The 54,883-nt window shown below is 72.6% G+C and carries 55 protein-coding genes and 1 riboswitch (1 of these 56 cut by a window edge); of the genes, 33 read left to right on the top strand and 22 right to left on the bottom strand.

The window, feature by feature from the left end; translation table 11 throughout:
- The 6 genes from ACGFW5_RS30005 to ACGFW5_RS29980 all read left to right on the top strand — a co-directional run.
- Positions 1–58 carry the 3' portion of a TetR/AcrR family transcriptional regulator gene (locus ACGFW5_RS30005; RefSeq protein ID WP_393837450.1) on the top strand. Its footprint begins 617 nt before the window's first position, so only the last 58 of its 675 coding nucleotides appear in the window; its start codon lies off the left edge, out of view; its stop codon occupies positions 56–58.
- A gap of 424 nt (positions 59–482) precedes the next feature.
- On the top strand, positions 483–1,463 hold the full coding sequence (locus ACGFW5_RS30000) for a DEDDh family exonuclease (protein WP_393837449.1): 981 nt from the start codon (positions 483–485) through the stop codon (positions 1,461–1,463).
- Between the two features lie 98 nt (positions 1,464–1,561).
- A complete protein-coding gene (locus ACGFW5_RS29995; protein ID WP_114036065.1) occupies positions 1,562–1,795 on the top strand; it encodes a hypothetical protein in 234 nt (77 codons plus the stop codon).
- A 70-nt stretch (positions 1,796–1,865) separates the two neighbouring features.
- Complete coding sequence (locus ACGFW5_RS29990; RefSeq protein WP_393837448.1) at positions 1,866–2,654, top strand: SURF1 family protein; 789 nt, start codon at positions 1,866–1,868, stop codon at positions 2,652–2,654.
- 30 nt (positions 2,655–2,684) lie between these two features.
- Complete coding sequence (locus tag ACGFW5_RS29985) at positions 2,685–4,499, top strand: glycoside hydrolase family 15 protein (RefSeq protein ID WP_393837447.1); 1,815 nt, start codon at positions 2,685–2,687, stop codon at positions 4,497–4,499.
- A 4-nt stretch (positions 4,500–4,503) separates the two neighbouring features.
- Positions 4,504–5,259: an SDR family oxidoreductase gene (locus ACGFW5_RS29980; RefSeq protein ID WP_393837446.1), complete on the top strand. Its 756-nt coding sequence runs from the start codon at positions 4,504–4,506 to the stop codon at positions 5,257–5,259.
- A 185-nt stretch (positions 5,260–5,444) separates the two neighbouring features.
- On the opposite strand, the gene amaP is transcribed toward ACGFW5_RS29980, so the two are convergent.
- The 5 genes from amaP to ACGFW5_RS29955 all read right to left on the bottom strand — a co-directional run bounded on the left by amaP (position 5,445) and on the right by ACGFW5_RS29955 (position 7,870).
- A complete protein-coding gene (gene amaP / locus ACGFW5_RS29975; protein WP_393837445.1) occupies positions 5,445–6,023 on the bottom strand; it encodes an alkaline shock response membrane anchor protein AmaP in 579 nt (192 codons plus the stop codon).
- Between the two features lie 3 nt (positions 6,024–6,026).
- Positions 6,027–6,719 (bottom strand): DUF6286 domain-containing protein, encoded by a 693-nt coding sequence (locus ACGFW5_RS29970; protein WP_393837444.1) that lies wholly within the window; start codon positions 6,717–6,719, stop codon positions 6,027–6,029.
- The gene (locus ACGFW5_RS29965; protein WP_393837443.1) at positions 6,716–7,066 is read right to left on the bottom strand and encodes an iron-sulfur cluster assembly protein; all 351 of its coding nucleotides are present in this window, start codon (positions 7,064–7,066) and stop codon (positions 6,716–6,718) included. Before ACGFW5_RS29965 ends, ACGFW5_RS29970 begins: the two co-directional genes overlap by 4 nt.
- Before the next feature lie 3 nt (positions 7,067–7,069).
- Entirely contained in the window at positions 7,070–7,261 is a 192-nt protein-coding gene (locus ACGFW5_RS29960) for a hypothetical protein (RefSeq protein ID WP_393837442.1), read from the bottom strand.
- 111 nt (positions 7,262–7,372) lie between these two features.
- Positions 7,373–7,870 carry an Asp23/Gls24 family envelope stress response protein gene (locus tag ACGFW5_RS29955; RefSeq protein ID WP_393837441.1) on the bottom strand — a complete coding sequence of 166 codons (498 nt, stop codon included), beginning with the start codon at positions 7,868–7,870 and terminating at the stop codon, positions 7,373–7,375.
- Between the two features lie 88 nt (positions 7,871–7,958).
- Between ACGFW5_RS29955 and ACGFW5_RS29950 the strand changes: the two genes are divergently transcribed.
- Complete coding sequence (locus tag ACGFW5_RS29950) at positions 7,959–8,627, top strand: hypothetical protein (RefSeq protein WP_393837440.1); 669 nt, start codon at positions 7,959–7,961, stop codon at positions 8,625–8,627.
- Positions 8,628–8,786: 159 nt separating this feature from the next.
- Here ACGFW5_RS29950 and ACGFW5_RS29945 read toward each other — a convergent pair whose 3' ends face one another.
- The 3 genes from ACGFW5_RS29945 to ACGFW5_RS29935 all read right to left on the bottom strand — a co-directional run bounded on the left by ACGFW5_RS29945 (position 8,787) and on the right by ACGFW5_RS29935 (position 11,965).
- Positions 8,787–9,587 (bottom strand): enoyl-CoA hydratase/isomerase family protein, encoded by an 801-nt coding sequence (locus ACGFW5_RS29945; RefSeq protein ID WP_393837439.1) that lies wholly within the window; start codon positions 9,585–9,587, stop codon positions 8,787–8,789.
- A gap of 148 nt (positions 9,588–9,735) precedes the next feature.
- On the bottom strand, positions 9,736–9,957 hold the full coding sequence (locus ACGFW5_RS29940) for a helix-turn-helix domain-containing protein (RefSeq protein WP_018518904.1): 222 nt from the start codon (positions 9,955–9,957) through the stop codon (positions 9,736–9,738).
- 409 nt (positions 9,958–10,366) lie between these two features.
- Complete coding sequence (locus tag ACGFW5_RS29935) at positions 10,367–11,965, bottom strand: ABC-F family ATP-binding cassette domain-containing protein (RefSeq protein ID WP_393837438.1); 1,599 nt, start codon at positions 11,963–11,965, stop codon at positions 10,367–10,369.
- 452 nt (positions 11,966–12,417) lie between these two features.
- On the opposite strand from ACGFW5_RS29935, the gene ACGFW5_RS29930 reads away from it, so the two are divergent.
- The 3 genes from ACGFW5_RS29930 (at position 12,418) to ACGFW5_RS29920 (ending at position 14,480) form a co-directional block, all read left to right on the top strand.
- On the top strand, positions 12,418–13,311 hold the full coding sequence (locus ACGFW5_RS29930; RefSeq protein ID WP_393837437.1) for a neutral zinc metallopeptidase: 894 nt from the start codon (positions 12,418–12,420) through the stop codon (positions 13,309–13,311).
- Positions 13,312–13,401: 90 nt separating this feature from the next.
- A complete protein-coding gene (locus tag ACGFW5_RS29925) occupies positions 13,402–13,791 on the top strand; it encodes a VOC family protein (RefSeq protein ID WP_393837436.1) in 390 nt (129 codons plus the stop codon).
- A 122-nt stretch (positions 13,792–13,913) separates the two neighbouring features.
- A complete protein-coding gene (locus ACGFW5_RS29920) occupies positions 13,914–14,480 on the top strand; it encodes a Uma2 family endonuclease (RefSeq protein ID WP_393837435.1) in 567 nt (188 codons plus the stop codon).
- 100 nt (positions 14,481–14,580) lie between these two features.
- Here the strand turns inward: ACGFW5_RS29920 and ACGFW5_RS29915 are convergent, their stop codons facing one another.
- The 3 genes from ACGFW5_RS29915 to ACGFW5_RS29905 form a co-directional block, all read right to left on the bottom strand.
- Complete coding sequence (locus ACGFW5_RS29915; RefSeq protein WP_393837478.1) at positions 14,581–16,011, bottom strand: hypothetical protein; 1,431 nt, start codon at positions 16,009–16,011, stop codon at positions 14,581–14,583.
- Positions 16,012–16,364: 353 nt separating this feature from the next.
- Positions 16,365–17,492: a hypothetical protein gene (locus ACGFW5_RS29910; protein WP_393837434.1), complete on the bottom strand. Its 1,128-nt coding sequence runs from the start codon at positions 17,490–17,492 to the stop codon at positions 16,365–16,367.
- 304 nt (positions 17,493–17,796) lie between these two features.
- Positions 17,797–18,450, bottom strand: coding sequence for a class II aldolase/adducin family protein (locus ACGFW5_RS29905; RefSeq protein WP_393837433.1), 654 nt, complete (start codon positions 18,448–18,450; stop codon positions 17,797–17,799).
- A gap of 124 nt (positions 18,451–18,574) precedes the next feature.
- On the opposite strand from ACGFW5_RS29905, the gene ACGFW5_RS29900 reads away from it, so the two are divergent.
- The 8 genes from ACGFW5_RS29900 to ACGFW5_RS29865 all read left to right on the top strand — a co-directional run bounded on the left by ACGFW5_RS29900 (position 18,575) and on the right by ACGFW5_RS29865 (position 28,010).
- Complete coding sequence (locus ACGFW5_RS29900; protein ID WP_393837432.1) at positions 18,575–19,363, top strand: lysozyme; 789 nt, start codon at positions 18,575–18,577, stop codon at positions 19,361–19,363.
- A gap of 111 nt (positions 19,364–19,474) precedes the next feature.
- Positions 19,475–20,743 carry an anion permease gene (locus ACGFW5_RS29895; RefSeq protein WP_393837431.1) on the top strand — a complete coding sequence of 423 codons (1,269 nt, stop codon included), beginning with the start codon at positions 19,475–19,477 and terminating at the stop codon, positions 20,741–20,743.
- A gap of 34 nt (positions 20,744–20,777) precedes the next feature.
- Entirely contained in the window at positions 20,778–20,999 is a 222-nt protein-coding gene (locus ACGFW5_RS29890; protein WP_393837430.1) for a hypothetical protein, read from the top strand.
- A gap of 100 nt (positions 21,000–21,099) precedes the next feature.
- Positions 21,100–21,241: riboswitch (cobalamin riboswitch) on the top strand.
- A 96-nt stretch (positions 21,242–21,337) separates the two neighbouring features.
- Positions 21,338–22,294, top strand: a complete 957-nt coding sequence (locus ACGFW5_RS29885; protein WP_393837477.1) for a cobalamin biosynthesis protein — start codon at positions 21,338–21,340, stop codon at positions 22,292–22,294.
- Positions 22,276–23,817, top strand: a complete 1,542-nt coding sequence (locus ACGFW5_RS29880) for a cobyric acid synthase (protein ID WP_393837429.1) — start codon at positions 22,276–22,278, stop codon at positions 23,815–23,817. The genes ACGFW5_RS29885 and ACGFW5_RS29880 overlap by 19 nt, the downstream gene beginning before the upstream one ends.
- 52 nt (positions 23,818–23,869) lie before the next feature.
- Complete coding sequence (locus ACGFW5_RS29875) at positions 23,870–25,936, top strand: putative cobaltochelatase (RefSeq protein ID WP_393837428.1); 2,067 nt, start codon at positions 23,870–23,872, stop codon at positions 25,934–25,936.
- The gene (gene cobO / locus ACGFW5_RS29870; protein WP_362723456.1) at positions 25,936–26,544 is read left to right on the top strand and encodes a cob(I)yrinic acid a,c-diamide adenosyltransferase; all 609 of its coding nucleotides are present in this window, start codon (positions 25,936–25,938) and stop codon (positions 26,542–26,544) included. The genes ACGFW5_RS29875 and cobO overlap by 1 nt, the downstream gene beginning before the upstream one ends.
- Entirely contained in the window at positions 26,538–28,010 is a 1,473-nt protein-coding gene (locus tag ACGFW5_RS29865; RefSeq protein ID WP_393837427.1) for a cobyrinate a,c-diamide synthase, read from the top strand. The genes cobO and ACGFW5_RS29865 overlap by 7 nt, the downstream gene beginning before the upstream one ends.
- Before the next feature lie 5 nt (positions 28,011–28,015).
- Here ACGFW5_RS29865 and ACGFW5_RS29860 read toward each other — a convergent pair whose 3' ends face one another.
- Positions 28,016–28,738, bottom strand: a complete 723-nt coding sequence (locus ACGFW5_RS29860) for a ZIP family metal transporter (RefSeq protein WP_393837426.1) — start codon at positions 28,736–28,738, stop codon at positions 28,016–28,018.
- Between the two features lie 78 nt (positions 28,739–28,816).
- On the opposite strand from ACGFW5_RS29860, the gene cobC reads away from it, so the two are divergent.
- Positions 28,817–30,439, top strand: coding sequence for an Rv2231c family pyridoxal phosphate-dependent protein CobC (cobC, locus tag ACGFW5_RS29855; RefSeq protein ID WP_393837425.1), 1,623 nt, complete (start codon positions 28,817–28,819; stop codon positions 30,437–30,439).
- A 527-nt stretch (positions 30,440–30,966) separates the two neighbouring features.
- Here cobC and ACGFW5_RS29850 read toward each other — a convergent pair.
- Entirely contained in the window at positions 30,967–31,956 is a 990-nt protein-coding gene (locus tag ACGFW5_RS29850; protein ID WP_393837424.1) for an SCO1860 family LAETG-anchored protein, read from the bottom strand.
- 393 nt (positions 31,957–32,349) lie between these two features.
- Positions 32,350–33,435 (bottom strand): amidohydrolase family protein, encoded by a 1,086-nt coding sequence (locus tag ACGFW5_RS29845; RefSeq protein WP_393837423.1) that lies wholly within the window; start codon positions 33,433–33,435, stop codon positions 32,350–32,352.
- A 77-nt stretch (positions 33,436–33,512) separates the two neighbouring features.
- Here ACGFW5_RS29845 and ACGFW5_RS29840 point away from each other — a divergent pair, with 77 nt between their 5' ends.
- The 6 genes from ACGFW5_RS29840 to ACGFW5_RS29815 all read left to right on the top strand — a co-directional run bounded on the left by ACGFW5_RS29840 (position 33,513) and on the right by ACGFW5_RS29815 (position 38,904).
- The gene (locus ACGFW5_RS29840; RefSeq protein ID WP_393837422.1) at positions 33,513–34,610 is read left to right on the top strand and encodes a pyridoxal-phosphate-dependent aminotransferase family protein; all 1,098 of its coding nucleotides are present in this window, start codon (positions 33,513–33,515) and stop codon (positions 34,608–34,610) included.
- A gap of 312 nt (positions 34,611–34,922) precedes the next feature.
- Positions 34,923–35,444 (top strand): diaminobutyrate acetyltransferase, encoded by a 522-nt coding sequence (ectA, locus tag ACGFW5_RS29835; protein ID WP_393837421.1) that lies wholly within the window; start codon positions 34,923–34,925, stop codon positions 35,442–35,444.
- On the top strand, positions 35,441–36,709 hold the full coding sequence (gene ectB / locus ACGFW5_RS29830) for a diaminobutyrate--2-oxoglutarate transaminase (RefSeq protein ID WP_393837420.1): 1,269 nt from the start codon (positions 35,441–35,443) through the stop codon (positions 36,707–36,709). The genes ectA and ectB overlap by 4 nt, the downstream gene beginning before the upstream one ends.
- A gap of 49 nt (positions 36,710–36,758) precedes the next feature.
- Entirely contained in the window at positions 36,759–37,163 is a 405-nt protein-coding gene (locus ACGFW5_RS29825; RefSeq protein ID WP_100574374.1) for an ectoine synthase, read from the top strand.
- Positions 37,164–37,165: 2 nt separating this feature from the next.
- The gene (gene thpD / locus ACGFW5_RS29820; RefSeq protein WP_393837419.1) at positions 37,166–38,026 is read left to right on the top strand and encodes an ectoine hydroxylase; all 861 of its coding nucleotides are present in this window, start codon (positions 37,166–37,168) and stop codon (positions 38,024–38,026) included.
- Positions 38,027–38,241: 215 nt separating this feature from the next.
- On the top strand, positions 38,242–38,904 hold the full coding sequence (locus tag ACGFW5_RS29815; protein WP_393837418.1) for a hypothetical protein: 663 nt from the start codon (positions 38,242–38,244) through the stop codon (positions 38,902–38,904).
- On the opposite strand, the gene ACGFW5_RS29810 is transcribed toward ACGFW5_RS29815, so the two are convergent.
- From ACGFW5_RS29810 to ACGFW5_RS29785, 6 genes are all read right to left on the bottom strand, one after another.
- Entirely contained in the window at positions 38,879–39,586 is a 708-nt protein-coding gene (locus tag ACGFW5_RS29810; RefSeq protein ID WP_393837417.1) for a hypothetical protein, read from the bottom strand. The two genes, ACGFW5_RS29815 and ACGFW5_RS29810, sit on opposite strands and share 26 nt — an antisense overlap.
- Positions 39,587–39,669: 83 nt before the next feature.
- Complete coding sequence (locus ACGFW5_RS29805; RefSeq protein ID WP_393837416.1) at positions 39,670–40,719, bottom strand: aminotransferase class V-fold PLP-dependent enzyme; 1,050 nt, start codon at positions 40,717–40,719, stop codon at positions 39,670–39,672.
- 265 nt (positions 40,720–40,984) lie between these two features.
- Positions 40,985–41,692 (bottom strand): DsbA family oxidoreductase, encoded by a 708-nt coding sequence (locus ACGFW5_RS29800; RefSeq protein WP_393837415.1) that lies wholly within the window; start codon positions 41,690–41,692, stop codon positions 40,985–40,987.
- 213 nt (positions 41,693–41,905) lie between these two features.
- Complete coding sequence (locus ACGFW5_RS29795; protein ID WP_393837414.1) at positions 41,906–42,166, bottom strand: hypothetical protein; 261 nt, start codon at positions 42,164–42,166, stop codon at positions 41,906–41,908.
- Between the two features lie 159 nt (positions 42,167–42,325).
- Complete coding sequence (locus ACGFW5_RS29790; protein WP_393837413.1) at positions 42,326–42,580, bottom strand: GNAT family N-acetyltransferase; 255 nt, start codon at positions 42,578–42,580, stop codon at positions 42,326–42,328.
- A gap of 466 nt (positions 42,581–43,046) precedes the next feature.
- The gene (locus tag ACGFW5_RS29785; RefSeq protein ID WP_393837412.1) at positions 43,047–44,024 is read right to left on the bottom strand and encodes a GlxA family transcriptional regulator; all 978 of its coding nucleotides are present in this window, start codon (positions 44,022–44,024) and stop codon (positions 43,047–43,049) included.
- 70 nt (positions 44,025–44,094) lie between these two features.
- On the opposite strand from ACGFW5_RS29785, the gene ACGFW5_RS29780 reads away from it, so the two are divergent.
- Positions 44,095–45,480: an MFS transporter gene (locus ACGFW5_RS29780; protein WP_393837411.1), complete on the top strand. Its 1,386-nt coding sequence runs from the start codon at positions 44,095–44,097 to the stop codon at positions 45,478–45,480.
- Between the two features lie 193 nt (positions 45,481–45,673).
- Here ACGFW5_RS29780 and ACGFW5_RS29775 read toward each other — a convergent pair whose 3' ends face one another.
- Entirely contained in the window at positions 45,674–47,203 is a 1,530-nt protein-coding gene (locus ACGFW5_RS29775) for an aldehyde dehydrogenase (NADP(+)) (RefSeq protein ID WP_393837410.1), read from the bottom strand.
- A 169-nt stretch (positions 47,204–47,372) separates the two neighbouring features.
- Here ACGFW5_RS29775 and ACGFW5_RS29770 point away from each other — a divergent pair, with 169 nt between their 5' ends.
- The 5 genes from ACGFW5_RS29770 to ACGFW5_RS29750 all read left to right on the top strand — a co-directional run bounded on the left by ACGFW5_RS29770 (position 47,373) and on the right by ACGFW5_RS29750 (position 52,408).
- On the top strand, positions 47,373–48,143 hold the full coding sequence (locus ACGFW5_RS29770; RefSeq protein WP_393837409.1) for an IclR family transcriptional regulator: 771 nt from the start codon (positions 47,373–47,375) through the stop codon (positions 48,141–48,143).
- Between the two features lie 252 nt (positions 48,144–48,395).
- Positions 48,396–49,007, top strand: a complete 612-nt coding sequence (locus tag ACGFW5_RS29765; protein WP_393837408.1) for a hypothetical protein — start codon at positions 48,396–48,398, stop codon at positions 49,005–49,007.
- Positions 49,007–50,230: a sensor histidine kinase gene (locus tag ACGFW5_RS29760; RefSeq protein ID WP_393837407.1), complete on the top strand. Its 1,224-nt coding sequence runs from the start codon at positions 49,007–49,009 to the stop codon at positions 50,228–50,230. Before ACGFW5_RS29765 ends, ACGFW5_RS29760 begins: the two co-directional genes overlap by 1 nt.
- On the top strand, positions 50,227–50,883 hold the full coding sequence (locus tag ACGFW5_RS29755) for a response regulator (RefSeq protein ID WP_393837406.1): 657 nt from the start codon (positions 50,227–50,229) through the stop codon (positions 50,881–50,883). Before ACGFW5_RS29760 ends, ACGFW5_RS29755 begins: the two co-directional genes overlap by 4 nt.
- A gap of 64 nt (positions 50,884–50,947) precedes the next feature.
- Positions 50,948–52,408 carry a peptidoglycan D,D-transpeptidase FtsI family protein gene (locus tag ACGFW5_RS29750; RefSeq protein ID WP_393837405.1) on the top strand — a complete coding sequence of 487 codons (1,461 nt, stop codon included), beginning with the start codon at positions 50,948–50,950 and terminating at the stop codon, positions 52,406–52,408.
- A gap of 86 nt (positions 52,409–52,494) precedes the next feature.
- On the opposite strand, the gene ACGFW5_RS29745 is transcribed toward ACGFW5_RS29750, so the two are convergent.
- Positions 52,495–53,283 carry an HAD family acid phosphatase gene (locus tag ACGFW5_RS29745; RefSeq protein WP_393837404.1) on the bottom strand — a complete coding sequence of 263 codons (789 nt, stop codon included), beginning with the start codon at positions 53,281–53,283 and terminating at the stop codon, positions 52,495–52,497.
- Between the two features lie 343 nt (positions 53,284–53,626).
- On the opposite strand from ACGFW5_RS29745, the gene ACGFW5_RS29740 reads away from it, so the two are divergent.
- Together ACGFW5_RS29740 and ACGFW5_RS29735 are read left to right on the top strand one after the other, a co-directional pair.
- Positions 53,627–54,184, top strand: a complete 558-nt coding sequence (locus ACGFW5_RS29740; protein ID WP_393837403.1) for a hypothetical protein — start codon at positions 53,627–53,629, stop codon at positions 54,182–54,184.
- Positions 54,185–54,312: 128 nt separating this feature from the next.
- Positions 54,313–54,438 (top strand): hypothetical protein, encoded by a 126-nt coding sequence (locus tag ACGFW5_RS29735; protein ID WP_393837402.1) that lies wholly within the window; start codon positions 54,313–54,315, stop codon positions 54,436–54,438.
- Positions 54,439–54,883: the final 445 nt, after the last annotated feature.

Genomic DNA, 54,883 nt, shown 5'->3' with positions numbered 1-54,883 from the left:
GGAAGCGGGACGCGGGACGCGGGGCGCGGGGCACGGGACGCGGGGCACGGAAGCGTGACGTGGGAGGCGGAACGCGGAACGTGGGAGGCGGAACGTGGGAGGCGGAACGTGGAACGTGGGAGGCGGAACGTGGGAGGCGGAACGTGGGAGGCGGCACGCGGAACGCGGGACGCGGAACGCGGGACGCGGCACATGGAAGGCGGCACGTGGAAGGCGGCACGTGGAAGGCGGCACGCGGAACGTGGGAGGGGCGAAGCGGGAGGCTCGGCGTCGGGGGCTTCGCCCGCCGCACCGGTGCGCGCGAGGTGTGTGCCGGCGCTCACCCGGCCACCCGCGGGGGTGGCTTCCGCGTGGCCGGGCGGGGGCACATATCGGCTGATCCGGGCGCCAGTTGAGGGGCGCGGGCCGCTGGGGCCGGGCCTGGGGCGGCCCGTCGTGGTCCCGGCCGCGGCCCGCGCTGTCAGTGCGGACCCGTATTCTCTGTGACCATGCTCGACGACCTGACGACAGCAGCGACGTGGCCGGCCGCCTACCCACCGGGGTACGCGGTCGTCGACGTGGAGACCACCGGCCTCGCCCGAGACGACCGGATAATCTCGGCTGCCGTCTACCGGCTCGACGCGCAGGGCAACGTCGAGGACCACTGGTACACGCTGGTCAACCCCGAGCGCGACCCCGGCCCGGTGTGGATCCACGGGCTGACAAGTGACGTGCTCGAAGGGGCCCCGCTCTTCCCGGACGTCGCCGAGGAGTTCGCTGCCCGGCTCGACGGGCGGGTCCTGGTCGCGCACAACGCCATCTTCGACTGGCAGATGATCGCGCGCGAGTACGCGCGGGCCGAGCGCACCGCGCCGGTCAAGCAGCGGCTGTGCACCATCGCCCTGTCCAAGGAGCTCGCCCTCCCGCTGCCCAATCACAAACTGGAGTCGCTGGCCGCGCACTACGGCGTCGTGCAGCAGCGCGCGCACCACGCGCTCGACGACGCGCGGGTGCTGGCCGAGGCGTTCCGGCCGAGCCTGCACGCGGCGGCGTCCGGCGGAGTGCGCCTCCCGCTCCTGGAATGCCGGCCGCTCACCGAGTGGACGGACTCACCCGCGGCCCCCCGCATCGGATACCAGGCCTCCTACCGTGGCGGCTCGGGCACCTGGCGGGCCTCGCGCAAGCGCCCCGCCTGCCCCCATCCCAACCCCGGCCGCTATGAGCCGGACCGGCCGCTGAAGCAGGGGATGCGGGTGGCGTTCTCCGGCGACACCTCCGTCGACCGCGAGTTGTTGGAGGACCGGGCCGTCGAGGCGGGGCTGCACGTGGCGACCAGCGTCTCGCGCCTGACCAGCCTGCTCGTCACCAACGATCCGGACTCGGCGACCTCCAAGACCGTCAAGGCGAAGTCGTTCGGCACACCGGTCGTGGACGAGGCCGCCTTCACCCAGTTGCTCCGGGACGTGACACCCGCCGACGGCTGAGCCCGGCGCCCCGGCCCGCGCCGCACCCAACCGGCAGACGGGTGAGTGCCGGGCGCGGCGCGCACCGCGCGCGCCGCGCAGCCCTCACCCTGTGGCGCATGGCACGTTGCGAGGTCTGCGGAAACGACTACGGGATGTCCTTCGAGGTGCACGCGCAGGGCGCGGTGCACGTCTTCGACTGCTTCTCCTGCGCCATCCACCGCATGGCGCCCATCTGTGAACACTGCCGGGTCCAGATCATCGGCCAGGGGGTCGAGGTCGAGGGCGCGTGGTACTGCGGGGCGCACTGTGCCCGCGCGGAGGGAAAGGCGGGCATCGTCGACAAGGTCTGACCCTCTTCCCGCCCCCTCCTCCTCCCACCCCACTCAGCGCACCCCGTGGCCCGAGTTGTACGGTCATGGGGTGTACCGCTTCTTGTTGTCCCGGCAGTGGGTGCTCGTCACCCTTCTGGCCCTGGCCCTCATCCCCACGATGATCGAGCTGGGCTTCTGGCAGCTGCACCGCCACGAGCACAAGGTCGCCCAGAACACGCTGATCGCCGACAACCTGAAGGCGCAGCCGCTCCCGGTGACCGAGCTCACCTCGCCCGGCCACACGGTCCCGCGGTCGGACTACTGGCGCAAGGTCAGCGCGACCGGCACCTGGGACACGGCGCACGAGGTCGTCGTGCGGCGCAGGACCGCGGCCGACGGCCGGGTCGGCTACCACGTGCTCACCCCGTTCGTCCTGGACGACGGCCCGACCGTGCTGGTCAACCGGGGCTGGATCGCCGACGACGGCAACCAGACGGACTTCCCGAAGATCCCCGCGCCGCCCCGCGGCAAGGTCACCATCTCCGGCCGCCTGATGGCCGACCAGACGACCGCGGCCAGCGGCATCAAGGACGTCAAGGGCCTGCCGCCCCGCCAGGTCATGCTGATCAGCAGCGCCCAGCAGGCCAAGACGCTGGGCCGGCCGGTGCTCGGCGGATACATCGAGCAGACCGCGCCCGAACCGCCCGGCGACTCCCCCGAACTGATTCCCGCCCCCGACGACAGCTCCATCGGCCCGCACATGGCGTACGCCGTCCAGTGGTGGCTGTTCTCGGCCGCGGTGCCGGTCGGCTGGTTCATCCTCGTACGCCGTGAGAAGCAGGACCGCGAGGCCGCCGAGGCCGAGCCCGCCATGACGCCGGAGCACGCGGCTGCTTAGCAATTTGCCCGGCCGGGAACACGCCTTGGCGTGACCCAACGTACACAGCGCATCGAGGACTACGCCCTCATCGGCGACCTGCAGACCGCGGCACTCGTCGGCCGGAACGGCTCCGTCGACTGGCTCTGCCTGCCCCGCTTCGATTCGGCCGCCTGCTTCGCGGCACTGCTCGGTGACGAGAACAACGGCCACTGGCGGATCGCCCCCGCCGAGGCAGGACACACGGGGCAGTGCTCACGGCGCGCCTATCTGGACGACTCGCTCGTCCTGGAGACCTTCTGGGAGACCCGCACCGGCACGGTCAAGGTCATCGACTTCATGCCGCAGCGCGATGTGGCGCCCGATGTGGTGCGCATCGTGGAGGGTGTCAGCGGCACCGTCGAGATCAGCTCCGTCCTTCGGCTGCGCTTCGACCACGGCCATGTGGTGCCCTGGATGCGCCGTTCGGACGGACACCGCGTGGCGGTCGCGGGCCCCGACTCGGCGTGGCTGCGCAGCGAGCCCGAGGTCAAGACGTGGGGCCAGGACCTGAGTACGCGCTCGTCCTTCACCGTCGACAAGGGGGAGAAGGTCGCGTTCGTCCTCACCTGGCACGCCTCGCACGAGCCGCGCCCAAACCTCATCGACCCCTACGAATCCCTCGAACAGTCCCTCGCCGACTGGCGGGAGTGGTCGGCGCGCTGCCGCTACCGCGGCCCCTACCGGGACGCCGTGATGCGCTCCCTGATCACCCTCAAGGCCCTCACCTACGCCCCCACCGGCGGCATCGTGGCCGCGCCCACCACCTCGCTGCCCGAGGAGATCGGCGGCATCCGCAACTGGGACTACCGCTACTGCTGGCTGCGCGACTCCACCCTCACCCTCGAAGCGCTCCTGTCGGCCGGCTACCTGGAGGAGGCCGGCCACTGGCGTGACTGGCTGCTGCGGGCCGTGGCGGGCGACCCCGCGGACCTCCAGATCATGTACGGGATCGCCGGCGAGCGCAGGCTCCCCGAGAGTGAACTCCCCTGGCTGAAGGGCCACTTCGGGTCGGCGCCGGTACGGATCGGCAACGCGGCCGTCGAGCAGCTGCAACTCGATGTGTACGGGGAGGTCGTCGACTCGCTGTACCTGGCGCGCCGTGCGGGCCTCAAGAGCGAGTCGCACGCCTGGAACATCCAGCTCAGCCTGCTCGGCTTCCTCGAACAGCGCTGGCGCGAACCGGACGAGGGCCTGTGGGAGGTGCGCGGGCCGCGCCGGCACTTCGTCCACTCCAAGGTGATGGCCTGGGTGGCGGCGGACCGCGCGGTGCGCACCCTGGAGGCGGAGCCGACACTGCGCGGCGACGCGGAGCGCTGGCGGCGGATGCGCGACGAGGTGCACGCGGAGGTGTGCGAGAAGGGCTACGACCCGGTCCGCAACACCTTCACCCAGGCCTACGGCTCCTCCGAACTGGACGCGGCGACCCTGCTCATCCCCCGGGTCGGCTTCCTGCCGGCGGACGATCCCCGGGTGGTCGGCACGGTCGACGCGGTCCGCGCCGAGCTCGGCCAGGGCGGGTTCGTACGTCGCTACAGCACCGACGGCGCGACCGAGGACGTCGACGGCCTGCCGGGCGACGAGGGCACCTTCCTGGTGTGCTCGTTCTGGATGGCAGACGCGCTGCGCCTGACGGGCCGGGTCAAGGAGGCACGGGAGATGTTCGAGCGGCTTCTGACCCTGCGCAACGACGTGGGGCTGCTCGCCGAGGAGTACGACCCGGTGTCCGGGCGTCAGCTCGGCAACTTCCCGCAGGCGTTCAGCCACATCGGCCTGGTCGCCACCGCCTGCGCGATGGAACCGGACTGCGGCGACGAGGCAGGATAGGCGCATGGATCTTGGACTGAAGGACCGCGTGTACGTAGTCACCGGCGCCTCGCGGGGTCTCGGCCTCGCCGTCGCCCGCGCGCTGGTCGCGGACGGCGCGAAGGTGGTCGTCACCGGCCGCGACGAGACGACCCTGAAGGGGGCGGCCGCCGGACTCGGCACCGGCGTGCTGCCGGTGGCCTGCGACAACGCCGACCCGGAGTCGGCGGCACGGCTCATCGCCGCCGCGCGCGACCACTTCGGGCGCTTCGACGGGGTGCTCATCAGCGTGGGCGGCCCGGCGCCGGGCTTCGTCGCGGACAACACCGACGAGCAGTGGCGGTCCGCCTTCGAATCGGTCTTCCTCGGCGCCGTCCGGATCGCCCGCGCCGCCGCTGCCGAGCTCGACGAGGGCGGGGTGATCGGCTTCGTGCTGTCCGGCTCCGTGCACGAACCGATCCCCGGCCTGACCCTCTCCAACGGGCTGCGCCCCGGGCTGGCGGGGTTCGCCAAGTCGCTCGCCGACGAGCTGGGCCCGCGCGGCATCCGCGTCGTGGGGCTGCTTCCGGCCCGCATCGACACGGACCGGGTCCGTCAGCTCGACGAGCTGTCCGGCGACGCGGATGCGGCGCGCGCGGCCAACGAGGCGAGGATTCCGCTGCGCCGCTACGGCACGCCCGAGGAGTTCGGCCGCACGGCCGCCTTCCTGCTCTCCCCCGCGGCCTCGTATCTGACCGGCGTCATGCTTCCGGTGGACGGCGGGGCACGGCACGGCTTCTGACCGGCGTCATGCTCCCGGTGGACGGCGGGGCACGGCACGGCTCCTGACCGGCGTCATGCTCCCGGCGGACGGCGGGGCATGGCACGGCTTCCGACCGGCGCGGCCGGGGGCCCGGGGTCCACCGGCGCGACCGGGGGGGGCGGGGCCGACTGCGCCCGGGCTCCCGCCCCACGCCCTTCAGGGCCTCAACTCACGCGCCGCGCCCGGTGTTTGACCGCCCGCAGCCGGACCTCGGCAGGCAGCTCCGTGAGGCCCGCCGAGGTCCTGGCGTGGGCCAGCGACTCCTCGTCGAGGCGTACGAGCGCCACCGCCGGCCGGGCGTGCGGCTCAAGGAGCAGGGCCACCCGTGCGGCCGGCGCGGTCCGCCTGCCCGCCAGGACGACCTTCGCCCGCGCCACCCCGTCCAGGGTCTCCGCCTCGCTTTCGAGCACCGACTCCAGGGCCCGGCCGCGCAGCAGCGCGCCCTCCCCGTCGCCGGAATCCACCAGGATCTCGGCGAGGCGGGCCCGGCGCAGCTGGGCGAGCAGCCACCACAGGGCGAGCAGCACGAGCAGCGCAAGGACGGCGATCACGACGGGCCACCACCAGTCCTGGTCGTGCCAGTGGACCCGGCGTGACCGGCTCACGAGTACATCGCGCTTGGTGCCCCAGGGCCACCAGGAGGGCACGTCGAGGCCAAGCCCGGCGGCGAGGACCGCGCCGCCCACGAGGAACAGCACGAGGCCGACGAGGCCGAGCACCACCCGATTGACCGTCCGCAGCATGGTTCAGCCCTTCCGTGCCGGGCGGCTGACCCGCACGGCGAGCCCGGGCGGCCCGGCAAGGCCGAGCTCCCGGATCCCCGCGCCGAGCGCCGCGTCCATGTCGGCCCGTACGTCGTCGAGTTCACGAAAGTGCGACAGGGCGCGCACGACGACCCGGCGGCGCCTCACACGGACCCGCGCCGACTGGACGCCGGCCACTTCCATGGCCCGGTCGCGCAGCACGAGCGCCGCCGCGCCCCGGTCGAGCCCGGCGTGCACGGCAGGCGACGGGCTGCGCATCGGCAGGATGCTCCGCAGGCCCGGGGTCAGCGCGAGCACGATCAGCCAGACACCGATGAGCGCCACGGCGCCCGCGCCGGCGAGGACCGCCACGTCGTCCATGGGGTGCCCGGCCAGCCAGTCGGCGAGCCTGACGCGCCAGCGCATCGCGGGGCGGTGGGCGCGCACCGATGCGACGTCGTACAGGAGGAACCCGGCCGCGGCCAGGATCACCAGGGCGAGCAGTCCGGCGGGGATGCGGCGCGCCGACCAGAATCGGCCCACCCTGCCGCCCTCGCCGTCGGCGAGTACCGGCACCGGGTCGTAGACGGCGCCCGACGCGGCCTGGTCGAGCCCGGCGCCGGGCGACGGTCCGTCGCCCTTCTCGATCACGGGCAGCCGCTGGGTGCTGCCTTCGCCTTCGTGCGGGTGGCTCATCGGATCCTCCCCCGGCTCGCCGTGGCCGCGTCCGCGGTGTGCAGACGCTCGATCTGCACCGCCACTTCGGGCACCTCCATGCCCGCCAACGCCCTTACCCGCTCGGCGACTTGGCGACGCACCGCGCGGCACTGGCCGCCGAGGTCGCCGGGGTAGCCGAGCTCGACACTGACCCGCACCCGGGCCACGTCCTGGTGCACGGTGACGGCGGCGTGCGGCGGGGCGCCCCCTTCGGGCGCCGTCTCCAACGCCTCCCTCGCCGCCTGCGCGGCGATCTTCGCCACGACCCGGTCGGCGATCCTGGTGGCGCCGCGCTCGGCGGGCTCGATCCGTTCGGCCACCGCCATGGGTCAGCGCCGCCGGTCGCCGCGGTCGCGCGGGCGGAAGAAGTCACCGGGTTCGAGGTCACCGTCCAGGAACCGGCCCGCCACGAATCCGATCGCACCGAGCGCCGCGACCAGCACGAAGGCCCCGAAGCCACCGAAGTATCCGGCGAAGGCGAGCGCCATGCCGGCCATCAGGCCAACCACCGCCATACTCATGCTGAGCTCCTTGGTCCCATGAGTTCCATGGGTTCCTGCCCGACCGTGCGGTCGGGCGTGGCCCGTCGGGGGCCGCCGAAAGGTGAAGTGGGCCCCGTGGGGCCGGCGGAGTTACTGGAGCCGGGACTCCGGCTCCTCGTCCTCGTCGTCGGGCAGCTTCACATCGCTGACCGCGAGGTTGACCTCGACGACTTCGAGCCCGGTCATCCGCTCCACCGCGGAGATCACGTTCTCGCGGACATCACGGGCCACCTCGGCGATCGACACGCCGTAGTCGACGACGATTTCGAGATCGAGCGCGGTCTGCACCTCGCCCACCTCGGCCTTGACCCCGCGGGTCACGGCCGGCTTGCCGCCCGGCACCCGGTCTCTGACCGCGCCGAACGTGCGGGAAAGGCCACTGCCCATGGCGTGCACGCCCACGACGTCCCGGGCCGCGAGCCCGGCGATCTTCTCGACGACGCCGTCGGCGATCGTGGTGCGGCCCCTGCCGCCCGGGTCGGCGCCGCCCCGCTTGAGGGTGGACGCCTTCTTGACCTGCTCGGCCGAGGCACCCGTCGACTCGTTCGTGGGTGCACCGGGCCGGTTGCGCTGTTCCGTGTCGCTCATGACCGTTCGTCCCTTCGCCCTTGGACTCCAATGCCCACATTAAGTGCGGTTGCCCCGACTCGCCCCTGCGATGCGGCAGGCTGGGGGAATGACCGGTGATGGATGGAATGCCGCGGTACGTCGTCGACTGGGCCTTGGCCGGCTGCTCGCGCTCGGCGGGCCCGAGGACGGCGTGTGGATCACTGAACGGGCGGCGACGTCGGTACTCGGCGCCGTCGCGGCGGCGCTGCCCGGCCTCGCCGTGACGTCCCTGCGCCTCGCCCCGGCCGACCCCGGGGCCGCGGCCGAACCGGCGGTGCCACCGCCGCCGTCCGCGCTGCCTCCCGGCCCGCTCCGCGTCTCGGCAGAGGTCGTCGCTCTCGGCGGCAGACCCCTGCCGGAGCTGGTGGCGGCGCTGCGGGAGGCCCTGTTCACGGCGGCGCGGGAGCGGCTCGGCCTGGTCGTCTCGGATGTGGACGTCCAGGTGACGGCCCTCCTCGACGACCTGCCGGATCCCCCCAACGGCGGTCCCCCGCCCGGGCCCACGGACCAGCCGGCCTCGGCGACGGCGACCGCCGCGCTCACCACGCCGGGCGTGGCCCGGCTGACCGCCGAACTGGGCCCCCCGGTACAGACGGCGGAGGGCCACGTCCGCGTGGAGGTGGCCACGGCCCCGCCCCACCACCCCCTGGAGGTCGCGAGAGCGGTACGCACGGCGGTGGGCCGGGCCGCGCCGGACGCGGATTCGGTGGCGGTCCTGATCACCTGGGCGGGCTGATCCGGGGCGACTCGGCCGTACGCCTTCCTGACGGGGTCCGGGCGTTCCGAACCGAGGCGCCCGCCGGAAGCCGGGCGAGGATACCGGGCGCGCCGGCCCGGAGCGGCCCGCCCCGCTCCCGGTGGGGACGCGGTGGCAGGCCCGGGTCGGCGCCCGGGGTCAGTCCGAGAGCCCCGCCAGGTCACGGAGCCGGCGGGCCTGAGCGGCCCGCTCGGCGAGCCGCTGCTCCTCGTAGTCCCGCGCGGCCGCGCCCCGCAGCAGCGCCTTCGTCTCCACCACGGCGTCCCGCGGCGCGGCCAGCAGGGCGCCCGCCAAGTCCCGTACCGCGGAGTCGAGTTCATCGGCCGGCACGGCAAGGTTGGCGAGGCCGACGCGCTCGGCCTCCTCCGCTCCGACGAAGCGTCCCGTCGCGCAGATTTCGAGCGCGCGGGCGTATCCGACGAGCCCCACGAGGGGATGCGTGCCGGTGAGGTCGGGGACGAGACCGAGGCTGGTCTCGCGCATGGCGAACTGCACGTCCTGCGCGACGACCCGGAGGTCGCAGGCGAGGGCGAGCTGGAAGCCGGCACCGATCGCGTGTCCCTGGACGGCCGCGATCGACACGATGTCGTTGCGGCGCCACCAGGTGAACGCCTCCTGGTATTCGGCGATGACCGCGTCGAGCTCCGCGTCGGAGCCGCGCGCGAGATCGAGGAACGAGGGCTCGCCGTCGAAGCCTTCGGGGGTGAAGGCCTGGCGGTCGAGACCGGCGGAGAAGGACTTGCCCTCGCCGCGCAGCACGACGACGCGCACGCTGCCCGGAAGCGACCGTCCGGCGTTCGTCAACGCCCGCCACAGAGCGGGAGACTGAGCGTTGCGCTTGGCCGGATTGGTCAGGGTCACCGTGGCGACCGCGTCGTCGACGGAGAGCCGAACACCGTCCTCGTCGAATACTTCGCGTGCGGATGCGGGCGTAGCCATGGGGCGCCTCCGGGTCAGTGGCCGTCAGTGAGCAACCGCTTGGCGGTCGCTAAGTGACTGCACAGTAACCACCCGGTCGGCCGCTGAGCCGACCGGGTGGCCACCACTGGACCTGGTGGGCCACAAGAGCTGCCCGATGCCGCCCCGGTCAGGCCGTGGCGGCCTTCTTGCCCCGTGTCGCTCCACCGCGTCCACGGAGAGTGACCCCGGACTCGCTGAGCATCCGGTGGACGAACCCGTAGGACCGGCCGGTTTCCTCGGCCAGCGCCCGGATGCTCGCACCGGAGTCGTACTTCTTCTTCAGGTCTGCCGCGAGCTTGTCGCGCGCGGCGCCGGTTACCCGGCTGCCCTTCTTCAGAGTCTCGGCCACCCGTGCCTCCTCATGGGAAGTGCGCTCTGGACTTCTCATGATCACCCCTTCCCGGCTTCCTGGCCACCCATTCGGCAAGGTCCGCGCAACAACCTTCCGGCTCCGGACGTCGGCCCAGCGGGGCGGAATGGCGCATTCCACCTGCGCTTGGACATATCCGCGGCCGAAAGTCGAGACGAAGCGCCAGGTCAGCGCTGTGTTCCGGGTCACACACCGAAAAAGGCCCGCCCCACGGGGGACGAGCCTTGATCCGGCGCCTGACACACCGGGGTACGAGACGCACTCACTCAGATTGAGGATCACGCGTGAGCCGAATGATCCATGGGAAGTGGATCAGCGGATGGATCATGCGTGGGGCCACGGCCGCATCACCGGTGGACGTGACCGACGGTCACCACACTCAGGACGCTCAGGCGAGGGCGACCAGGTCCGCGTAGTCCGGACCCCACAGGTCCTCGACGCCGTCCGGGAGCAGAATGATCCGCTCCGGCTGCAGCGCCTCGACGGCGCCCTCGTCGTGGGTGACCAGGACGACGGCGCCCTTGTAGGTGCGCAGCGCGCCCAGGATCTCCTCGCGGCTCGCCGGGTCGAGGTTGTTGGTGGGCTCGTCGAGCAGCAGGACGTTGGCGGATGACACGACGAGGGTGGCCAGGGCGAGCCTGGTCTTCTCACCGCCGGAGAGGACTCCGGCGGGCTTGTCGACGTCGTCGCCCGAGAAGAGGAACGAGCCGAGCGTCTTGCGCACCTCGACGAGGTCCAGGTCCGGCGCGGAGGAGCGCATGTTCTCCAGGACCGTGCGGTCGGGGTCCAGCGTCTCGTGTTCCTGCGCGTAGTAGCCCATCTTGAGGCCGTGCCCCGGGGTGACCTCTCCGGTGTCCGCCTTCTCGGCCCCGGCGAGCAGTCGCAGCAGGGTCGTCTTGCCGGCGCCGTTGAGGCCCAGGATGACGACGCGTGAGCCCTTGTCGATGGCCAGGTCGACGTCGGTGAAGATTTCGAGCGAGCCGTACGACTTGGACAGGCCCTCGGCGGTCAGCGGCGTCTTGCCGCAGGGCGCGGGCTCGGGGAAGCGCAGCTTGGCGACCTTGTCGGAGACACGCACGGCCTCAAGCCCGGAGAGCAGCCGCTCGGCGCGCTTGGCCATGTTCTGCGCGGCGACGGTCTTGGTGGCCTTGGCGCGCATCTTGTCGGCCTGCGAGTTGAGGGCCGCGGCCTTCTTCTCGGCGTTCTGGCGCTCGCGCTTGCGGCGCTTCTCGTCGGCCTCGCGCTGCTGCTGGTAGAGCTTCCAGCCCATGTTGTAGACGTCGATCTGGGAACGGTTGGCGTCCAGATAGAAGACCTTGTTGACGACCGTCTCGACGAGGTCGACGTCGTGGGAGATCACGATGAAGCCGCCGCGGTACGTCTTGAGGTAGTCGCGCAGCCACACGATGGAGTCGGCGTCGAGGTGGTTGGTCGGCTCGTCGAGGAGCAGGGTGTCGGCGTCCGAGAAGAGGATCCGGGCGAGCTCGATGCGTCGGCGCTGACCGCCGGAGAGGGTGTGCAGCGGCTGGCCGAGCACCCGGTCGGGCAGGCCGAGCGCGGCGGCGATGGTGGCGGCCTCGGCCTCGGCGGCGTACCCGCCCTTGGTGAGGAATTCCGTCTCAAGGCGCTCGTACTTCTTCATCGCCTTCTCGCGCGTGGCGCCCTTGCCGTTGGCCATGCGCTCTTCGTTCTCGCGCATCTTGCGCAGGACGTCGTCGAGGCCGCGTGCGGACAGGACGCGGTCACGCGCGAGCACGTCGAGGTCGCCGGTGCGCGGGTCCTGCGGCAGATAGCCGACCTCGCCCGAGCGCGTGATGGTGCCCGCGGCCGGGATGCCCTCGCCGGCCAGGCACTTGGTGAGGGTGGTCTTGCCCGCTCCGTTGCGGCCGACCAGGCCGATGCGGTCGCCCTTGGCGACACGGAAGGATGCGGACTCGATGAGGACTCGGGCGCCGGCGCGCAGCTCGATGCCGGTGGCGGTGATCACGGAAAGACTCCAGGGCGGTGTGGACGGCGGACGGGACGGCAAGAGGCGCCGCGCGAAGCGCGTCCTTGAAAGGGCGGTGACGGGCGACGGCAGTGCGTGGAGGTCGACGCCGCCTAATGCACAAGGAGAATTGCCATGGGGTCAATTCTAACTGGGCTCCGCAACCCGGTTTCCGCCACCGTCCGCAGGCCGCTCACCGGGGAGGTCGCTGCCCTGCGGGGTGGGAACCAGGGTGAAGGCGGTGCGGGCGGGGCGCGTGCGGGGCATGACGCGCCGAGGGGGCGGCCGGGGTGAGAAAACGGGCGTGACGCCAGGACCTGTCTCATACTCGGGGTGACCTTTTCGATACGCGGGGTGAGGGCCGGCTGCGGGGCGGTCACCCGACACCGCCCTTTCAGCGCGGGCGGAGTGTCCCGCGCGCGGCCCCGGTGGGACACGAGGTGGTACGCCGCATGCAGTTCGACGACGACGCCGATCTGGACACGTCCGAGGTCAAGGATGTGCGGGGCAGCCGGGTTCCCGGCGGGCGTGCCACGGTCGGCGGCGGCATCGTCGGTCTCCTCGCGCTGCTGCTCGGCCTGTTCTTCGGGGTGGGGCCCGAAGAGCTGGGGCTGTCGTCGGGCGACACCACGCCGGGCGCGCGTTCGTCGTCGGGGACCCAGGTGAACCAGAGCTGCCGTACCGGCTCGGACGCCAACACCAAGGAGGACTGCCGGGCCGTCGCGGTGGTCAACAGCGTGCAGGACTACTGGAGCCAGGCTTTCCCGCGCCGCAACGGCACGTACTCCCCCGCCCGGACCGTGCTCTTCACCGGGCGCGTCAACACCGCGTGCGGGACTGCCACATCGGCGGTCGGGCCCTTCTACTGTCCCGGCGACCGGCAGGTCTATCTCGATCTCGGGTTCTTCGACGAGCTGCGCACCACGTTCGGCTCAAGCGGCGGTCCCTTCGCGCAGGCGTACGTGGTGGCGCACGAGTACGGGCACCACGTCCAGAACCTGATGGGCACCCTGCGCAAGGCGCAGAACGGGCAGCGGGGCGCGGGCAGCGACGCGGTGCGGGTGGAGTTGCAGGCGGACTGCTACGCCGGGGTGTGGGCGCGGCACGCGACGACTACCCCGGACAGGGCGACCGGCCGGCCGCTGCTCGCCCGGCTCGACGACCAGGACATCAAGGACGGCCTGGACGCGGCGGCCGCGGTGGGCGACGACCGCATCCAGGAGAAGTTCCAGGGCCGGGTCACCCCGGAGACCTGGACGCACGGCTCGGCGCAGCAGCGCGGGCAGTGGTTCTCCACCGGCTACCGGACGGGCGACATGGCCCGCTGCGACACCTTCGCGCGCTGACGTGCGGCGGGAGGAGGTGTTGTCAGTGCCGGGTGCGAGACTGAGAGCCAGGTCACAGTCAGCGGCTTGGACGCGGAAAGGGTGATCGGTATGAGCGTGTGCCCCACGATTCTCTACAACGACGCGAAAGCGGCGATCCGCCAGCTCAAGGATGCCTTCGGCTTCACGGAGGTGTGTGCGTACGAGGCGGAGGACGGCAGCGTGATGCACGCCGAGCTGTCGTACGGGACGGGCGTGGTGATGCTCGGCTCCAAGGGCCGCGAGGGCCTGTTCGCGCGGACGATGGCCAACGGCGGCCCGGTGGGGGTGTACGTGGTGGTGAGCGATGTGGACGCGCACCACAAGCGCGCCGCCGAGCAGGGCGCGGAGATCCTGATGGAGCCGACGGACCAGGACTACGGCTCGCGGGACTACATGGCGAGGGACGCGGAGGGCAACGTGTGGAGCTTCGGCACGTATGCGCCGGGGGGCGGGGAGTAGGAGGGGCGGGGCTGCGCCCGGCCGAGGGGGCGGGGGGGCGGGATCAGCGAGCCGGACGGACGGCAGACAGTACGCTGAACCCAGCGGGATCGGGCCCGCGCACAGTGCCCGGGAGGTGCTTCGTGACGGCCGAGATGGTGGCCCCGGCATGGATGCATGAGCAGATCACGGCGGAGGAGTACGCGTCCTGGTCCGAGGAGCAGTGCGCCGGTATCGAGATCGTGGACGGGATGGTCGTCGTGAGCCCGAGTGCGTCCAAACGGCACAACCGGCCGGCGCGGATTCTGGCGAACGCCCTCGACGCGGCCGCGGGCCCGGAGTGGAACGCGGACACGGACTTCGATGTCCGGCTTCAGGACGTCCCGCTCACCAATCGCCGCCCGGACGTGGTCGTGTACCGCGCGGACACGATCGACATCACCCCCACCCGTCCTGAGCACGTGCTCCTGGTCGCGGAGGTGGTGTCGCCGGGCTCGGAGACCACCGACCGGATCGTGAAGGTCGACCAGTACGCCAAGGCGGGCATCGGCTTCTACTGGCGGATCGAGCAGGCCGCGACGGGCGTTCCTCTCGTGTACACCTACGTTCTCGACCCTGCGACGCGGACGTACCGGGACGGAGAGGTGTTCACCGGCGCCCTCAAGGCAGTTGCCCCCTTCCGCGTGGAGATCGACCTCGGCCAGGTCTGACCTACGTGTTGCTCAGCGTCGAACAGCTCGACGCTTCGGGGAAGAACCACGGCGTGGGACGCCCTGCCCGCGGGCGGGCGGGGCGTCGCTACGCGCGTTGCTATGCGGAGCCGGTGTGCACCTGGAACGCGGCGCGGCGGACCGCCTTGGCCAGGGCCGGGTCGGGGTGCGCCGCGGCCAGGGCGACCAGGACCTGCACGGTGCGCGGGTGCCCGACGGCCCGTACCTCGTCGAGCAGCGCGGGGACCGTGCCCTGCACCGCCGAGTCGAGATGGCGTACCAGCAGTTCGCTCTCGCCGTGGTCGGCGACGGCGGCGGCCGTGTCGACCCACAGCCATGTCGAGTCCTCCCGGGACAGGACTCCCAGGACGTCCTCGGGGTCGCCGCCCTCGTGCTCGGCGAGCCACAGCAGGGCGTAGGGGCGCAGGCAGGTCTCCGTGACGGCGGCGCGCACCTCCGCCTCGGCGGGGGCGCCCACCACGCGCAGCGCCTCGAAGGCGAGGCCGCGCAGCAGGGCGTCGTCGCCGCGGGCGACGTCGAGGAGTTCGGTGACCGCACTGCCCACGGTGCGGGCGGCGGTCCAGGCCCGGTACTCGGCGCGGGCCGGGCCCGGAGTGAGGCCCGCGCAGCCGCGCAGCATGTCCTCCGCGGGCCGCTCGATGTTGCCGGCCGGGCTCTGCGCGGCGACGCAGATCTGCTCCAGTTTGACCCAGACCGCCCAGTTGCCGAGCGGCGTCAAGGTGGCCTGGCCCTCGCCGAGGACGAGCGCGCCGACGGCGGCCAGGCCGGCGAGGGCCCAGTCGAGGAGGTGCGGAAGCAGCGGCGAAAGCAGGGCGGGATCGGGCGGGGACACCGCGTCCGGGGCGGGCGGGGACACCGCGTCGGGGCCGGGCAGGGACAACGGATCGGCGTCGGGCGGCGACACCGGGTCGGAGTCGGGGCCGTAGGGGACCTCGCACCGCTCTTCGCGCAGTTCGGCGACCCGCTGTTCGAGGAGGTCGAGCAGGGCCGGCACGAGGACGGGCCCGTTGGAGAGCTGGAGGAGCGAGAGCACCTGGGGGACGGCCTCGACGACCTCGGCGACCGCGGTGGGCGCGATGCCGGCGGGGGCGGGGTGGATGAGGGACCAGGCGTCGAACAGGGCGACCCAGCCGCGCAGGACGGCGGCGTCGTCCCGGTCCCAGGCGCGCAGGCGCCAGCCGGGGCGCACCGTCGCGCCGTGCAGCTCGACGAGCCCGGCGAGGCGGGCCCGGTCCCAGGCCGCGCGCACCTGAGCGGGGGTCAGGCCCAGTGCGTCGGCGGCCCGCTGGGTGACCTGAGCGGGAAGCGGCCCCGCCCGGCCGGGCCCGGAGGCGCCGCCGGCCCGCTCGGCATCGGTCCAGCGGGCCACGCGTTCGGCGTCGGCGAGCACCGCTCTGGCCTGGCGGGCCAGTTCGCCGGCGGCCGGGGTGCCAGCGGGCGGCCGGGGCGCCGACCGGGTACGCCGCTCGGACACGGCCCTGCGGGCGGCCGCGAGGGGCCGGGCCTGCATCGGGTGCGGAGCGCGGACAAGCCGCAGTCTGGAGTCGCGCGGCAACTTCTCTTCAGGCTTCCGGGACGTCACGCATGCAGTCTTCCCGCTCACTGCCCGAAAGCCCAAACGGAATCGGCCACGCCCGTCACCGCCGGGGCGGTGGGGGCGGGCGAGGGGCCCGGGGCGGTTGCCCGGCAGGATGCCGGTCGTCGACCGCCCGCGAGCCCAAACGGAATCGGCCGTTTCTGTTGCTCCGGCGGCGAAGGGAGCCGCGTGACGCCAGGGGCCACCCCGCGGGGGCGTGGCCTCGCCGCTCGGCCGGTCACCCAAACGGAATGGCTGTGCCTGGTGTGGCCGGGCGGCCGGCCGCGTCACATGAGGGGGGTGAGGAAGCGGCGCAGGGTTTCTTCGTAGCCGGCCGGGTCGGCGTTCCACATCGCGGCGTGGGGGGCGTGCGGGACGGTGTGCAGCGTGATCAGTTCCGGGCGCCGGTCGGCGAGTTGGCGGGACGGTCCCCAGGGGGCGAGCGTGTCGTCGGGGCCGTGGAAGAGCAGCGTCGGGACGCGCAGGGCGCCGGGGTCGATGGCTTCCCGCAGGCGGTCGCCGTGCAGCCCGGTGCGGCCCTGGGCGGCCCGGACGGCGAGCGGCAGCAGGGGGCCGGGGGTGCGGCGGGCCGCGGCGAGGGCGCGCAGGGTGAACTCCCAGTCCAGCACCGGAGAGTCCAGAACGATGCCGCTGATGCGTTCGCGCTGGGCGCAGTGGGCGGCGGCGCGCAGCGCCATCGTGGCGCCGGTGGACCAGCCGTGCAGGATGACGTTCTGGGCGCCCGAGCGCAGGGCGTAGCGGATCGCGGCGTCGAGGTCGCGCCACTCGGAGTCGCCCAGGTGGCCCAGACCTTCCGGGGAGCGGGGCGCGCCCTCGTCGCCGCGGTAGGCGAGGGAGAGCACCGGGAGCTGCTGGCGGTGCAGGAACTCCAGGACGTTCAGGGGGTGTTCGCGGGTGGTGCCGAGGCCGTGCACGGCGATCACCCAGGTGGTGCGGACGGCGGGCGCCAACCAGGCGGGCAGCGGGCCGAGTTCGCCCGGGATCTCGACGTCCCGGTACTCGATGCCGAGGGCGGTGCCCGGGGTGCCGTGGTGGACCTGAGGGGTGAGCGCGACGCGGTCCCCCGCCGTGAGGACGCCGTGGGTGACCCGTTCGAGGCGGCGTACGACCGTGTCGGCGGTGTGCGGGGCCGTGTCCAGGACGTCACCGACGACGGCGTGGACGCCGTCGCCCGTCAGCCCGTACGTTCCCGGGCGCAGTGCCGCGAGTGAGCGGGTCAGGGTGACGCGGCCGGGTTCCGCGGCGTGCACGGTCAGCCGGCGGTCGGCGGGCAGCGGGCGGCCCGGCGGCGCCTTGAGGGCGGCGGCGCTGGCGAAGCGTCCGGCGAGGACCGCTGCCGCGCCGACGCCGATGAGTGTGGTGACGGCTGCGGCCGTCTTGGTAGCGGGGCGCACCTGTCCAGTCTCGGGGTCGAACCGCCGGTGTGCCAGTGGGCGGGGCCGGGCGGGACGGGAGATCACCGGCGCAGGCGAGCGCGGCCCTGGCCCGCCGGCCCCGCCCTACGGGCGGACGACGCCACTTCGAAGACACGACCTGGGGGGTGTCTGGTGGATCAGGGTCGGTCAGGGTGCGGCGCCTGGTGCGGTGCATCGCAAGGCGCCGGAACGTCGTGATAGCGGAGCTATCGGGGCGTTTCGGCAACGCCGCGAGGTGCCGTGCCAGGCGCCGCACCCCCGGCCATGATCCACCAGACACCCCCTAGGGCTGTCCGTAGCCGCGCAACCGCTGGGCCGCCTCGTCGAGCTGGGCGGCGCTGAGCAGGGACGGGGCGCGGCCGGGCAGGGCCGCGGCGGTGAGCCAGAGCCGGCACATCCACTCCAGCTGGGCGGTGCGGTCGTAGGCCTGCGCGAGGCTGTTTCCGTACGTGACGGTTCCGTGGTTCTGGAGCAGGCATCCGGTGCGGCCCTCCAGCGCCCTCAGCATGTTCCCGGCCAACTCCTCGCTCCCGTACAGGGCGTAGGGGGCGACGCGGACCGGTCCGCCGAGGGCGGCCGCCATGTAGTGGACCAGGGGCAGTTCGGGCACCAGGGTGGACACGGCGGTGGCGTGCACGGCGTGGGTGTGGACGACGGCGCGGGCGTCGGTGCTGCGGTACACGGCGAGGTGCATCGGCAGTTCGCTGGTGGGCCGCAGGGTGCCAAGGACCTGGTGGCCTTCGAGGTCGACGGCGACCGTGTCGGCGGGACCGAGACGGTCGTAGGGGACGCCGGTGGGGGTGATGAGGATGGTTTCGCCCACGCGTACCGACACATTGCCCGAGGTGCCGACGACCAGGCCTTCGGTGGCGGTCCTGCGTGCGGTGGCGGTCAGTTCGGCCCATGCCCCGGCGATGGCCGCCTCGTTGTCGCTCATGCGGTTGATCCTTCCAGGGCGGCGGCCCCGCGTGGGGAATCGGGGGTGGATCGTCCACTAGCCTCGCGGTGTTTTGTCCCGTACACCCGCATCCGACGCATCCGACACATCCGAGGAAGAACCCATGGCTCGGGACCGCGGTCCGCTCCCCCGCAGGACCGGCGCGCGGGCCTCGATCGGGGCCACGCTCGGGGCCCTGCTCGCGGCCCTGGCGCTCGGCTGTACGGCGCTCACGGCGCTGCCCGCCGCGGCGGCCGCGGGCAAGCCGGCCGGACACGACGTCTCCTCGCACCAGGGGAGCGTCGACTGGGCGGCCGCGAGGAGCCGCGGCGCCACCTTCGTGTACGTGAAGGCGACGGAGTCCACGACGTACCGCAACCCCTACTTCGGGCAGCAGTACGCCGGCGCGCGCCGGGCGGGTCTGATCCGCGGGGCCTATCACTTCGCGGTGCCCGACCAGTCCACCGGCCGCGCGCAGGCCGCCTTCTTCGTGGCGAACGGGGGTGGCTGGCGGGCCGACGGCTGGACCTTGCCGCCCGCGGTCGACCTGGAGCACAACCCGTACGGCAAGGAGGCCAACGGCGGCAGCGGCGACACCTGCTACGGGCTGAGCCCCGCCGCGATGGCCGCCTGGATCACCGGGTTCAGCGACGAGGTGCGGCTGCGCACCGGCCGCCGTCCGGTGATCTACACGAGCACGGCCTGGTGGAACGCCTGCACCGGCCACAGCCGCGCCTTCGCCGCCGGCCATCCCCTGTGGCTGGCCCGGTACGCCACCGCTCCGGGCGCGCTGCCCGCGGGCTGGTCGTACTGGACGCTCTGGCAGCACGACAACGGAAGCGGCCCCCTGCCGGGTGACCAGAATCTCTTCAATGGGACTTTTGCGCAGCTGAAGCGGTTCGCGGCGGGGTGATGTGCCCCGGACGCGCCTACATACACCGTGACGCCCGCCTCAGTTCATCTTCCGTTCATTCAGGTTACTTACGTTCGTCCCGACACTGACGTCGAACGATTGCCTGGGTAAATGGAACACATCACGCTGCTGCTCGCGATTGTGATCGTGACAGCTCTAGTGTTCGATTTCACGAACGGTTTCCACGACACCGCCAACGCGATGGCCACCACCATCTCGACCGGCGCCCTGAAGCCCAAAGCCGCGGTCGCCCTGTCCGCCGCGCTCAACCTGGTCGGCGCGTTCCTGTCGGTGGAGGTCGCCAAGACGATCTCCGGCGGCATCATCGACGAGAAAGGCATCCGGACCGAGGTCATCTTCGCGGCCCTGGTCGGTGCCATCCTCTGGAACCTGCTGACCTGGCTGCTCGGGCTGCCCTCCAGCTCCTCGCACGCCCTGTTCGGCGGTCTCATCGGCGCCGCGGTCATGTCGGCCGGCTGGTCCTCGGTCAACGGTTCCACCGTCGTCACCAAGGTGCTGCTCCCCGCCGTCGCCGCGCCGGTCGTCGCGGGCATCGCCTCGATGCTGGCCACCCGGCTCACCTACCGGATCAACCGGAACACCGACGAGAAGGCCACCGCGAAGGGCTACCGCGCCGGCCAGATCGCCTCGGCCGGGCTCGTCTCGCTCGCCCACGGCACCAACGACGCCCAGAAGACGATGGGCATCATCACCCTCGCCCTGGTCACCGGCGGTGTCCTGAGCCCGGGTGCGAACCCCCCGCTGTGGGTCATCGTCTCGGCCGGCCTCGCCATCGCGATGGGCACCTACATCGGCGGCTGGCGCATCATCCGCACCATGGGCAAGGGCCTGACCGAGCTCCGGCCGCCGCAGGGCTTCGCCGCCCAGACCGGCGCCGCCACCGTCATCCTCGCCTCCTCGCACCTCGGCTTCTCGCTCTCCACCACCCAGGTCTGCTCCGGCTCGGTCATGGGCGCGGGCCTCGGCCGCAAGGGCGGGGTGGTCCGCTGGTCCACCGCGACCCGGATGGCCGTCGCCTGGGTCCTGACGCTGCCGGCCGCCGCCGTCGTCGGTGCGGGCGCGGAATTCCTCACCCGGCAGGGCGCCTGGGGCATCGCCGCCGTCGCCCTTCTCCTGATCGCCGGCTCGGGCACCATCTGGAAGCTGTCGCGCCGCCAGCCGGTCGACCGGCACAACGTCACCGCCGACGAGATCGACGAGGCCCCCGCGGCCGAGCCCGCCGGTGTCATCACCACCGCGATCGCCGCGGTCAGCCCGCCGCCGACCGGCATCGCCGTCGCGTCCACCGACCTCAGGGCCACGATCCAGGCCCCGGCCCCGGTGGCCCCCGCGGACCCGCCCACCCCGGCTGCGGTCTGACCAGGCACTGACCAGGTACAGGTAAGGAATCCTCATGCGCATCGACTGGGCGGCTCTCGGCTCCGTCTTCGGCGTAAGCCTCGCGGTGACCGTCGGCCTGGTGGGCCTGTTCACCGTCGGCATCGTCGGCCTCACCAAGCGGGAGGCCGCGGCCTCGGGATCGGGCCATGTGCTCGTGGCCCGCACCACCGCGTACGCCTGCTTCGCGCTCTGCGCGGCGGCCGTGGCGTACGGGATCCATCTGATCGTCGCCTGACCCACGGGCACCCGGTGAACCGCCCTTCGGCTCCTGCCGCGGGGCGGTTTTCCGTGCGCCAGGGCACGCTCTCGCGCCGCAGGTCAACAGCAAGTTGACGGCTGTTCTCACAGCGTGGTGGACTGCACCGGCCAGCTACGGCGGCAGAAGAGGAAGCCGGTGAGAATCCGGCGCGGTCCCGCCACTGTCACCGGGGAGCGATCCCCGTGAGCCAGGAACTCTCGCCGCCGGTCACGTCGAACCAGGGCGCGGACACCCTGAGTGAGGACATACCGCCATGCGCGCCTGCCTGCCCAGACTTTCCGGTCCTTCCCGCGACGCCCTGGCGGGCTGAGCGGATGCGGGCCGATCGCACCTTCGCCTACGGCGCCACGGCCGGTCTCATCGGCGACCTCCTGCTCGGCGACCCGCGCCGCGGCCATCCGGTCGCCGCGTTCGGCCGGGCGGCGGGCGCCGTCGAGCGCGCCCTGTGGCGCGACCACCGCGGCTGGGGCGCGCTGCACACGATCGTGTGCGCGGGCGGCGCCGCGGCCACCGCGGCCCTCGCCTCCCGAGCCCTGCGATGCCGTCCCGCCGCGAGCGTCGCGCTGACCGCCGCCGCCACCTGGTCGGTGGTGGGCGGCACGTCGCTCGGCCGCGAGGCGCGGGCGATCGGCGGCGCACTGGCGGCGGGCGACATCGAGGTGGCGCGGGAGCGCCTTCCGCATCTGTGCGGGCGCGACCCGCAGTCCCTGGACAGCGACGGCATCGCGCGGGCCGTGGTCGAGTCGGTCGCCGAGAACACCTCGGACGCCGTCGTCGGCGCTCTGGTGTGGGGCGCGCTCGCGGGCGTGCCGGGCCTCGTGGGCTTCCGCGCGGTCAACACGCTGGACGCGATGATCGGTCACAAGTCGGTCAAGTACCGCAGATACGGCTGGGCTTCGGCACGTCTGGACGATGTGGCGGGCTGGCCCGGCGCCCGGCTCACCGCGGCCCTGGCCGCGCTCGCGGGACCGGACACCAAGGGCGCGGTACGGGCCTGGCGCGCCGACGCCGCACAACACCCGAGCCCCAACGCCGGCCCGGTCGAAGCCTCCTTCGCGGGCGCACTCGGCGTGCGGCTCGGCGGCACGCTGTCCTACGCGGGACGCGTCGAGCACCGGCCGGTCCTGAACGCGCGGGGGCGGCCGGTCGCGGTCGCCGACATCGAACGGGCGGTACGGCTCTCGCGCACGGTGGGCTGGCTGACGCTGGCCACCGCCGTCGCCACGAGGGCCGCTGTGAGAAAGGGACGTACATGGGTGGCGGGCTGCTGATCGCGGGCACGACGTCGGACGCGGGCAAGAGCGTCGTCACGGCCGGCATCTGTCGCTGGCTGGTGCGCCGGGGCGTGAAGGTCGCGCCGTTCAAGGGGCAGAACATGTCGCTGAACTCGTTCGTCACGCGGGAGGGCGCGGAGATCGGCCGGGCGCAGGCGATGCAGGCGCAGGCGGCGCGCGTGGAGCCCAGCGCGCTCATGAACCCGGTGCTGCTCAAGCCGGGCAGCGACCGCTCCAGCCAGGTCGTCCTCATGGGCAAGCCGGTGGGCGAGCTGAGCGCCCGCGGGTTCTTCGGCTCCGCGGGCCCGTCCTCGGGCGAGGCACTGGGCGGACGCGGCCGGGAGGCGCTGCTCGGCACCGTCCTGGAGTGCCTTGAGGAGCTTCGGGGCACGTATGACGCCGTGATCTGCGAGGGGGCGGGCAGCCCGGCCGAGATCAATCTGCGGCGCACCGACATCGTCAACATGGGCATCGCGCGGGCCGCGCGGCTGCCCGTCGTGGTGGTCGGCGACATCGACCGCGGCGGGGTGTTCGCCTCCTTCTTCGGGACGACGGCGCTGCTCAGCCCCGAGGACCAGGCGCTGGTCGCCGGGTACGTCGTCAACAAGTTCCGGGGCGACGTGTCGCTCCTGGAGCCCGGCATCGAGATGCTGCGCGGCCTCACCGGCCGGCACACCTACGGGATCCTCCCCTACGCCCACGGCCTCGGCATCGACGAGGAGGACGGGCTCAGGGTGTCGATGCGCGGCGCCGTACGGGAGTCCGTGGTGGCGCCACCGGTCGGCGAGGACGTGCTGCGGGTCGCGGTGTGCGCGGTGCCGCTGATGTCCAACTTCACCGACGTGGACGCGCTGGCGGCCGAGCCCGGTGTGGTCGTGCGGTTCGTCGACCGGCCCGAGGAGCTGGCCGACGCCGACCTCGTGGTGGTGCCGGGCACACGCGGCACCGTCCGCGCCCTCGCGTGGCTGCGCGAGCGCGGCCTCGCGGCGGCGCTCGCGCGCAGGGCCGCCGAAGGCCGCCCGGTGCTCGGCATCTGCGGCGGGTTCCAGCTGCTCGGCGAGCACATCGAGGACGACGTCGAGTCGAAGGCCGGATCGGTGGCTGGCCTGGGCCTGCTGCCGGTGCGGGTGCGGTTCGCCGCCGAGAAGACCCTGGCGCGGCCGGTCGGCACGGCGCTCGGCGAGCGCGTCGAGGGGTACGAGATCCACCATGGCGTGGCCGAAGTCCTGGGCGGGGAGCCCTTCTTGGACGGGTGCCGGGTCGGCCCGGTCTGGGGCACCCACTGGCACGGCTCCCTGGAGAGCGACGCGTTCCGGCGGCGCTTCCTCGCGCAGGTCGCGACGGACGCGGGCCGCCGGTTCGTGCCCGCGCCCGACACCTCGTTCGGTGTGCTGCGCGAGGAACAGCTCGACCGGCTCGGCGACCTGATCGAAGAACACGCGGACACCGACGCCCTGCTGCGGCTGATCGAGCAGGGCCCGCCCGCCGGGCTGCCGTTCATCCCGCCGGGGGCCCCATGACCACCCCCGCCCGCCCGCCGCGTACAGCACTACTCGAAGGAGACATCGGCACATGAGCACCCGGTATCCGTTCACGGCCGTCGTCGGCATGGACGACCTGCGCCTCGCGCTGCTCCTGAACGCCGTCAGCCCGGCGGTGGGCGGCGTCCTCGTCCGGGGTGAGAAGGGCACCGCCAAGAGCACCGCCGTTCGGGCGCTCGCTGATCTGCTGCCCGCGGTCGCGGTCGTGCCGGGCTGCCGGTTCAGCTGTGACCCGGCGGCGCCCGACGCCCAGTGCCCGGACGGGCCGCACGAGAGCGGGCCGTGCGGCGCCCGTCCCGCACGGATGGTCGAGCTGCCGGTCGGCGCCTCCGAGGACCGTCTGGTGGGCGCGCTCGACATCGAGCGGGCACTCGGCGAGGGCGTGAAGGCCTTCGAGCCGGGCCTGCTCGCCGACGCCCACCGCGGCATCCTGTACGTCGACGAGGTCAACCTGCTCCACGACCACCTCATCGACCTGCTGCTCGACGCCGCCGCGATGGGCTCGTCCTACGTCGAGCGCGAGGGCGTCTCGGTGCGGCACGCCGCGCGGTTCCTGCTGGTGGGCACGATGAACCCCGAAGAGGGCGAGCTGCGGCCGCAGTTGCTCGACCGGTTCGGCCTGACCGTCGAGGTCGCCGCCTCGCGCGAGCCCGAGCAGCGCGTCGAGGTGGTGCGCCGCCGTCTCGCCCACGACGACGACCCGGCGGCGTTCGCCGCGCGCTGGGCCGACGACGAGGACGCGCTGCGCCAACGCATCGTGTCGGCACGGGAGTTGCTGCCCTCGGTCGTGCTCGGCGACGCGGTGCTTCTCCAGATCGCCGCGACCTGCGCCGCGTTCGAGGTCGACGGCATGCGCGCCGACATCGTGATGGCACGCACCGCGACCGCGCTCGCCGCGTGGGCGGGCCGCACCGAGGTGACGAGCGACGACGTCCGGCAGGCCGCGCTGCTCGCGCTGCCGCACCGCCGCAGGCGCAACCCGTTCGACGCGCCGGGCCTCGACCAGGACAAGCTCGACGAGACCCTGGAGCAGTTCCAGGGCAACGAGGGCGCCGAGGGCGACGACGATCCGGACCCGGACCCCGAGGGCCCCGGAGGCGGTGGCGGGGGCGGCGGGGTGCCGCCGCAGGGCAACTCCCCGGAGTCCCCCGAGTCCTCCGAGTCCCCGCAGTCGCCCGCCGAGTCCGGACCGGCCGAGTCCCCGGAATCCTCCGACGCGGTGGAGCCGCCCGCGGCCCCCGCGCCGGGCGGCCCGGGTGAGCGCGCCGCGGTGAAGGCCGCCGAGCCGTTCCGCACGAAGATGCTGAGCGTGCCCGGGCTCGGCGAGGGCGCGGCGGGCCGGCGCTCGCGGGCCCGCACCGACCACGGCCGCACCACCGGTTCGCGCCGCCCCCAAGGGGCGCTCACCAAGCTCCACTTGACGGCGACGGTGCAGGCCGCCGCCCCGCACCAGCGGGTACGCGGACGCTCCGGCCGGGGTCTTGTCGTACGCCGCGACGATCTGCGCCAGGCCACCCGCGAGGGCCGCGAGGGCAACCTCGTGCTCTTCGTGGTGGACGCGTCCGGGTCGATGGCGGCGCGGCAGCGGATGAGCGCGGTCAAGGGCGCGGTGCTCTCGCTGCTCCTCGACGCCTACCAGCGCCGTGACAAGGTCGGCCTGATCACCTTCCGCGGCAAGGAGGCCGAGCTGGCGCTTCCGCCCACCTCGTCGGTGGACGCGGCCGCGGCCCGGCTCGAAACACTGCCGACCGGAGGGCGCACCCCGCTCGCGGCGGGCCTGCTCAAGGCCCATGACGTACTGCGCGTGGAGCGCCTTCGCGACCCGTCGCGGCGTCCGCTGCTCGTGGTCGTCACCGACGGCCGTGCGACGGGCGGCCCCGAGCCGGTGGCGCTCGCCGGGCGGGCGGCCCGGCTGCACGCGGCCGAGGGCACCGCGTCGGTGGTGGTGGACTGCGAGTCGGGGATGGTGCGGCTCGGGCTCGCCGGTGAGCTCGCGCGTGAACTCGGCGGCGGCGCCGTCACGTTGGACGAGCTGCGGGCGGATTCCATCGCCGGTCTCGTCAAGGATGTCCAGGGAACTTCGAGGAGGGCCGCTTAATGCCGCAGGGACAGGTCAGTGTCGTACCCGAGGACGGTCTGACGACACGTCAGCGCCGCAACAGGCACCTGGTGATGGTGCACACGGGCGTCGGCAAGGGGAAGTCGACGGCCGCGTTCGGGATGGCGCTGCGCGCCTGGAACCAGGGCTGGCCCATCGGGGTGTTCCAGTTCGTGAAGTCGGCGAAGTGGAAGGTCGGCGAGGAGAACGCGCTGAAGGTGCTCGGGGCGTCCGGCGAGGGCGGGCTCGTCGACTGGCACAAGATGGGCGAGGGCTGGTCGTGGATCCAGCGCGAGACCGCCGAGGGCGAGCCGACCCACGAGGAGAAGGCTCGCGAGGGCTGGGAGCAGGTCAAGCGCGACCTGGCGGCCGAGACGTACAAGTTCTACGTGCTCGACGAGTTCGCCTATCTGCTGCACTGGGGCTGGGTCGACGTGGACGAGGTCGTCTCGGTGCTGCGCGACCGGCCCGGCACCCAGCACGTCGTCATCACCGGCCGCAACGCCCCCGAGCAGCTGGTGGAGTACGCGGATCTGGTCACCGACATGTCCAAGGTCAAGCACCCGATGGACGCCGGCCAGAAGGGCCAGCGGGGCATCGAGTGGTAGCACGTCTCGTCATCGCGGCCCCCGCGTCGGGCAGCGGCAAGACCACCGTGGCGACCGGCCTGATGGCCGCGTTCGCCCGGTCCGGGCTCGCCGTGTCCCCGCACAAGGTGGGCCCCGACTACATCGACCCCGGCTACCACGCGCTCGCGACGGGAAGGCCCGGCCGCAACCTCGACGCGTACATGTGCGGGCCCGAGCTGATCGCCCCGCTGTTCGCGCACGGGGCGCGCGGCTGCGACCTCGCGGTGGTCGAGGGCGTGATGGGCCTGTACGACGGCGCGAGCGGCCTCGGTGAACTGGCCTCCACCGCGCAGGTGGCCAAGCTGCTGCGCGCGCCCGTGGTGCTCGTGGTGGACGCGTCCTCGCAGTCGCGGTCGGTGGCCGCCCTGGTCCACGGCTTCGCGTCGTGGGACCCCGACGTGCGCATCGGGGGCGTGATCCTCAACAAGGTCGGCTCGGACCGGCACGAGGCGCTGCTTCGCGAGGCGATGGAGGACGTGGGCATCCCGGTCCTCGGCGCCCTGCGCCGCGCCCCCCAGGTCGACACCCCCTCCCGCCACCTGGGCCTGGTCCCGGTCGCGGAGCGGCGTACGGACGCGCTCGACGCGGTGGCGGCGATGGGCGAACAGGTGCGGGCGGGCTGCGACCTGGACGCCCTCCTGGCCCTGGCGCGGTCGGCTCCGCCGTTGGGGACAAAGGCGTGGGAGCCGGCACTGGGCCCCGCCCCGGACGCCGGGGCCGCAACCGGGGCCGCGACCGGGACCGGGGCTCCGTCGCATCCAGCCCCTCCGGCGTTTGAGGAGCGGGAGTCCTGGGGCAGAGCCTCCGGTTCGGGAAGGGGCGGGGTGGGGAACGGCTCCGCGCAGCGGCCCGTGATCGCCGTCGCCGGCGGGCCCGCGTTCACGTTCTCCTACGCCGAGCACCCCGAACTGCTCAGCGCCGCCGGCGCGGAGGTGGTCACCTTCGACCCGCTCAAGGACGAGCAACTACCCGACGGAACAAGCGGGTTGGTGATAGGCGGCGGCTTCCCCGAGGTGTACGCGGCCGAGCTGTCGGCCAACGAACGGCTCCGCAAGGCCGTGGCCGAGCTCGCCCGGTCGGGGGCGCCGGTCGCCGCCGAGTGCGCGGGCCTGCTCTATCTGACCCGCTCCCTCGACGGGCAGCCCATGTGCGGCGTGCTCGACGCCGAAGCCCGGATGTCGAACCGCCTCACCCTCGGCTACCGGGAGGCGGTGGCGGTGCGGGACAACAGCCTGGCCGTCGCCGGCACCCGCATGCGCGGCCACGAGTTCCACCGCACCGTCATCGAGCCGGGCGCGGGCGAGGACCCGGCGTGGGGCATCGTGCACCCCGAGCGCCGCGTCGAGGGCTTCGTACAGGGCGGCGTGCACGCGAGCTATCTGCACACGCACTGGGCGGCCCGCCCGGAGGTGGCCCGCCGGTTCGCCGAGGGCTGCGCCCGGTGACGTCCTCAGCCGGCGACGCCCACCACCAGCCAGATGAACCCCACGCCCGCGACGGTGAAGAGCAGCGTCGAAAGGGCGGGGTGCTCGTGGTGGGCCTCGGGAAGGATCTCGGCGGCCGCCAGGTAGAGCAGCACGCCGGCGAAGAACCCCAGATAGCTGCCGAGCAGCTGCTCCGGAAGGGTGAACAGCAGGGTCGAGGCGGCCCCCGCCATCGGGGCCAGCGCGTCGGCCAACAGCATCGCGACCGCCTTGCGCTTCTCGTTCCCGTACAGGCTGGTGATCGTGTACGTGTTGAAGCCGTCGGCGAAGTCGTGGGTGATGACGGCGAGGGCCACCGCCACGCCCATGCCGGCGCCCACCTGGAAGGCGGCGCCGATCGCGATGCCGTCCATCAGGCTGTGCCCCACCATCGCGGACGCGACCGTGATGCCCACCTGCGGCGCCCGGTGTTCGCCCGCTCCGTGGGACGCCTGGCGCACCGCGAGCACCCGCTCGACGACATGGGCGAAGAGGAAGCCGCCCACGAACAGGAGCAGCGCCCGCGGCACCCCGTAGAGATCCTGCCCGGCCGCGTCCAGGGCCTCCGGCAGCAGGTCGAGCCCGACCACGCCGAGCATGAGCCCACCGGCGAGTCCGAGCACCAGGTGGCGCCGGTCGGTGACCCGGTTGGCGGTCCAGCCGCCGACCAGGGTCATCAGGAACGCGCCGAGCGCGACGATTACCGCCATGCGCCCTTGCTAGCCGACGGTGCGCGTACTCCGCATGTCCACTCCTCGCCCCGCCGGCGCCCTGAGAGGACCCCCGGCATGGCATCCACCGACCCCGGCTCCGGCCCCGGCTCCGGCCCCGGCCCCGGCTCCGGCCCCGACCCCGGCCCCGGCTCCGCCCCCGGCACAGCCGCCGCGGCCCCGCGTGGCGCCCGGGCGTGCCTCGTCGTGGGTGTCGGCGCCTCCAAGGGCGTCTCGGCCCGGGAAGTGCTCACGCTGATCGGTACGGCGTTGTCGGATGCGAGGCTCGATCCGGGCGCGGTGGCCGCGCTGGCCACCCTCGACACCAAGGCGCGCGAGCCCGGGATCGTGGAGGCCGCCGCGCGGCTGGGGGTCCCGGTCCTCGCGTACGGCGCCGGTGAGCTCGCGGGCGTCGTGGTGCCGCACGGCTGCGAGACCACCCTGGCCGCGGTCGGCACCCCGTCCGTGGCCGAGGCGGCGGCGCTCGCCGAGGGCGGTGAACTGCTCGTGCCCAAGCGGAAGTCGTGGGCCGCGGGCCGTGCCGCGATGGCGACGTGTGCGATCGTACGTCGACCCCACCTCCGGCCGTACGCCGACGGGCGAGACGGACCCCCCACCAGGAGCGAGGAAGCCATGTCCATCCCCACCACCGAGGCCCCGCACGATCTGCGCCACCACGGTGACGCCGAGGTACGCGACGACGGCGGCGAGCTGATCGATCTCGCGGTCAATGTACGCACCGGCACTCCCCCGGCCTGGCTGCGCGAGCGGATCGCCGGCTCGCTGACCGGGCTTGCCGCCTATCCGGACGGGCGGGCGGCCCGCGCGGCGGTGGCGGCGCGGCACGGTGTCACCGTGGAGCGGGTGCTGGTGACGGCGGGCGCGGCAGAGGCGTTCGTCCTCGTCGCCCGCGCCCTGACGTTCTGTCACCCTGTGGTCGTGCACCCCCAGTTCACCGAACCGGAGGCGGCGCTGCGGGATGCCGGGCACGAGGTGCGGCGCGTGCTGCTGCGGGCCGAGGACGGCTTCCGGCTCGACCCCGGCGCCGTTCCCGACGAGGCCGATCTGGTCGTGGTCGGCAACCCGACCAACCCGACGTCCGTACTGCACCCGGCCGCGACCCTGGCCCAACTCGCTCGCCCCGGGCGGACGTTGGTGGTCGACGAGGCGTTCATGGACGCGGTGCCGGGTGAACGCGAGGCGCTGGCGGGCCGCACCGATCTGCCCGGCCTCCTCGTCCTGCGCAGCCTGACCAAGACGTGGGGCCTGGCCGGGCTGCGGATCGGCTACGTCCTGGGCGAACCGGAGACAGTCGCGGCCCTCCAGCGGGCCCAGCCGCTGTGGCCGGTGTCGGCCCCGGCGCTGGTCGCAGCGGCCGCGTGCATGGAGCCGGCCGCGCTGGCCGAAGCCGAGGCGGCCGCGGCGCAGATCGCCGAGGACCGGGCCCATCTGCTGGCCGGGCTGGCCGAGTTCGACGAGGTGACCGCGGTCGAGCGGGCCGAAGGACCGTTCGTTCTCGTACGGATCAAGGGCGCGGCCGAGGTGCGCAGGCGACTGCGCGGACTGGGCTTCGCGGCCCGCCGCGGCGACACCTTCCCCGGGCTGGACCCCGAGTGGCTGAGACTCGCGGTACGCGACCGCACCACCACCAACCGCTTCCTCCAGGCCCTGGACCAGGCCCTGATCCTCGCCGAGGCCTGACCAGCACGGCGGAAACTGCGCAACCAGCCCCCCCACGGTCCGCAGACGAAAGCGGGTTTGAGGGGCGCAGGGAACTGCGCGACCAGCCCCGCACGGTCCGCGGACGAAAACGGGTTTGAGGGGCGCGAGGAACTGCGCAACCAGCCCCCCACGGCCCGCAGACGAAAACGGGTTTGAGGGGCGCGAGGAACTGCGCAACCAGCCCCCACGGCCCGCAGACGAAAACGGGTTTGAGGGGCGCGAGGAACTGCGCAACCAGCCCCCCACGGTCCGCAGACGAAAACGGGTTCAGGGGCGCGGGGAACTGCGCGACCAGCCCCCACGGCCCGCAGACGAAAACGGGTTTGAGGGGCGCGGGGAACTGCGCAACCAGCCCCCACGGCCCGCAGACGAAGGGGCCCCGCGGAGCCAGGGCCGCAGACGAAAGGCCCGCATGCGGACCAGGGCCGCAGACGAAGGGCCCGCACGGGGGCCGGGGCCGGAGGGGGGCCGGGGTCACAACCCGGCCCCCCCCGGCCCCCAAAACCTCAGCCCCGCTCACCCCGCCCACGCCGCATCAGCACAAGAACCCCCGCACCCCCCACGAGCAACACCGCCGCCCCGCCCACAAGGTACGGCGTCGCCGAACTCCCCCCGGTCGACGCCAATGTCGTATCGGCAACGCTCTGCGTCTTCACCGCCGTCTCGACGGGCCCCTTGTCCGGGCCGGCCACGACCGCACCCGGCTCAGGTTTCGCGGGCGCGTCCGGCACGTCCGGCGACCCCTTCGGCGTCTGGCAGGTCGCCTCGGCGAGAGTGACCTCGCCCGTGACGTCGGCGACGTTCAGGTGGAGCGGGTTGACCGAGACCTTGAGCTGGAGGGCGACGGCCGCGGCGGTCCGCGAGGTGGTCGTGGCCTTCGAGAGGTCGAGGGCGACCTCGCCGACGCCGGGCACCGTCACCCGCGTGGTGCCGCCCGACGACAGGGTGACCTTCTTGCCGAGCACGGTCACCGCGCCCAGCACATTCGACTTGGCGACCGGCGCGCGACCCGCCTCGCAGACCGCGCTCGACGTCACCTCGCCCACCTCGACGAGGGAGAGCAGCGGCAGACCGGGCAGATGGAGCCGGGCGTTGACGAGCCGGGTCGAGCCCTGCGCCTTGTTCGCGTCGACGCTCGCGCGGGCCGTGGCCACGTCCGCCTTCAGTACGTTGACGGGCTGCCCCGCGTCGACCCCGTCCAGCTTCACGGTCAGCGCGGTCTTCTCCGCGCTGGCCGGCGCCCGCACCTGGTTCAGCGTGGCCTTGAGCGGCACGTCGATCGCCTTGTTGAGCAGGGAGACGTCGAGCCCGGTGCGCAGCACGACGGCGCTCGCCCGGCCACCGCCGTCGCCCTCGACGCCGGTGGCCCCGGCGGGCGCGGCGAGCAGCAGTGGCCCGGCGGCCAGTGCCACGGTGGCCGCGATCGCGGCGGAGCGGCGCAGAGCCGGGCGGACGACCGGACCATTCGCGGGCAGGCAGAAGGTGTTGCTGTTCACAATGGTGGAACCCCCACAGGAGACATGGCTGGCCGGGCGCCCGCCACGGGGACTCGTGGGACTCCTGCGAATCGAGGGGCGCACCGGCGACTTGGGACACCGCATCTTTACGCACGGAGAGTGAACTGGCCGTCACACGACGCCAGTTCATCCCAAAGGGTGGTTTCCGCTCCCATTTTCGATTCTTCCGACACGGGCGTTCCCTCCCGTCACCCCCGGCACCGGGCCGCACCCCGTACGCCGCCCCATCACCCCGGCGTGCGCGTAAAGGCGTCCAACGACCCGGCGGCCCCAGGCGTAACGGCGGGTCAACCGGAAGACGCCCGGGCCACAACCACGGCGAGTCGCCTGCCACCTGCCATCTGCCATCTGCCCGCCGACTATCGACGTCGATCAGCCCACGATCCGCCCGTTGAGCACGATCCGGCTCGGCGCCGCGAGCAGGCGGACGTCCGCGCGGGGGTCCTGGTCGTAGACCACCAGGTCGGCCGGTGCGCCCTCCTCCAGGGCGGGGCGCCCGAGCCAGGCCCGGGCCCCCCAGGCCGTCGCGGAGAGCGCGTCGAGCGCGGGGATGCCGGCCTTGACGAGTTCCGCGACCTCGGCGGCGACCAGGCCGTGCGCGAGCGAACCCCCCGCGTCCGTGCCGACGAACACGGGCACCCCGGCGTCGTGGGCCGAACGCACCGTGTCGTAACGGCGCTCGTACAACCGCCGCATATGGGCGGCCCAGTCGGGGAACTTGGCCTCCCCGCCGTCCGCCATGTGCGGGAACGTGGCGATGTTGACCAGCGTCGGCACGATCGCCACGCCCCGCTCGGCGAAGAGCGGAATGGTGTCCTCGGTCAGCCCGGTGGCGTGCTCGATGCAGTCGATGCCCGCCTCGACCAGGTCCCTGAGCGAGTCCTCGGCGAAGCAGTGTGCGGTGACGCGGGCGCCTAGGCGGTGGGCCTCGGCGATCGCGGCCTCGACCTCGCCGCGCGGCCAGCACGCGGCCAGGTCGCCGGCGTCCCGGTCGATCCAGTCGCCGACCAGCTTGACCCAGCCGTCGCCGCGCCGCGCCTCGCGCGCGACGTAGGCGACGAGGTCGCCCGGCTCGATCTCATGGGCGTAGTTGCGGATGTAGCGGCGGGTGCGGGCGATGTGCCGGCCCGCCCTGATGATCTTCGGCAGGTCCGCGCGGTCGTCGACCCAGCGGGTGTCCGACGGCGAGCCCGCGTCGCGGATCAGCAGGGTGCCGGCCTCGCGGTCGGTCAGGGCCTGCTTCTCGCTGACCTCGTCGGAGACCGGCCCGTGCTGGTCGAGGCCGACATGGCAGTGCGCGTCGACCAGGCCGGGCAGCACCCAGCCGGTCACGGTGACGGCCTCGCCCGGTGGCCGCTCGTAGGTGATCCGCCCCTCGACCGCCCACAGTTCGTCCCGTACGTCCTCGGGCCCCACAAGGACGCGCCCCTTCACATGCAGCACCGTGCGATCGCTCATGCCCGCACTGTACGAGGCGCTGGGTAGTCTCCCCCCAGAGGATCGAACACCCCGACTTGACCGAAGAAGGCACCGCCGTGACACACCCGCTCCTGGACCTCGCCCCGCTGACCGCCGCGCACTTCGCGGCGATCGAGCGACGGGTGGCCGCCCTGCTCGGCACCGAGCAGGACGTGGTGATCATGCAGGGCGAGGCGCTGCTCCCCCTTGAGGGCTGCATCAGGGGCGCCGCCCGTCCGGGCTCCACCGCGCTGAACGTCGTGACCGGTCCTTACGGGCAGACTTTCGGCAACTGGCTGCGCGACTGCGGGGCCGAGGTGGTCGATCTGGAGGTGCCCTTCCACGCGGCGGTCACCGCCGAGCAGATCGACCGGGCGCTCACCGCCCGTCCGGAGATCGACTTCGTTTCGCTCGTCCACGCCGAGGCGGCGACCGGCAACACGAACCCGGTCGCGGAGATCGGCGAGGTCGTGCGCCGGCACGGCGCCCTGTTCATGCTGGACGCGGTGGCGTCGGTGGCCGCCGAGCCGCTGCTCCCGGACGCCTGGGGCGTGGACCTGTGCGTGATCGGGGCGCAGAAGGCGATGGGCGGCCCGGCCGGCGTCTCGGCGGTCTCGGTCAGCGCCCGCGCATGGGAGCGGATCGCCGCCAACCCGAAGGCGCCGCGCCGCTCCTATCTCTCGCTCCTCGACTGGAAGCAGCGCTGGATCGACGGCGGCCGCACGACGCTGCTGCACGCGCCCGCGCAGCTGGAGATGCTGGCCCTGGAAGCCTGCGTGGAGCGCATCGAGTCCGAGGGCCTGGCCGCAGTGATGGCGCGGCACGCCTCCGCGGCCGCCGCGACCCGGGCGGGCGCGCTCGCCCTTGGCGGCGGTCTCGTCCCTTACGTCCACGAGGCGGCGGACGCGGCTCCGGTGGCCACGACGCTGCGGGTCCCCGAGGCGGTCGACGCCGGCGAGCTGGTCGCCAAGGCGCTCGCGGCCGATCCCGCGCTGCCGCTGATCGCCGGTGGCGGGGCGCTCGCCTCGACGATGATCCGGGTCAACCACTACGGCGTCGACGCCACGCGGGGCGCGGTGCAGTCCTCGCTCGCGGCGCTCGGTGCGGCGCTCGGCGAGTACGCGATCGCAGTGGACCTGGAAGCCGCCCGCAGGGCCGTTTCCGAAACCTGGTGACACTTTCCCGGCGGCCCTCCGGCACCTAATGCACAACTGAATTCCACAATACGTTCCACAGAACGGGAAGCTGCTTATCCACCGCAGCTTCCCGTTTTCTTATGCCCCGACTTTGCAACCTCAAACACACGAATCTCGGCAAGGTTTTCGGGCGCCCGAACGGTGTGATCGACTCCACATCGACGCCGGTTTGTCCGGTAATTACCGGACAAACCGGCTCACGCGCATGCTCGCGTGATAACACGGATGCGCTCGATGCACACCCCCTGAGGGGAATGCGATTTCAATTTCTGGTCGGTAAATTCCCTCGGCATGACCGCCGCGCAAACAGCAGTCCGAATCGAAAGCCCACGAGTGGAGGACGGAGCCGCGATCTGGCGCATTGCCCGTGACTCCGAGGTGCTCGACCTCAACTCCTCGTACAGCTATCTGCTCTGGTGCCGCGACTTCGCCAGGACCTCCGTGGTGGCCCGCGGGGCCGCCGGTGAGCCGATCGCGTTCATCACCGGCTACGTACGGCCCGAGCGGCCGGACACCCTGGTCGTCTGGCAGGTCGCCGTCGACCACGCCCACCGGGGCCAGGGGCTCGCCGGACTGCTGCTCGAAGCGCTCACCGCGAAGGTGACCGGCTCGCACGGCATCACCCGTGTCGAGACGACGGTGTCGCCGGACAACACCCCCTCCGACCGGCTCTTCACCTCCTACGCCACGCGCCGCGGCGCCCTGCTGAGCCGTGAAGTCCTCTTCGACGCCGGATTGTTCCCCGACGACGGGCACCAGCCCGAAGTCCTCTACCGCATCGGCCCCCTCCACCCCCAGGGAGAAACGCTGTGACCATCACCCCGCCCGCCCTCAGTGTCTTCGAGTCCCTCGAATCGGAGGTACGCAGCTACTGCCGCGGCTGGCCCGCCGTGTTCGACCGCGCGCAGGGTGCCCGTCTGACCGACGAGGACGGCCACAGCTACCTCGACTTCTTCGCCGGGGCCGGCTCACTCAACTACGGGCACAACAACCCCGTACTGAAACGGGCCCTCATCGACTACATCGAGCGTGACGGCATCACGCACGGCCTCGACATGGCGACGACCGCGAAACGGGCGTTCCTCGAAACGTTCCAGAACGTGATCCTGCGTCCGCGCGACCTGCCGTACAAGGTGATGTTCCCCGGCCCGACCGGCACCAACGCCGTCGAGGCCGCGCTGAAACTGGCCCGCAAGGTCAAGGGCCGCGAGTCGATCGTGTCCTTCACCAACGCCTTCCACGGCATGTCGCTCGGCTCGCTCGCGGTGACCGGCAACGCCTTCAAGCGGGCCGGCGCGGGCATCCCCCTGGTGCACGGCACGCCGATGCCGTTCGACAACTACCTCGACGGCCGGGTCCCGGACTTCCTGTGGTTCGAGCGGCTTCTGGAGGACCAGGGCTCGGGCCTCAACAAGCCGGCCGCCGTCATCGTGGAGACCGTGCAGGGCGAGGGCGGCATCAATGTGGCCCGCGCCGAGTGGCTGCGCGCGCTCGCCGACCTGTGCCGCCGCCGCGACATGCTGCTCATCGTCGACGACATCCAGATGGGCTGCGGCCGCACCGGCGCCTTCTTCTCCTTCGAGGAGGCGGGCATCGTGCCGGACATCGTCACCGTCTCCAAGTCGATCAGCGGCTATGGACTCCCGCTGTCGCTCTGCCTGTTCAAGGGCGAGCTCGACGTGTGGGAGCCCGGCGAGCACAACGGCACCTTCCGCGGCAACAACCCGGCGTTCGTCACCGCGACCGCGGCCCTGGACGCGTACTGGGCGGACGGCCAGATGGAGAAGCACACCCTGGCGCGCGGCGAGCAGGTCGAGCAGGCGCTGCTCGCCCTGTGCACCGAGCACAGCCGGCTCGGCGTGACCTACCGGGGCCGCGGCCTCGTGTGGGGCCTTGAGTTCGCCGACCCGGCCCGCGCCTCCGAGGTCTGCGCCCGCGCCTTCGAGCTGGGCCTGCTCCTGGAGACCTCCGGTCCGCAGAGCGAGGTGGTCAAGCTGCTTCCGCCGCTGACCATCACGCCCGACGAGCTGGACGAGGGTCTGCGCACGCTGGCCCGCGCGGTCGCCGCGACCCTCTGACCGGCCGCAGACCGACCGATCGACGTACACAGAAAGGCAGCAACTCACCGTGATTGTCCGCTCGTTCAAGGACATCGAGAACACCGACCGCCATGTGAAGGCCGCCTCCGGCACCTGGGAGAGCAAGCGGATCGTCCTCGCGAAGGAGAAGGTCGGCTTCTCGCTGCACGAGACCGTCCTGTACGCAGGGACCGAGACCTCCATGTGGTACGCCAACCACATCGAGGCGGTCCTGTGCACCGAGGGCGAGGCCGAGCTCACCAACGAGGAGACCGGCGAGACCCACTGGATCGAGCCGGGCACGATGTACCTCCTGAACGGCCACGAGCGCCACACCCTGCGCCCCAAGACCGACTTCCGCTGTGTCTGCGTCTTCAACCCGCCCGTCACCGGACGGGAGGACCACGACGAGAACGGCGTCTACCCCCTGCTGACCGAACCCGAGGAGGGCTGACCATGACCGCCCAGGATCTCTACCCCACGCGTGGCGCCGCCGAGGTGATCACACCCCGCCAGGACCCCGTCGTCTGGGGACCGGCCGCCGGGCTGGAATCGTTCGAGCAGGACGGCTTCCTGTCGATCCAGGATCTGCTCACGGACGACGAGGTCGCCACCTACCGTGCGGAGCTGGAGCGGTTGATCGCCGATCCCGCCGTCCGTGCCGACGAGCGCTCGATCATCGAGCCGCAGTCGCAGTCCGTGCGTTCGGTCTTCGAGGTGCACCGGCTCAGCGAGCTGTTCGCGCGGCTGGTGAGCGACGAGCGCGTGGTCGGCATGGCGCGCCGGATCCTCGGCTCGGACGTGTACGTCCACCAGTCGCGGATCAACGTGAAGCCGGGCTTCGGCGCCTCGGGCTTCTACTGGCACTCGGACTTCGAGACCTGGCACGCCGAGGACGGCCTGCCGAACATGCGTACCGTGTCGGTCTCGATCGCGCTGACCGAGAACCACGACACCAACGGCGGCCTGATGATCATGCCTGGCTCGCACCGGGACTTCCTGGGCTGCGCGGGCGAGACGCCGAAGGACAACTACAAGAAGTCCCTTCAGATGCAGGACGCGGGGACGCCGTCCGACGAAGCGCTCACCAAGATGGCCGACCGGCACGGCATCAAGCTGTTCACCGGCCGCGCGGGCTCGGCGACCTGGTTCGACTGCAACGCGATGCACGGCTCGGGGGACAACATCACCCCGTTCCCGCGCAGCAACGTCTTCATCGTCTTCAACAGCGTGGAGAACACCGCGGTGGAACCGTTCGCCGCGCCGATCCGGCGCCCGGAGTTCATCGGCGCGCGGGACTTCACACCGGTGCGGTAGTCGACCGTCCTGCCGAGACCCGGGGGCGCACCTCGCGGCCGTCCGGCATCGCGACGGGGCTCCGCCCCGCTCCACCGGCCCCCTCCGGCCGGAGGGCCGCACTGATCATGCGGCCGTCCGGCCGGAGGGGGCCGTACGCGAGCCCGCAGCCGTGCCGCGGGCCGGGGCGGACACGCAGCAACCGTGCGCACAGAGATCGTTGGTACGGTCCCTCCATGGTCGATGAATCGTCACGCACCCCCGTCACCGGCGCCGATGTCGAGCACGCCGTGCGGCTCTCGGTCACCGCCCTGCGGGCCGGGCTCGCGGCGGACTGGAGCGTGCAGGCCGGCCCCCTGGAGTGGGACTGCTGGGAGACCGTCGAGCATCTGTCGGACGACCTGTTCGCCTACGCCGTGCAACTCGGCCCCGCCCAGCCCCCGCTGGACGGCGAGGTGCCCTACCTGTGTGAGGCGAAACGCCCCGGCGGCCCCCGCAACTCGGTGCACGCGGACCGCGCGGCCGGCCCCGCCGGGCTCCTGATGACGCTGGAGGCGAGCGGCGCGCTGCTCACCGCGATGGTGCGGACCGCCTCGCCCGACGTGCGCGCCCACCACGTCTTCGGCATCTCCGACCCCGAGGGGTTCGCCGCGATGGGCATCGTGGAGACCCTGCTGCACACCTATGACGTGTCCGAAGGGCTCGGGCTGACCTGGTCGCCGCCCGCCGGCCTGTGCGACCGGGTGCTGGCCCGCCTGTTCCGCGACGTACCCGATGACCAGGACCGCTGGCAGGCCCTGCTGTGGGCCACCGGCCGTGCCGACCTGCCCGGGCGCCCCCGTCCCGGGACGTGGCGCTGGTACGGCGAGCCGGTCAGCCGCGGCGCAGCCAGACTCTGAGCGGCCCCACCGCGGTGAAGCCCGCGCGCAGGGCGGCGGCCAGGTCGTCGCCGCTCTCGTAGCCGACGACCGCGCGGCCGGGCCAGGCGCGGGCGACGGTGGTCAGGCATCCGGCCCACGCCGCGTCCAGGTCGCCGTCGGGCGCGTGGAGGTTGGAGATCCCCACGACCTCCCCGCTCCTGCTCGCGACGGCGCCCGCCCTCACGCGTCCCTCGTCGTCGCGGTCCACCAGGAAGGTGTGGCCGGGTGCGGCGAGCAGTCCCGGCGGGAAGAGTCCTTCGCTGCCGCCCCGGGACCAGGCCCGCTCCCAAGCGGTCAACTCCGCTGCGCCGCGCACGAGTTGCCAGCTTTCGGTGACGGCTTCGGGCGCCGGGCGGTGGATCCAGCGCGCGTCGAAGAGGACGTCGAAACCGTCGCCCGTCAGATCCAGCGCCGCGAAACTGTCCTTGACGGACGCGCCGGGCGCCGCGAGGTCGATTCGACCGAGGACGTCGCGGGCCGAGGCCTGCGGGGTGAGCGTCACGGCGTCGGGGTAGAGGAGCGGAGTCCGGCGCGGACTGGTCCAGGCATGCGGACCCCACTCCCCCGAGATGCCGTGCGCGCGGCAGAGCGCGGCGCACCAGGCGGCGTTGTTGCGGGCCGCCTCGCGGGACCGGTCCTCGTACTCGATGTCCGTCGTCACGGCGCGATCGTGCATGATCGGCCCGCGCCGTGACCAGCGAATTTATCCCGCCGCGGGGACGGGCGCCGGGCGGTGCGCGTACGTCAGCGCGCGGGCAGCAGCTCGATCAGGCGATCCACGTCCTGGGCGCAGGAGTAGAGGTGGAAGGCCGCGCGCAGGTTGCCCGCGCGGTTGGAGAGTTCGATGCCGGAACGGCTCAACTCCTCCTGGCGGTGGCCGAGTCCGGGCACCGAGACGATCGCCGAGTCGGGCGCGGCCACCGGCTCGTACCCGAGCGGCGCGAGCCGGGAACGGAAACGGTCGGCGAGCGCGGTGTTGTGCGCGTGGACGCGTTCGATGCCCAGCTCCTCCAGGAGCGCGAGGGAGTGCCGGGCCCCAGTGTAGGAGAAGAGCGCGGGGCTCTCGTCGTACCGCCGCGCGGAGTGGGCCAGCTCCTGGACGGGTCCGTAGCAGCTGTCCCAGGGGTGCTCGCCCGCCACCCAGCCGGCGAAGACCGGGGTCAGCGCGCCGAGGTCGTCGGGCACGGTCAGGAAGGCGACGCCGCGCGGACCTGTCAGCCACTTGAAGCCGACGGTCACGGTGTAGTCGTACGCGCCCGCGTCGATCGGGTACCAGCCCGCGGCCTGGGACACGTCGATCAGGGTGCGGGCGCCGTGGGCGCGGGCGGCGTCACGGATCGCGGCGAGGTCGGCGACGCGGCCGTCGGCGGACTGGACCGCGCTGACCGCGACCAGCGCGGTGCCCGGCCGCACGGCCTGCGCGAGGCCGTCCAGCGGTACGGTGCGCACCAGCAGGTCGCGGCGCATGTGGAACGGGTTCACCACGGAGCTGAAGTCGGCCTCCGCCACGAGGACTTCGGCGCCTTCGGGCAGGGAGGTCGCGATGAGACCGGCGTACACCGCGACGGACGCGCCGACCGCGACACGCCGCACAGGCACGTCGACAAGCCGGGCGTAGGAGGCGCGGGCGGCCTCCACGTCGCCGAACAGGTCGGTGGGCTGCCCGGTGGCAGCGGCGGCCACGGCTTCCCCGATGGCGGCGACGGCCCGGGTGGGCAGCAGGCCGGTGCTCGCGGTGTTGAGGTAGGTGGTCTTCGGGGTGAATTCGCCGGGTGCGAGGGAGTCCAGTTCCATGCGCTCCAGCGTGAACGCCCGGCTACTTCACGTCAATTGGGCACAATCGACGGGCACCCCCAAGCCCGCCTTATGCGTGGCCCGGCATGAACCCCGCCCTCGGCGGGGAACCCCCGCATGAGCCCGGCCCCCTCGACCGAACCCCACGGCCCTCAGTCACCCACCTCAGCGCCCCCGACCGCCCTCAGCGGCGCCAGCGGCCCTGCCGGCATCAGCGGTCTCATCGGACTCAACGAACTCAACGAACTCAACGGTCTCAGCGGTCTCAGCGGGGAACCTCGCACCCGTCCGGCCCGCAGGCCTCCGCGTCGCCCTCGATGGTCCGCAGCGCCGGGGTGCGTGCCTGCCAGGCCTGTTCGAGTGCCTGTGTGAAGACCTCGGCGGGCTGTCCGCCGGAGATCCCGTATGTGCGGTCGAGCACGAAGAACGGCACGGCGTTGGCGCCGAGCTCGGCCGCCTCGGCCTCGTCGGCGCGCACGGCGTCGGCGTAGGCGTTCTCGTCACTGAGGACCGCACGGACCTCGTCGGCGTCCAGACCGGCGCGGACCGCGATGTCCGCGAGCACGTCGGCGTCGAAGACGGACCGCTCCTCGGCGAAGTTCGCCCGGTAGGCGAGGTCAAGCAGCTCGCTCTGCCGGCCGCGCGCCTTGGCCAGGTGCAGCAGCCGGTGGATGTCGAAGGTGTTGCCGTGATCACGGCCGTCGGCGAGGTAGCCCAGCCCCTCGGTGTGCGCGGTCGAAGCGACGTGCGCCTCCATGGCGCGGGCCTCCTCGACGGTCCGGCCGTACTTCTTGGCCAGCATCGGGATCACCGGGCCGACGTCACCCTTGGGGCGGCCGGGATCGAGCTCGAAGGACCGGTGGACCACCTCGACGCCGTCCCGGTGGGCGAACTCCGCCAGGCCCTTCTCGAAGCGGGCCTTGCCGATGTAGCACCAGGGGCAGGCGATGTCGCTCCAGATCTCGACGCGCATGTCACTTCTCTCAGCTTGTTGAAGGTCGTACGTTCTCCGACAACACGCACACCACCCAGCCCATTCCCGGCCCGACCTGCCCGTTCCACGTTCCCCCTTGATCCGTCGGTCCGCGGACGGGCACCCAGCGGCCAGCGGGTGGAGGCGGAACATCCGGGCGAAGGCGTGCTCGACGCCGACGGCCGTCATCAGCTACCGGGGGGGCTTTCTGCGTCATGCCGCAGCGCCGAGCACGGCTCTCACTTCGGGCACGTCGGCATACTCGTTGAGCCGAGCCCGGATGACTCGGACTCGCTCGGCCGTCCGCTCACTGGCCACATCTGCCGACAGGGTGATGACGCGCTCGGCGATGGCCGCCGCTTCTTCGGGCTCGTTGGCGTCTGCGTAGGCCACAGCGAGCCACGACAAGTAGAGCGCCATTGCGCGCGTATGCGTCGGGTCGTACCGGCCGAGGACATCGCGCAGCAAGGGCACGGCGCGGAGCGGCCGACACGATTCGGTAGAGACACGCGGCTCGGCCGGCGCCGTGGTGCACGGTCGGGGCTTTCTGCTGACCATGCCTGCTGGTCAACCCGCCCGCGCCAAGCTGTAGTTCCGTCGGTTCACGGTCAGGCGATGTCACATGCGGCCCACTCACGGGCCGGTTCGCTCCGTGAAGCTCAGCGACAGATGGTCCCGTAGTGGGCGATAGCCGAGCCGCTGGTAGAGCGCGTTGCTTGTCGGGTTGGACAGGTCGGTGAAGAGCACCATCTGAGCCGCGCCGCGGTTCTGAGCCAGCCGTGTCGCGGCGGAGGTGACCGCAGCCGCGTAGCCGTGGCGGCGCAGGCCTGGCGGTGTGTAGACGGGGCCGATCCTGGCGTGTGCGGACGCCTGGCAGCGGCGTCCCACGCAATTCCCCCGCCGGCGCACACGCCGCTTCCTCGGGCATGGGCCCGAGCAGCGGGGCCAAGGGCGGCGTTTGCAGGAAGGCCCCGGCAACCGTCCCGCCGCGGATCCACCAACCTGAGCGCACCCTCGGCCAGACCCCGGCGCGGGCTCCCTCCGAGACCGTGAGGAGGACGGACGCGCGGGCGGCGTTGCCCGTCAGCCACTCGTCAGCGGTCGCACGGAACTTCTCGACGTCGTCCGTCAGATGCCACGTCATGGCCCATGGTGACTCTGCCCACGGACCGGCCGCATGTGGTTTTCGCGCGCCCGGCCGTGGCCGAGTCCGCGTGCGCCCGCTGCCGGTTGCCGGTTGCCGGTTGCCGGTTGCCCGGGGCTACGAAGGCGGACTCCCGCACCCGCGGCCCCGCCCCGCAGCCCACCTCCCCACCTCGAAGGCCCACCTCGAAGGCCCACCTCAGACCACCCCTCAGGCCGCCGCCGCCAGTCTGCTGAACGTGGCGCGGTAGGCGCTCGGGGTGAGGCCCGTGCGGCGTACGACGTGGGTGCGCAGGGAGTCCGCGCTGCCCAGGCCGCTGGCCTCGGCGACCCGGTCCATCGCGAGCGTGGTCGTCTCCAGGAGTTCCTTGGCGCGCTCGATGCGCTGGTGCAGGAGCCACTGGAGCGGGCTCACGCCGCTCTCGGCGTGGAAGCGCCGGGTCAGGGTGCGCACGCTGACCCCCGCGTGCCGGGCCAGGTCGGTGAGGGTGAGCGGCTTGTCGAGGTTGCGCATCGCCCAGCCCCGGGTGTCCGCGCAGACCGCCCCGCGCTCGGCGGGCAGCGGGGTCTGGGTGAACTGGGTCTGCCCGCCCGGCCGTACGGGTGCGACCAGTGCCTGGCGGGCCACCGCGTTGGCGACGGCCGCGCCGTAGTCGGTACGGATGATGTGCAGGCACAGGTCGATCCCGGCGGCGTACCCGGAGGAGGTCATGACATTGCCGTCCTGGACGTACAGGACATCGCCCTTGAGGTCGAGCGCGGGGTAACGCCTGCGCAGTTCCTCGGCGAGTTCCCAGTACGTGGTGGCGCTGCGCCCGTCGAGCAGGCCGGCCTCCGCGAGCACGAAGGCGCCGCTGCAGATGGACGCGATGCGGGCGCCCCGGGCCGCCGCCTGCGCGACCGCGGCCACCGTGCGCGGATCGGGCTCGTAGCGCTGTCCGGTGCCGGCCACCAGGACGGTGTCGGCGTCCCGCGCCGCGTCCAGGCCCCGGCCCACGTACAGGTCGAGCCCGCCGGTCGTGGCGACCGGGCCCGGCTCGGGGGTGCAGACCACCACCTCGTACCCGGCGACCGCCTCGTCCCCGGGGCCGCCGTCGATCTCGACCTTGCCGAACAGGAGCTCCGGGATGGCCAGGTTGAACAGGGAGACGGGTGACGGCGCGACAACGGCGACACGATGCAGCGGCATGGCCAGAACCTCCGGGTGTATGGCATTCGGGCCACTACTGTACGGGGCCCCCGCTTGCCAGGATGAGGACATGCCAACGAACGCCACGCTCCAAGCCGCTCCCGCCGACCACGAGTTGGGCCAGAAGCCGCCGCGCGGGTCCGCGCCCGCACTCACCCTCGCCGCCTCCCTGCTCGGCTTCGCCCTCATCACCCTGGACGCCTCGGTGGTGAACGTGGCGCTGCCCGCGATCGGTTCCGACCTCGGCGGCGGCATGTCGGGGCTCCAGTGGGTGGTGGACGCCTACACCCTGGCGTTCGCCGCGCTCATGCTCTCCACCGGCGCCTTCGCCGACCGGATCGGCTCGGCGAAGGCGTACGCCCTGGGCACCGTGCTCTTCACTCTCGCGTCGGCCGCCTGCGGTCTGGCCCCGGGCCTCGGCGTGCTGATCGGCGCCCGGGTGGTGCAGGGGGTGGCCGCCGCGGTGGTGCTGCCCGCCTCGCTCTCCCTGGTACGCCAGGCCTATCCGGACCCGGCGCGCCGGGCCAGGGCGGTGGCGCTCTGGGCGGCCGGCGGTTCGGTGGCGGTCGCGCTCGGCCCGGTCGCCGGTGGTGCGCTGACCACCCTCTGGGACTGGCGGGGGATCTTCTTCATCAACCTGCCGCTCGGGCTCGCGGCCCTGGCCCTGACCGCCCGCGCCCCGCGCGCCGCGCGCCGCCCGGCCCCGCTCGACCTGCCGGGTCAGCTGGCGGCCGCTCTCGCGCTGGCCGCGCTCGCCTTCGCGGTGATCGAGCAGGGCACGGTACGGATCGTGGCGGGCGCCGTCGCCGTGGCCGCCGGCACCGCGTTCTGGCTGATCGAGCGCAGGGTCGCGCATCCGGTGGTGCCGTTCGGCCTGTTCCGCAGCCGGACGGTGGCCGTGTCCATGGGCGCGGGCGCCACGGCCAGCGTGGCCTTCTACGGCGTGATCTTCGCCTTCAGTCTCTACTTCCAGCGGGTGCGCGGCGAGTCCGCGCTGGCCGCGGGCCTGATGTTCCTGCCGATGACCGTACTGATCCCGGTCATGAACGTGCTCTCGGGCAAGCTGTCGAACCGCTTCGGGCCGCGCCTGCCCATGCTGATCGGTCAACTGACCGCCCTGGCAGGCCTGTTGCTGCTCCTGCTCGCCGACGAGCACACCCCGACCCTGCTGGCCGCGTTCCTGCTGGTCCCCCTCGCGCTGGGCTGCGGCATCTCCATTCCCGCGCTGACCGCCGCCATGATGGAGGCGCTGCCGCAGGAGCGGGCGGGGCTCGCGGCGGGGGTCCTCAACGCGGGCCGGCAGGTCGCCGGGGCCCTCAGCATCGCGGTGTTCGGGTCCCTGGTCGCCGGGGGCGGCGGATTCATACCGGGACTGCGCACGAGCCTGCTGGTCGCGGCCGTCCTGTTCGCGGTGTCCGCCCTGGCCACGCTGCGGATGCGAGCGATCCAGCGATAGCTCGCGCGACGAAAGTGCCCGGCGGACGCCTCAACCTGGGTGACCGGACTCCGGGAGCCGGTCACCCTCCCCCTGGCAACCGGCTCCTCCTGGCAACCGGCTCCTGCCGTCAGCCGGACGCCCGAGGACCGTACGACGCCGGCGCGAAGACCGTACGACGCCGGCCCGAGGACAGCTCAGGGCAGGCGCACGGTCACTCCAGGGTGCCGTTCACCCGGCGGGGCAGCCCCAGGGGGTTGTCGTCGCGCAGTTCCGGGGGGAGCAGGGGCTGGGGGGTGCTCTGGTAGGTGACCGGGCGCAGCCAGCGTTCCACCGCGGTGGCGCCGACCGAGGTGGAGGTGGAGGTGGTCGCGGGGTAGGGGCCGCCGTGGTGCTGGGCGGGGGCGACGGCGACCCCGGTGGGCCAGCCGTCGACCAGGACGCGGCCCGCCAACTGGGTGAGTTCGGCCAGGAGTTGAGTGCCGGAGCCCGCGCCTTCCGTCTCGGCTGGGGAGAGCTGGAGGGTGGCGGTGAGGTTGCCGGGGAGGCGGGAGAGCACCGCGCCGATCTCGGCCTCGTCCGCGTAGCGGGCCACGACGGTGACCGGGCCGAAGCACTCCTCGATGAGCAGGTCGTGCTCGCCCTCCTCGGCGAGCAGCGCCGCCGGTACGGTCAGGAAGCCGCCGCTCACCGTGTGCTCGCCGCCCGCGCCCGGCGTGACCGGGGCCTCGACGCCGGGCAGCGCGGCCCGCTCGGCGACCCCGGCGACGAAGGCGTCGCGCATGCGGTGGTCGAGCATGACCCCCGCGTCGGTGTCGCTGACGGCGGCGGTGAGGGCCTTGAGCAGGGCGTCGCCCGCCGCGCCCTGGGGGGCGAGTACGAACCCCGGCTTGGTGCAGAACTGGCCGACACCCATGGTCATCGAGGCGCCGAGCCCGGCTCCGATCGCCTCGCCGCGCTCGTCGGCGGCGGCTGCCGTCACCACGACGGGATTGAGGGAGCCGAGCTCGCCGTGGAAGGGGATGGGCACGGGGCGCGCGGCCGCCGCGTCGAACAGGGCCCGCCCGCCGCGCACCGAGCCGGTGAACCCGGCGGCCGACACCAGGGGATGACGTACGAGCTCGACACCCGCGGTGAAGCCGTGCACGAGGACGACGACGTCCTCGGGCAGCCCCGCCTGGAGGGCCGCGCGGCGCAGCATCGACACACAGAGCTCGGAGGTCGCCGGGTGGTCGGGGTGCGCCTTGACGACGACGGGGCAGCCCGCCGCGAGGGCGCTCGCGGTGTCGCCGCCGGGCACGGAGAAGGCCAGCGGGAAGTTGGACGCCGCGTACACGGCCACGACGCCGAGCGGGATCTTGACGCGCCTGAGGTCGGGCCAGGGCGGGGTGCGCGAGGCGTCGGCGTGGTCGATCCGCACATCGAGGAAGGATCCCTCCTCGACGGCTTCGGCGAACGCCCTCAACTGGGCGGTGGTGCGCGCCAGTTCGCCGGAGAGCCGGACCGGGCCGAGGGCCGTCTCGGCATCGGCCGCCTCCACGACGTGCCCGGCGCCGGCGTCCAGGAGGTCCGCCGCGGTCCGCAGGAACACCGCGCGCACGCTCAGGTCGGCCAGCGCCCCGCGCGCGGACCAGGCGGCCCTGACCGCCTGGTCGACCTCCTCGGGTGTGGCTTCGACCGCAACCTCTTCACGCGGCTTCCCCGTTCGGGGGTCGACACTCCAGACTGGTGCTGCTGCGCTCACCGCGATGTCCTTCCACTGCCCGGTCCGCTTACCGCCGCCCACCAGGACTTGTTCGGTATTCTGAACACTGTTCCCGGTGCTGAATAAGCTGAATATGCTGGGACTCTATTAACGGGCGTTCCGCCTTGGCAAGAAGCCTCGGCGAGGACGAGATGGAGCGGGGTGCTGGATGTCGGCTGCCGATTCGGGTGGAGCGCAGGTCAAGTCCGCGGTGCGGACCGTGGAGTTGCTTGAGTATTTCGCGGGACGGCCCGGAATGCACTCCCTCGCCGCCGTGCAGGAGGCGGTCGGCTACCCCAAGTCCAGCCTGTACATGCTCCTTCGCACCCTGGTGGAGCTCGGCTGGGTCGAGACCGACGCGACCGGCACCCGGTACGGGATCGGCGTGCGGGCCCTGCTGGTCGGCACCTCCTACATCGACGGCGACGAGGTGGTGGCGGCGGCCCGCCCCACCCTGGACCGGCTCTCGGACGACACGACCGAGACGATCCACCTCGCCCGGCTCGACGGCACCAACGTCGTCTACCTCGCCACCCGCCAGTCCCAGCACTACCTGCGCCCCTTCACCCGCGTCGGCCGCCGCCTGCCCGCCCACTCGACCTCGCTGGGCAAGGCGCTGCTCGCCACCCACAGCGACGAGCAGGTGCGCAAACTCCTGCCGGAGACCCTTCAGCAGCTGACCGAGCACACGATCACGGACCGCGAGAAGCTGATCGAGGAGCTGCACCTCGTCCGCGAGCAGGGTTACGCGGTGGACCGCGAGGAGAACACGCTCGGCCTGCGCTGCTTCGGCGTCGCGATCCCGTACCGCACCCCGGCGCGCGACGCGATCAGCTGCTCGGTGCCGGTGGCCCGGCTGACCCCGGCGCACGAACAGATGGTGAAGGACGCCCTGTTGGACGCCCGCGACCGCCTGACACTGGCCACCCGCCGCCTCTGACCGCGTACCCGGCCCCACCCCGCTGACGCCGGCCACCCGCCGCCTCCGACCGCGTGCCTGGGCCCCCGACCCCCAACCCGCTGCCTCTGACCGCGTACCCGACCCACCGAGCGGCGCGGTGGCACACGCATGTCGGTCGGTGGCCCCCTCCTCGCGGCCCTCTCCCCATGCCCGGCCCCCTCCCCCGCGCGGCGGAGCCGGTTCGTCGCACAGCAGGACGCGGGGCCCCGGGCCGCGCGGGAGTGTGAGGGCATGCCCCTCACGGACCCTGCCGGGAATGCCCCGACTGCCCGGAAAAGCAGCCGCCCCGCAGGGGCGACCCGCCCGACGCCCGCCCTGTTCGCCCTGTACGCCCGTGACCGGTGGGGGCAGCTGTGGCGCGGCCGCCTGGGCGCGTTGCCGCACGGAGCGGTCCGGCCGTGGATGCGGGTCGCCGTCGTCGTGGCGGCGGCGCTTTCGCTGGTGCCTGCCGTGACGCACACGGTGTGGGCGACGGGGTCGACGGCGGGCATGGCGGCGTCGCTTGCCGAGGGCAGGGGCTCCGACGAGTACGCGCTGGAGGCGGTGTTCGCGGCGTTCACCGTGCTGTCCGCCGCCGCTGCGCTGATGATCGCCTTCGGGCTCGGCAGGTCACTGCCGCTGCGGGTGCCGCTGGCCCTGGCGTGGCTGGGCTCGGGGGCCACCGCCTGCTGGGGCTGCTGGCTCTGGCTCTCCATCTGCGTGATGGGCGACGGAGCCGGGGACCGGCCGACCGCCCTGATGCTCCTCACCTACGCTGTACAGATGATCACCGGGCTGATCGTCGTCGCCACCGGCGCCCGCTTCCTCGCGGCGCGCTCCCGCCATCCGGGCGGTACGCCGTGATGCGTGCGCTGTTCGGCGTCAGGGCCCGGCACCGCTGGGTCCATCTGGTCATCGGCGGGGCCCTGTTGATGCCGTACTTCCTGGTCGGCACGGTCATCGTCGGCTCCTTCGCACCCGGCGCCAGTCCGTTCAACTCGTTCCCGCTCGCGCTCGTCACGCTCGCCGTCGCCCTGCCCTTCCCGGCCATCTCCGCGCTGGTGCCCATCGCACGGCCCCTGCTCGTGTTCGGCGTCCGGTCGCTGTGCGGGGTGGATCCCGCGCAGCTCGCCGACCGGCCCGCCCGCTCGTGGGACGCCCGGCTGCGCGCCGCCGCCTGGTACACGCTGCACTGCGCGGTCGGCGGGATCCTGAGCGGGATGAGCCTGGCGCTTCCCCCGTTCTCGGTCTTCCTGGTGGCGCTGCCGGTCGCGTCCGGTCTGCGCCACACCCCGTACAGCGCCTCGGGGCCCCTCTCCACCGACTGGGGCATCGCGCTCGCCCCGCTCGCGGGGCTCGCGATGCTGTTCGGCCTCGCGGTGTGTTCGGCGGCGGCCGGGTCGCTGCTGGCCCGGCTCGCACCCGTGCTGCTCGGCCCCACTCCGGCCGACAGGCTGGCCGCGGCCGAACAGCGCTCGGCGGAGCTGGCCGTACGCAACCGGCTCGCCCGCGAGCTGCACGACTCGGTGGGCCACGCCCTGAGCGCGGTGACCCTCCAGGCGAGCGCGGCCCGCCGGGTCCTCGACCTCGACCGGGAGTTCGTACGGGAGGCGCTGACCGCGATCGAGGAGACGGCCCGGCGCACCGTGGGCGAACTCGACGCCGTACTCGGCCTGTTGCGGCAGGACGACGACGACCTCACCGTGGCGCCCGACCTCGCCGGCCTGGACTCCCTGCTGTCCCGCACCGGCATGGAGGTGGCGTACTCCCTCAAGGGCGATCCGGCGTCGGTGCCCGAGCTGGTCTCCCGGGAGGCGTACCGCATTGTCCAGGAGGGCCTGAGCAACGCCCTTCGCCACGGCTCGGGACCGGCCGTGACCCTGCAAGTCGCCATCGCTGGCGGAGAGTTGGAGATGGTGATGGAGAACCCCCTGTCCGGGGCGGCGCCGGTGGTGCGCCCCGGCGGCGGCCGGGGCCTGCGCGGCATAGCGGAGCGGGCCGCCCTGCTCGGCGGGCACGCGTCGGCGGGCCCCGAGGACGGCGTCTGGCGGCTCAGCGCATGTCTGCCGCTCGGCGGTGCGCGATGAACGCCCCGGTCCGGGTGGTGATCGCGGACGACGAGCGGATGGTGCGCACGGCGCTGCGCGTCATCCTCGACGCCGAGCCCGACCTGGAGGTCGTCGGCGAGGCGTCCACCGGCGCCGAAGCCCTCCCCGTCGTACGCGACACGTGTCCCGACGTGGTGCTGATGGATGTCCGGATGCCCGAGATCGACGGCATCCGCGCCACCGAGCAGATCCTGGCGTCCATGGCGCAGCCGCCGAGGATCCTGGTGGTCACGACGTTCGAGAACGACAGTTACGTGTACGACGCGCTACGCGTGGGCGCCGCGGGGTTCCTCTTGAAGCGGGCCGCCGCCGAGGAGCTGATCCAGAGCGTCCGTCTGGTCGCGCGCAGCGATTCGATCCTGTTCCCGGCGCGGCTGCGCGAACTGGCCGCCCGGCACTCCCCCGCGGGCGCCGCCACCCCGCCCTGGACGGCCCGGCTCACCGAGCGGGAGGCCGAGGTGCTGCGCCTGATGACGACGGGCCTGACCAACGCCGAGATCGCCGGGCGGATGGGGGTCGGCCCTGCCACGGTCAAGACGCACGTCGCCTCGGTCCTGGCCAAGACGGGTACCCGTGACCGCACGCAGGCGGTGATCGCGGCGTACGAGTCGGGGTTCGTGCGGCCCCGATGAACGTTTTCTGAGAAACCCGGACGCCGGGAACTGCGCGCACGGCCCCGTCCGTCTTACGTATGGGATGAACAAGACAATCAGGCGCGCCTCGGTCTTCTGTCTGCTGATGGTGCTCGCCCTCCTCGGACGAGCCACCTATGTGCAGTTCTACAAAGGCGAGGCCCTCGCGGACGACAAGCTGAACCGGCGGAACACCATCGCGGAGTACTCGCAGCCGCTCGGGGACATCATCGTGGCCGGATCCCCGGTCACCGGCTCGGAAAGGACGAAGAGCGGCGACCTCGCCTACCAGCGCAGCTACAAGGACGGGCCGATGTACGCGCCCGTCACCGGCTTCGCCTCGCAGGTGTACGGATCGACCCAGCTGGAGGGGATCTACTCCAAGGTCCTCGACGGCAGCGACCCGCGCATGCAGAACCCGTTCGACGCGCTCACCCGGCAGCGCGCGCCCGGTGGCGACGTCCTGACCACCATCGACCCGTCGGTGCAGCAGGCCGGGTACAAGGCGCTCGGGAAAAAGGAGGGCGCGGCCGTCGCCATGGACCCGAAGACGGGCCGCATCCTCGGCATGGTCTCCACGCCGTCCTACGACCCGTCGAAGATCGCGGGTTCCTCGGCGGCGTCCGGCGACGCGTGGAAGCAGCTGTACGACGACAAGAGCCAGCCGATGCTCAACCGGGCGCTGCGCCAGCCGCTGGCGCCCGGGTCCACGTTCAAGCTGGTGGTGGCCTCGGCGGCGCTGGAGAACGGGCTCTACGCCACCATCGACGACCCCACCGTGAGCCCCAATCCGTACCGGATGCCGGGCACGACGACGGACCTGCCCAACGAGTCGGCCTCCGCGCCGTGCGAGAACGCCTCGATCCGCGTCGCGCTCGAATACTCCTGCAACAACGTGTTCGGCAAGATCGCCGTGGACCTGGGTCAGGACAAGGTGCGGGCGATGGCGGAGAAGTTCGGCTTCAACGACTCCACGCTCGACGTTCCCGTACGCGCGTGGCCGAGCGTGTACCCGAAGAACATGGACAAGTCGTCCACGGCCCTGTCGGGCATCGGCCAGTTCGAGGTGACCGCGACGCCGTTGCAGATGGCGATGGTGTCCGCCGCGATAGCGAACGACGGTGTGATGGCTTCGCCGCACATGGTGTCCAAGGTGACGGACTCCAAGGGCAGCACGCTTCAGTCGTACAAGGACTCCGACGGCAAGAGGGTGCTGTCCTCCAAGACGGCCCAGGCCATGTACAGCGCGATGATCTCCGTGGTCACCGACGGCACGGCATCCAGCGCGAAGACGCCCGGCGTCGAGGTCGGCGCCAAGACCGGCACGGCCCAGCACGGAGTGAACAACTCCAAGAAGCCGTACGCCTGGTTCACCTCGTTCGCCAAGGATCCAAGGACCGGCAAGGAGGTCGCGGTCGCCGTGGTCATCCAGGACTCCGACGCCAAGCGCACCGAGGTCAGCGGCAACGGCCTGGCGGGCCCGGTCGCCCAGGCCATGATGAAGGCGGCGCTGGCTTCGGGCTGACGCGCGGGCGGGGCCGGCTCCCGGTCCGGCCCACCCGGTCCGGGGCGCGCGTGGACGGCGCACGCCCCGGACCGGCCCCCTGCCGGCTACGGCAGGAAGTACATCGGGTTCGGGAGCTTGTACGTCTTGTCGGCGTAGCCGCCCGAGAGGTCGGTGTACTGGTCGCCGAGGTTGGCGACGATGTTGTAGCCCATCGACTCGATGTGCTTGCGGGTGCCCGCCTTGTAGTCGACCGTCGAGCAGGTCCAGGTGGGCGTGGCGCACTTCAGGTACGCCGGCGGGCTGGTCTTGTCCTTGAGGAAGAAGTGCGCGGAGTCGACCGGCACCTTGTAGCCCGCCCTGGTCAGGTTGACCGCGCTGGCGTCGCGCTGGGAGGCGTCACGGCCGGTGAGGAAGAACACCGTGACGCCGTTCTTGGCCGCGTAGTTGACCAGGTCCGGCATGCCGAACACGGCGATCGACTGCGCGCTCTGCACATAGGCGTTGAAGGCGGTCGCGTTGTACGCGAAGCCGTTCTTCTTCTCGTAGTCGTACGTCAGCAGCGTGGTGTCGTCGACGTCGAGCACGATGGCGGGCTTACGGCCGTCCCGTCCGCGGTGCTCCGCGGCGTGCTGGATCTGCCGCTTGGCGCGCGCCTCGATGTCGGCGACCTGCTTGGCGTAGTTGCTCTTGGGCGACGCCTGGTAGTTCCCCGAGGCGTCGGCCGTACCGCCGTAATACGCGTTGATCTTGTCTTCGACCTTGGTGACGTTGGGGATCTCGCGGTCCGACTTCGGCGTGGCGTTGTCGGCGGAGGCGGCGCCGACGCCGTAGAAGGCGCCGCCGGTGACGGCGAGTGCAGCGGCGGTGGCTGCGGCTTTGGTGAGAATGCGCATGGGCGCTTGTCTACGCGCATCACACGCGTCCCGCCAGGGCATATGCCGAAATCTTTGCCGCACCGTGTCCTACCGGGGGTAGCCGAAGCGGTCTCGGCCCCTCCCTGTGGCTGTGCCCCGGCCCCCCGCCCCGGCCCCCTGGGGGTGGGGGGCCTGCGGCCGGCATGCAGCTTCTGTCTGGTCGGCTGCGCATCGGGCTATTGGTCAGCCGGTGTTGTCCCTGATCAGAAACGCTTGGACCAGGCGGATCGCTGCCCGACCACTGTCGTAGACGGTGCTGGACGGCGGCGTAGAGTGGCGCGAGGTTCGGCTGTTCGGGCCTCCACGGGGACGGGGGCTCTCGATGGGCATGAACAAGGCGGCCAGGACCGAGTGGTGGGAGAGTCTGCCTACCGGGATCCGCGACGAAATCGACGGATACATCCTTCAGGACTCCCTGCTCGGGGCAGTGCGTGTCATCGTCGCCGTCGGCCGCGCTCCCCACGGCATCGGTGTGGGCACCGCTCAGCTGATCGCCCATGACCGCTATCTCCACCACGGGGACCGGATTGCACGCGAGCCGGAGAGCCCCCTCGACCTGGAGTCGCTGGCCTTTCGGGCGGCCGGGTGCGGGGGCCGCATCATGGCGATCGAGGCGGTCTGGGATGGTGACACCGTCCACGACTGGTTCGTACGGCTGCTGGCCGTCACCGCCGACCCGGCGGGAGAGGCCCACATGGCCACCGTCTACTGGTCAACGGCCAAGCGCTACCTCGGCGAGGACGCGGAGGGCGGCCCGCGCCACCCCGTAGCTGTAGCTGCCGAGCGGGCCGGGCGTGCCCTCGCTGAACACCTGGCTGTTGCGTTCCACTTCGCCAGCCCGGACACACCCGACGATGAGGCCCCACGCCGGCAGCCCTGAGTAGTTTGGTACTGGTGCCGTCAGGCCTCTTGCGCTCCTGAATGTGGTCCGTGGGGACAGTGGCCGAATGCCTCGGTTGCGACGTGCCCGGGCCGCCCAGGCTGTAGCCAGGTGGCCGACAGGCGTCATTGGCCGTTACCCCCAGCGGGATCACGCTCGGGCCGATCATCGGCAGGCTGCTCGCCGCGGAGATCCTGAGCGGCAAGAGAGATGAGATCCTTGCGGACTTCCGCCCGGAGCGGTTCTCCCCCTGACGGCCCGGGCCAGCGCTGACCGGCCCCCTGCCTTACAAACCGCTGAACGCAAATGACGTCCGATCATCCGGCCACGGTGCCGAGTCGGCCGTCCTCGGTCGCGGAACGATCCAACCACCTCGAAGATCATTTCGTTAGAAGTTCTTAAAGGGCACCCGGCGCCAACTGGGCGCAGCCGCGCGCCCCCTGGCTGTTCGGGCGGGCCGGCATGGGCAACTTCAGCCCGTCCGGCGATTGAGGACGAGCGCCCTTGAGGCGCGAACGGGGTCTGGGGCGGAGCCCCAGGGAGGGCCTTGGGGCGGTGGCCCTGGGTCTGGGGCGGAGCCCCGGGGAGGGGCCTCGGGGCGGCAGCCCTGGGTCTGGGGCGGAGCCCCGGGGAGGGGCCTCGGGGCGGCAGCCCTGGGTCTGGGGCGGAGCCCCGGGGAGGGGCCTCGGGGCGGCAGCC

The organism is Streptomyces sp. NPDC048416 (assembly GCF_043200435.1).
Classification (GTDB): Bacteria; Actinomycetota; Actinomycetes; order Streptomycetales; family Streptomycetaceae; genus Streptomyces.
The sequence above is the reverse complement of the archived record's forward strand: the minus strand, read 5'-3'. Positions and strand labels throughout refer to the sequence as shown.

What these genes read in the sequence shown, in the direction of transcription:
- ACGFW5_RS29770 (WP_393837409.1), top strand. Translation starts at nt 47,373, where the DNA reads ATGTCGGCTGCCGATTCGGGTGGAGCGCAGGTCAAGTCCGCGGTGCGG.
- ectA (WP_393837421.1), top strand. Translation starts at nt 34,923, where the DNA reads ATGACCGCCGCGCAAACAGCAGTCCGAATCGAAAGCCCACGAGTGGAG.
- ACGFW5_RS29815 (WP_393837418.1), top strand. Translation starts at nt 38,242, where the DNA reads ATGGTCGATGAATCGTCACGCACCCCCGTCACCGGCGCCGATGTCGAG.
- ACGFW5_RS29750 (WP_393837405.1), top strand. Translation starts at nt 50,948, where the DNA reads ATGAACAAGACAATCAGGCGCGCCTCGGTCTTCTGTCTGCTGATGGTG.
- ACGFW5_RS29950 (WP_393837440.1), top strand. Translation starts at nt 7,959, where the DNA reads ATGACCGGTGATGGATGGAATGCCGCGGTACGTCGTCGACTGGGCCTT.
- ACGFW5_RS29880 (WP_393837429.1), top strand. Translation starts at nt 22,276, where the DNA reads ATGGGTGGCGGGCTGCTGATCGCGGGCACGACGTCGGACGCGGGCAAG.
- cobO (WP_362723456.1), top strand. Translation starts at nt 25,936, where the DNA reads ATGCCGCAGGGACAGGTCAGTGTCGTACCCGAGGACGGTCTGACGACA.
- ACGFW5_RS29765 (WP_393837408.1), top strand. Translation starts at nt 48,396, where the DNA reads ATGCCCCTCACGGACCCTGCCGGGAATGCCCCGACTGCCCGGAAAAGC.
- ACGFW5_RS29805 (WP_393837416.1), bottom strand. Translation starts at nt 40,719, where the DNA reads ATGGAACTGGACTCCCTCGCACCCGGCGAATTCACCCCGAAGACCACC.
- amaP (WP_393837445.1), bottom strand. Translation starts at nt 6,023, where the DNA reads ATGCTGCGGACGGTCAATCGGGTGGTGCTCGGCCTCGTCGGCCTCGTG.
- ACGFW5_RS29845 (WP_393837423.1), bottom strand. Translation starts at nt 33,435, where the DNA reads ATGAGCGATCGCACGGTGCTGCATGTGAAGGGGCGCGTCCTTGTGGGG.
- ACGFW5_RS29945 (WP_393837439.1), bottom strand. Translation starts at nt 9,587, where the DNA reads ATGGCTACGCCCGCATCCGCACGCGAAGTATTCGACGAGGACGGTGTT.
- ACGFW5_RS29890 (WP_393837430.1), top strand. Translation starts at nt 20,778, where the DNA reads ATGCGCATCGACTGGGCGGCTCTCGGCTCCGTCTTCGGCGTAAGCCTC.
- thpD (WP_393837419.1), top strand. Translation starts at nt 37,166, where the DNA reads ATGACCGCCCAGGATCTCTACCCCACGCGTGGCGCCGCCGAGGTGATC.
- ACGFW5_RS29895 (WP_393837431.1), top strand. Translation starts at nt 19,475, where the DNA reads ATGGAACACATCACGCTGCTGCTCGCGATTGTGATCGTGACAGCTCTA.
- ACGFW5_RS29995 (WP_114036065.1), top strand. Translation starts at nt 1,562, where the DNA reads ATGGCACGTTGCGAGGTCTGCGGAAACGACTACGGGATGTCCTTCGAG.
- ACGFW5_RS29970 (WP_393837444.1), bottom strand. Translation starts at nt 6,719, where the DNA reads ATGAGCCACCCGCACGAAGGCGAAGGCAGCACCCAGCGGCTGCCCGTG.
- ACGFW5_RS29745 (WP_393837404.1), bottom strand. Translation starts at nt 53,283, where the DNA reads ATGCGCATTCTCACCAAAGCCGCAGCCACCGCCGCTGCACTCGCCGTC.
- ACGFW5_RS29760 (WP_393837407.1), top strand. Translation starts at nt 49,007, where the DNA reads ATGCGTGCGCTGTTCGGCGTCAGGGCCCGGCACCGCTGGGTCCATCTG.
- ACGFW5_RS29965 (WP_393837443.1), bottom strand. Translation starts at nt 7,066, where the DNA reads ATGGCGGTGGCCGAACGGATCGAGCCCGCCGAGCGCGGCGCCACCAGG.
- ACGFW5_RS29905 (WP_393837433.1), bottom strand. Translation starts at nt 18,450, where the DNA reads ATGAGCGACAACGAGGCGGCCATCGCCGGGGCATGGGCCGAACTGACC.
- ACGFW5_RS29780 (WP_393837411.1), top strand. Translation starts at nt 44,095, where the DNA reads ATGCCAACGAACGCCACGCTCCAAGCCGCTCCCGCCGACCACGAGTTG.
- ACGFW5_RS29755 (WP_393837406.1), top strand. Translation starts at nt 50,227, where the DNA reads ATGAACGCCCCGGTCCGGGTGGTGATCGCGGACGACGAGCGGATGGTG.
- ACGFW5_RS29885 (WP_393837477.1), top strand. Translation starts at nt 21,338, where the DNA reads ATGCGGGCCGATCGCACCTTCGCCTACGGCGCCACGGCCGGTCTCATC.
- ACGFW5_RS29740 (WP_393837403.1), top strand. Translation starts at nt 53,627, where the DNA reads ATGGGCATGAACAAGGCGGCCAGGACCGAGTGGTGGGAGAGTCTGCCT.
- cobC (WP_393837425.1), top strand. Translation starts at nt 28,817, where the DNA reads ATGGCATCCACCGACCCCGGCTCCGGCCCCGGCTCCGGCCCCGGCCCC.
- ACGFW5_RS29960 (WP_393837442.1), bottom strand. Translation starts at nt 7,261, where the DNA reads ATGAGTATGGCGGTGGTTGGCCTGATGGCCGGCATGGCGCTCGCCTTC.
- ACGFW5_RS29875 (WP_393837428.1), top strand. Translation starts at nt 23,870, where the DNA reads ATGAGCACCCGGTATCCGTTCACGGCCGTCGTCGGCATGGACGACCTG.
- ACGFW5_RS29980 (WP_393837446.1), top strand. Translation starts at nt 4,504, where the DNA reads ATGGATCTTGGACTGAAGGACCGCGTGTACGTAGTCACCGGCGCCTCG.
- ACGFW5_RS29925 (WP_393837436.1), top strand. Translation starts at nt 13,402, where the DNA reads ATGAGCGTGTGCCCCACGATTCTCTACAACGACGCGAAAGCGGCGATC.
- ACGFW5_RS29800 (WP_393837415.1), bottom strand. Translation starts at nt 41,692, where the DNA reads ATGCGCGTCGAGATCTGGAGCGACATCGCCTGCCCCTGGTGCTACATC.
- ACGFW5_RS29785 (WP_393837412.1), bottom strand. Translation starts at nt 44,024, where the DNA reads ATGCCGCTGCATCGTGTCGCCGTTGTCGCGCCGTCACCCGTCTCCCTG.
- ACGFW5_RS29955 (WP_393837441.1), bottom strand. Translation starts at nt 7,870, where the DNA reads ATGAGCGACACGGAACAGCGCAACCGGCCCGGTGCACCCACGAACGAG.
- ACGFW5_RS29930 (WP_393837437.1), top strand. Translation starts at nt 12,418, where the DNA reads ATGCAGTTCGACGACGACGCCGATCTGGACACGTCCGAGGTCAAGGAT.
- ACGFW5_RS29860 (WP_393837426.1), bottom strand. Translation starts at nt 28,738, where the DNA reads ATGGCGGTAATCGTCGCGCTCGGCGCGTTCCTGATGACCCTGGTCGGC.
- ACGFW5_RS29915 (WP_393837478.1), bottom strand. Translation starts at nt 16,011, where the DNA reads ATGCAGGCCCGGCCCCTCGCGGCCGCCCGCAGGGCCGTGTCCGAGCGG.
- ACGFW5_RS29900 (WP_393837432.1), top strand. Translation starts at nt 18,575, where the DNA reads ATGGCTCGGGACCGCGGTCCGCTCCCCCGCAGGACCGGCGCGCGGGCC.